The organism is Mycobacterium sp. NGS34 (genome assembly GCF_059812845.1).
Map to the genome: position 1 here is coordinate 226082 of NZ_JCALDM010000005.1, position 57049 is coordinate 283130.

The window sequence follows — 57049 nt, forward strand, 5'->3', positions numbered from 1 at the left end:
GGGCCTCGACAAGATCCGGCTGGGCAAGGCCGAGATGGTGGTGGCCGGCGGCATCGACGACCTGACGCTCGAGGGCATCATCGGCTTCGGTGACATGGCGGCCACCGCCGACACCGGCATGATGCGCGGCCGGGGCATCCACGACTCGAAGTTCTCCCGGCCCAACGACCGGCGCCGGCTGGGCTTCGTCGAGGCGCAGGGCGGCGGCACAATCCTGCTGGCCCGCGGCGACCTGGCGCTCAAGATGGGCCTGCCGGTGCTCGCGGTGGTCGCGTTCGCGCAGTCGTTCGGCGACGGCGTGCACACCTCGATCCCGGCTCCGGGCCTGGGTGCGCTGGGCGCGGGCCGCGGCGGCAAGGACTCGCCGCTGGCGCGGGCGCTGGCCAAGCTGGGCGTCGGCGCCGACGACATCGCCGTGATCTCCAAGCACGACACGTCGACGCTGGCCAACGATCCCAACGAGACCGAACTGCACGAGCGGCTCGCCGACTCGCTCGGCCGCTCCCCGGGCGCCCCGTTGTTCGTGGTGTCGCAGAAGAGCCTCACCGGCCACGCCAAGGGCGGTGCCGCGGTCTTTCAGACAATGGGCCTGTGCCAGATGCTGCGCGACGGGGTCATCCCGCCCAACCGCAGCCTGGACTGCGTCGACGACGAACTGGCGGGTTCCGCGCACTTCGTCTGGGTGCGGGACACGCTGCGGCTCGGCGAGAAGTTCCCGCTCAAGGCGGGGATGCTGACCAGCCTCGGGTTCGGCCACGTGTCCGGGCTCGTCGCGCTGGTACACCCGCAGGCGTTCATCGCCGCGCTGGACGCGGATCAGCGCGCCGACTACCAGCGGCGCGCGGACGCCCGCCTGCTGGCCGGCCAGCGCCGGCTCGTGTCGGCCATCGCCGGCGGACCGGCGATGTACCAGCGGCCCCCGGACCGTCGCTTCGACCATGACGCGCCGGAGAAGCGGCAGGAGGCGGCGATGCTGCTGAATCCGGCCGCCCGGCTGGGTGATGACGACGCGTACGAGGTCCCTGCCGGGTGACGTCGTCCATCGGTTAACCTGGCCAGCCATGGGCATTGTCGGTGTGGGGATCGATCTCGTCTCCATCCCTGATTTCGCCGAGCAAGTCGACCAGCCGGGAACGGCATTCTCCGAGACGTTCACCCCGGGTGAGCGGCGCGACGCCTCGGACAAGAGTTCGTCGGCGGCGCGTCACCTGGCGGCCCGCTGGGCGGCGAAGGAAGCGGTGATCAAGGCCTGGTCGGTGTCGCGGTTCGCGCAGCGGCCCGTGTTGCCGGAAGACATCCACCGTGACATCGAGGTGGTCACCGACATGTGGGGCCGGCCCCGGGTCCGGTTGACCGGGGACATCGCCAAGCATCTGGCCGATGTGACGATCCACGTGTCGCTGACGCACGAGGGGGACACCGCCGCCGCGGTCGCCATCTTGGAGACTCCTTGAGCGCGAGCAGACACAAAATCGCACGAATTCCGCCCGATCTACGCGATTCTGCGTCTGCTCGCGAGATAACCGAGCGCGTCCGCGAGGTGTTGCCGTCGGTGCGCCGCGATCTCGAGGACCTGGTGCGCATCGAGTCGGTGTGGGCCGACCCCGCCCGGCGCGACGAGGTGCAGCGCAGCGCGCGGGCGGTGGCGGACCTGTTGACGCAGGCCGGTTTTGGCGACGTGAACATCGTCAGCGAGGGTGGAGCGCCGGCCGTCATCGCGCGGCATCCGGCGCCGCCCGGAGCGCCCACCGTGTTGCTGTATGCCCACCACGACGTGCAGCCGGAAGGCGACCACAGCCAGTGGGTGTCGCCGCCGTTCGAGCCCACCGAACGCGAGGGGCGGCTGTACGGGCGCGGCAGCGCCGACGACAAGGCCGGTGTCGCAACGCATTTGGCGGCGTTTCGGGCGCATGGGGGCCGGCCGCCGGTCGGCGTGACGGTCTTTGTCGAGGGCGAGGAGGAATCCGGTTCGCCTTCGCTTGGTCGGCTGCTCGCCGCCCACCGGGACGCGCTGGCCGCCGACGTGATCGTCATCGCGGACTCGGACAACTGGAGCACCGACACCCCGGCGCTCACGGTGTCGCTGCGCGGGCTGGTCGACTGCGTGGTGGAGGTCGCGACGCTCGACCACGGTCTGCACTCGGGCCTGTGGGGCGGTGTGGTTCCCGACGCGCTGAGCGCCCTGGTGCGGCTGCTGGCCAGCTTGCACGACGACGACGGCAATGTCGCCGTGGCCGGTCTGCACGAAACCGACGTCAGCTCACTGAATTACCCCGACTACCCGCCCGAGCGGGTGCGCGCCGATTCGGGCGTGCTCGAGGGGGTGTCCGAGATCGGCTCGGGTTCGGTGCCGCAGCGACTGTGGGCCAAACCCGCGATCACGGTGATCGGCATCGACACGACACCCGTTGCGGCAGCGTCGAATACGCTCATCCCGCGGGCCCGGGCCAAGGTCAGCATGCGGATAGCGCCGGGCGGTGACGCCGAGGCGCACCTGGCCGCGTTGACCGCGCATCTGGAGCGGCACGCCCCGTGGGGGGCGCGGGTCAGCGTCACGCGCGGCGACAAGGGCGAGCCCTACGCCATCGACGCCAGCGGCCCGGTTTACGACGCCGCGCGAGCGGCCTTTCGGCAGGCCTGGGGCGCCGAGCCGATCGACATGGGCATGGGTGGCTCGATCCCGTTCATCGCCGAGTTCGCCGCCGCGTTCCCGCAGGCGAAGATCCTCGTCACCGGCGTCGAAGACCCGGGCACGCAAGCGCACAGCGTCAACGAGAGCCTGCACCTGGGGGTGCTGGAGCGCGCGGCGATCGCCGAGGCGCTGCTGCTGGCCAACCTGGGTTAGCTTCTCAACGGTTGCTCAGACGCTCCGAGACGATGTTGTTGCTTCCCGTCCTGTTGATTGTCGGTGCGCCGGAGTGGTAGATCACCACGTTGTCGTCGCCGATGATTCCGATGGTGTCGGCGCTGTCGACGGTGACTTTGTTTGCGCTACCCCGGATGTCGAGCCGCAGGCAGTGGCCGGTGACGGTGTACGTGTTGTTGCCGCCGTCCAGCTCGAGGTTTCCGTTGTTGCAGTCGATCGTGCCCGTCGTGCCGGCGTTGATCATGATGAGGTGTCCGTGCACGGTGTCCTTGCTGAAGTGAGTCGCCAAGAACGCTCCGATCGCGAGCACGGCCGCGACGGCGCAAATCAACAGCGGTCGGCGTCGCGGGTTGGTCGCTAGCTCGCGTAGCCGGTGGCGCGCGGTCTCGCCGAATACGGGTTTAGGCACCCGGCGCAGAAACTGTCCGCCGTCCGGCGTTGCGTACGGTGAGCCCGAGTCCGCGCCGGAGGGCTGCGACGCGGGCCTTGGGGGCTCGGTGACGCCGCGCTCCAGGTCGCGAATGTACTTCTCGGGGTCCTCCGAGTGCTGCGGGTTCATGGGCCGTAATTTTGCCGCACGCCACTTGCGAGATTCTTGTATCTCGCTAGATCGAGAGGTCGCGGCGCAGCTTGGCGACGTGGCCGGTGGCCTTGACGTTGTACTGCGCGACGGCGATCTTGCCCTTCTCGTCCACTACGAAGGTCGACCGAATGACGCCGGTGACGGTCTTGCCGTACATCTGCTTCTCCCCGTATGCGCCCCACGCCGCCAGCACCTTGCGGTCGGGGTCGGACAGCAGCGGGAACGTCAGCTTCTCGGCGTCCCGGAATTTGGCGAGCTTTTCCGGCTTGTCGGGGGAGATGCCCACCACGTCGAGGCCGGCGTCGTTGAGGTCGTGCAGGTTGTCGCGAAAGTCGCACGCCTGTTTGGTGCACCCCGGCGTCGAGGCGGCCGGGTAGAAGTACACGACGACGCGGCGTCCCTTGTAGTCCGCCAGCGACACCTTGTTGCCGTCGGCGTCGGGCAGGCTGAAGGCGGGAGCCTTGTCGCCGGGGTCGAGCCGCGTGGTCTCGGTCAACGTGGGTCCTTTCTGTTCACCGCGGCGTCGGGGTTATCGCCGGCTGATCTAGGGTAGTGCCTCAGGTGCACTAGGCCGACTTGGAGGACAGACACGTGGCGGACCGGGACCCCGAGGCCATCAAGCGGGACATCGACGTCGCCCGCGATCAGCTGGCGGCCACCGTCGACTCACTCGCCGAGCGCGCAAATCCTCGCCGTCTCGCCGACGACCTCAAGGCCCGCGCGGTCGAATTCGTGAAGAAGCCCGTGGTGATCGCCTCGCTGGTGGGAATCTCCTCGGTCGTGGTCATCGTGGTGGTGCGCAGGGTCAGGGACCGCTGACCTCTGGGGCCCTTTCGCCCGCCGCAATCCGACGTGCGCAGGCAGCGCGATTATCTCGAGGCCTTGGCGGCTTCGCGACGAGGCTTGTCTTTCGCGTGGGTCGAGCAGCAATGTGTTAAATCGCAATGGAACCGATCACTGCATTCATGCGAACAATAAGCTGACGCGGCCGGAAGCCAGTCCGGATCGGACAGGTTACGCCGTCGGTCGTTCGGATCGAACGTATGGCCGCAATGTACGCAGGTCTTGACCTTGGTCTTGGTAGCCATGTCGGTCAGCGTACGCGCCATTGCCCTTAATCTGTGATGGTTTTCACACCGTGACAACAATCGGCGTCTTGCAAAGTGTCTGAAACAAATTCAGCCGTCTTCGATCCTCGATATCGCCGCACGGCGACACGACAACGCGGCCATCTCGATGAGACCGACGGGCATGAGGCCAACACACGGTAAGCCAGCGCCTCAGTGCGAAATCCCTTGTGGCGAAGACGCTTCCATGCCCATCCGCTGTTGAGCGTGGCTAGGTGCTGTCGCGCGCGAAGAACCCACCCTTGGCGTCACGTCGTCGCCCAGCGACCCCGGACGCGTACGGCGCGGCGCCGAGGCGACCGCGCACCGCTCGGAATTAACTCGGCAGTCAACGCGTTAGCTAGCGACGACCCGCGGCGACACGAGGTGGTTTGCACCTACGTTCGGCGCAAACTCCTAACCGGGGGGACGGTGTTGAGGCTTCTCAAGCGGGCGTGGGTGCCGCTGGTGGTCGTGGTGGCACTGATCATCGGCGGCGTTGCGGTGGGCCGGCTCAACGGAGTCTTCCCCGGGCCCGGGATCCCCAAGCCCGATCCGCGGGATGCGACCCCGCCGTACGCGGCCAAGACGGCCATCTATGAAATCTTTGGACCCCCCGGGACGACTGGCGTCGTCAACTGGATGGATGCGGAGGCACAACCGCAGAAGGCCAACTTCACCACGTTGCCGTGGTCACAGACGATCGTCGCCGAGATGCCCGGCATCTTCGCCTACGTTGTCGCCCAAGGTGACAGCCCCTCGATCGGGTGCCGGATCACCGTCGACGGCAAATTGGTCGATCAACATGAGGTCGACACGCGTGATGCGCAGGTCTCCTGCTTGGACAAGTCCGCATGACCGACACGGCCACCGCCGACACGGACGAAATCCCGGTCGCGCAGCGCACCGAAGTCGAGCGCAGGCCGCGGCTGGCCCGCACCATCCGGATCCTGGCGCTGCCGATCGTCGTGATCTGGCTGCTGATCGCGGTCGGCGTCAACGTCTTCGTCCCCCAGTTGGAAAAGGTCGCCGAGGACGTCTCGGTGCCGCTGTCGCCATCTGATGCGCCGTCGGTGACGGGAATGAAGCACATCGGGGAGAAATTCAAGGAATACGACTCCGACAACCTCGTCCTGGTGACACTGGTCGGTGACAAGCCGCTCGGCGAGGACGCCCACCGGTATTACGACGATCTGGTGAAGAAGCTGCAGCAGGACACCCAGCACGTCGAGCACGCGCTGAATTTCTGGGGGCAGCGATTCACGGCATCGGGTGTCGAGAGCTACGACCACAAGGCCGCCTACGTCCAGGTCAACCTGCGCGGTGACCAAGGCGGCGCCGTCGGCGACAAGTCGGTTGACTCGGTTCGCAAGATCGTCGAAGACTCGAAGCCGCCGGCGGGGGTGAAAGCCTACGTCGCGGGCCAGGGAGCCCTGACAGACGACACGATCGTCGTGGGCAACGCGAGCCTGTTCAAGATGACCATCATCACCGTCATCATCATCGCGATCATGCTGGCGTTCGTCTATCGGTCCATCGGCACCGTGCTGCTGACGATGGTGATCCTGTTCGTCGGACTGGCCACCGGGCGCGGCGTGGTGGCGCTGCTGGGCGACACCGGCATCATGGGGCTGTCGACCTTCGCCGTCAACCTGTTAACAGCGCTGGCCATCGCGGCCGGCACCGACTACGCGATTTTCATGGTCGGCCGCTACCAGGAGGCCCGGGAACGGGGCCTGGACCGCGAAGCCGCCTACTACGACACCTTCGCCGGCGTCACCAAGGTGGTGCTGGGCTCGGGTCTGACGATCGTCGGGGCGCTTGCCTGCCTGAAATTCACTCGGCTGCCCTACTTCAGTTCGCTGGCGTTCCCGTGCGCAATCGGTCTGCTGGTCGTCGTGGTCGCCGGGGTGACCCTGACGCCGGCGCTGATCGTGGTCGCAAGCCGCTTCGGTCTTTTCGACCCGAAGCGAAAGTTCAACTACACGCGCTGGCGCCGTCTGGCAACGGCCATCGTGCGCTGGCCCGCACCAATTCTCGCTACTTCGGTCATCCTGGCGATCGTCGGCGCCATCGGCTTGGCGGGCTTCAACCCCCGCTACAACGACCTGTACTACCTGCCGCACAGCGCTTCCTCGATCCGCGCGTACGACGCGGCAGATCAACACTTCACCCAGGCCCGCTTGAATCCGGACCTGCTGATGATCGAATCGGACCACGACCTGCGCAATCCGACCGACATGCTGGTGCTCGACAAGATCGCCGGAGCCATCTTTCACGTGCCAGGGATCGAACGTGTGCAGAGCATCACCAGGCCACTCGGCCCGCCGATTCAAGACGGATCCGTCCCCTTCCAGCTCAGTGTGCAGAGCGCCCCGATCCGGGACAATCTGAGCTACCTGAAGGACCGGATCGCCGACATCAAAAAGATCACCGGTTTTCTCGACACTCAGATCGCCCTGTTGGAGCGCCAGTACGCGGTGACCCAGAAGCTCGCCAACGCCGCGGAGGACAGCTCGAAAACCACTGCGGAGACAGCGGCCATCACTGACGAAATCCGGGACCACATCGCGGATTTCGACGATTTCTGGCGACCGATTCGCAGTTACTTCTATTGGGAGAAGCACTGCTTCGACATCCCGATCTGCTGGTCGCTGCGCAGCCTGTTCGACGCCCTGGACGGATTCGATCAGCTGGCCGAAAAGTTCCACGCCCTCACCGGCGATCTCACCAACACGGCCACTGCCACGCGCGAATTGCTGGCGATCATTCCCGAGAACATCGCTGTTTCGAAGGCGATCCGGGATACGACGCTGACCATTTACAGCTCGTTCGACAGCCTGATCGATCAGTTCGACAAGCTGACCGACACGAGCGCCGTGATGGGCAAGTCCTTCAACAACTCTCAGGTGGAGAGCCTGTTCTACCTGCCGCCCGAGATCTTCGACAACCCCGACTTCCAGTTGGGGTTGCGCTTGATGGTGTCGCCGGACGGCAAAGCCGCTCGCTTTATCATCACCCACTCCGTGGATCCGGCGACGACGGAAGGAATCTCGTCGGTCGACAAGGAGCGCCAAGCGGCCAAGGAGGCGATCAAACTCACCTCGCTGCAGAACGCCGACATCTACCTCGGCGGCACGGCCGCAACGTTTTACGACATCGCCAACGGCGCCAAATACGACCTGATGATCGCCGGAGTGGCCTCGATCGTCCTGATCTTCATCATCATGGTGATCGTCACCCGCGCATTGGTCGCTGCGGGCGTGATCGTCGGCACGATCGTGATGTCGCTGGGGGCCGCCTTCGGGTTCTCCACACTGATCTGGCAGCACCTGCTTAACTTCCAGTTGCACTGGGTGGCAACCGAGTTCGCGTTGATCGTGCTCTTGGCGGTGGGGTCGGATTACAACCTGATGCTGGTCTCCCGAATCGAGGAGGAGATCGGGGCGGGCCTGAAAACGGGACTAATCCGCGGCATGGGTCTCACCGGCCCCGTGGTGACCGCCGCCGGCCTGGTGTTCGCGGTCACCATGGCCACGATGATCACCAGCGATCTCCGGGCGATCGGCCAGTTCGGCACGACGATCGGGCTCGGCCTGATGTTCGACACCTTCGTCGTGCGATCGCTCATCACGCCGTCGATCATGACGGTGATGGGCCGTTGGTTCTGGTGGCCGAAGCGGGTACGGGTCCGCCCGGCCAGCCAGATGCTCCGGTCGGTCGGACCGCGCCCGCTGGTTCGTGCGCTGCTGCACCAGCCGCGGCAGGCGGTCGGGACGGGTCCGCAGATCTAGTACCCGGCACAGGACGCCGCCGATTATGGATTGTGGCGCGCCGTTGAGGTGCGCCCGTAAAACGCTCTGAGGTGCGCCGTCAGGGTTTCGAACCCCGGACCCGCTGATTAAGAGTCAGCTGCTCTACCAACTGAGCTAACGGCGCCGTGTACGGCCGAGACCGCGTACGCGACAATAACAGGCGTCCTGCCGCGAAGCGAAATCCCGATGTCCTCCAGGATACCTGTCGCCGCCCGCGGCGGGCGCGCCCTTTTCCGGCTCGCATCGGAAAGGTCTTGTCGGAGAAGGGCTGTCAGAAGAGCGTCCCGCAATAGGGTGCCCGCTCGGTGTGGAAGGCGGCGTCCAGTTCGCGGATGGCGCCCGGACGCAGTTCGCTGAGGCGGTCCGCACGCGCCAGCTCGGAGGCGCGGTGCGCCCCCATGAAGATGGTCGACACTTCGGCCAGGCCGATTTCGACGTCCGCCGCCGCAGGCCGGTCGCTCCAGCGCCTCGCCGGGAACCTGGGCGGCGGTGGCCGTCGTGCTGGCGCCGCTGCTGGTGGCGTGCGTCGCGGCCGGCCAGGCTTGGGGTGGCGCCCCGGCCGCCGCGCTGTTCGCCTTCGCGTCGGGGTCGCTGTGGGGTGCAGATGTCGCAGCCGGTCGTGGCGGCTGTGCTGGGCGTCGTCGTCCTCGGCGAGACGTTGAACGCTGGTCGCGGCGGGATAATCGCCCTGGTGGGCGCCGGGCTGGTGGCGACGACGGCCATCTTCGAGCTCGCGCGCGTCGAGGCCGTCACGACCCGCGATGGGGTCGAGGCGCGGCACCAAGACCCGGTTGGCCAATCGGCGTAGACCACGCACGGCGAATCGTTCGGATGACGCATTGTCGGCGGTAAAAAACCCTTTACAATGCTTCCACTCTGGTCAGCGGTGACCCAATATGCCTATCGAATTGGAAGGTCGCTCGATGACGCCTTTGCGCAGACGTCGGTCGTGGCTGGCTGCCGCCATGACCGTGTTTGCTGTCGTCGCTGCTGCCTGCAACAGCAGTCACCCCGCCGCGCCGACGAAGGTCATCTTCGACAAGGGCACACCGTTCGCCGACCTGCTGGTCCCCAAGCTCACCACCTCGGTGACCGACGGCGCCGTCGGCGTCACCGTGGACGCGCCGGTGACGGTGAGCGTTGCCGACGGTGTCATCGGGTCGGTCACGATGGTCAACGAGAACGGCAAGACGGTCAACGGTCAACTGAGCCCCGACGGGCTGCGCTGGTCGACGACCGACCAGCTGGGCTACAACCGGCGCTACACGCTGAACGTGAAGGCGCTCGGGCTCGGTGGGGCCGCGACCCGGCAGATGACCTTCCAGACGAGTTCACCGGCCCACCTGACGATGCCCTACGTAGCCCCCGGCGACGGCGAGGTGGTCGGCATCGGTGAGCCCGTGGCGATCCGCTTCGACGAGAACATCGCGAACCGCGCCGCGGCGCAGAAGGCGATCGTCATCACCACCAACCCGCCCGTCGAGGGCGCGTTCTACTGGCTGAACAACCGCGAAGTCCGTTGGCGCCCAGAGCATTTCTGGAAGCCGGGCACGTCCGTGGATGTGGCGGTCAACACCTACGGAGCCGATCTGGGCGACGGGATGTTCGGCGAGGACAACGTCAAGACGCACTTCACCATCGGCGACGAGGTCATCTCGACCGCGGACGACAGCACCAAGATGGTGACCGTGCGCGTCAACGGCGAAGTCGTCAAGACGATGCCGACCTCGATGGGCAAGGACAGCACGCCCACGGCGAACGGCTTCTATATCGTCGGCGGCCGGTACAAGCACATCATCATGGACTCCTCGACCTACGGGGTGCCGGTCAACTCGCCCAACGGATATCGCACCGATGTCGAGTGGGCCACGCAGATTTCGTACAGCGGCGTCTTCGTGCATTCGGCGCCGTGGTCGGTCGGCGCGCAGGGCCACTCGAACACCAGCCACGGGTGTCTGAACGTGAGCCCGAGCAACGCCGAGTGGTTTTACGACCACAGCAAGAGCGGCGACATCGTCGAGGTCGTCCACACCGTGGGGTCGACGTTGCCGGGCACCGAGGGGCTGGGCGACTGGAACGTGCCCTGGCCGGTGTGGAAGGCCGGCAACGCCAACACCTAGCCGGCGCCCCATTTCCGGCGGCTCGGCAATGCGTCTTTCACGTTTCATTCATTCGTCCGCGACCTGAACGTTGTAGGGTGCCGGGCCATGAGCACCCCTTCCCCCGGGCCCGGTTGGTGGCTGGCGTCGGACGGCAATTGGTACCCGCAGCGCTGGGAGACCACCTTCGTCCATTACACGAACGAGTCCCTGGACGCCGTGATCGAAGAGGCGGCCCGCCAGTCGAAGGCCTACGGCGAGCAGGGCTGGGAGATCGTCGGCTCGTCGGTGCAACGGGTCCAGGTCGCCCGCCACTTCAGCGATTACGACAAAGGCGGGGACCACTATTTCGAGTGGAGCATCGTCTGCACCTTGAAGCGGCCGCTGGCACCGGGTTAAAGACCCGCGCGTGGTCCGGGTCAGCCGGCCCAAGCATCGAAGATCGCCTTGACGAACCGGCTGCGGTCGGTCCCTTCGTGGACGTCGTCGATGACAATGGGTTCGGCGTCCTGGAACTGGATGGTCACGGTGCGCGTCCAACCGGTGTGCCGCCGGTCGGCGTCGTCGTACTCGAACCTGTACGCGGTCTTGATGTCGCTCAGTGTCGAGAGTCCATAGGCGAGCTCGTCGGCCGACGCATCGCGCGCTTTGCCCCGAAAGGTCGCGCCGCGGAACAATTGGCCCTGCAGCCAGTAGGCGCAGAACTCGCCCTTCGCGTGATCCGCGGACGCGATGATGTGCCGCGCGGCGCCGGCACCCCGCTTGATCAAGAGGTCGATGAACGCCGGCGGAACGTTCGTGGAGCTGCCGAACAGCTTGTTCGCAACGGCGAGCTGTTGTGCGTCGAACGGTTCGCTCACAACCGTCAGCGTAGGAAAAAGGCCAGAGGGTGGGAACCCTCTGGCCTGCTCGGGTGGCTGACGGGGCTCGAACCCGCGACATCCAGGATCACAACCTGGTGCTCTACCAACTGAACTACAGCCACCATGGCCGCGAGCCGGCATCCATACCTGGGCCAACGAGCGGCGACCACCGATACTAGCCGTTGGGTGCGTCGGTGTCCGAATCGATTGTTCGAGTGGCGTTCTCTGCGGCTTCAAGACCGGCGACGACGGTCTCGATTTCGCTGGTGGAAGGGCCGGGCGGGGGCACGAACGCGGTCCGCCGGTAGTACCGCAGCTCGCGGATGGATTCGTGGATGTCGGCCAGCGCCCGGTGTGTGAGCCCCTTGGCGGGCTGACCGTAGTAGATGCGCGGATACCACCGCCGGCACAGCTCCTTGATCGAGCTGACGTCGATCATCCGGTAGTGCAGGTAGGAGTCCAGCTTTGGCATGTCGCGGGCGATGAACGAGCGGTCCGTCGCGATCGAGTTGCCCGCCAGCGGCGCCGTCTTGGGTTGCTTGACGTGGGTGGTGATGTAGTCCAGCACCATCGCCTCGGCGGTCGCGAGGTCGACGGTGGACGCTTTGACCTCGTCGATCAGCCCCGAGCGCGAATGCATTTCGGTGACCACCTCGATCATCGACGACAGCGCGGCGTCGTCGGCGTGGATCACCACGTCGACGCCGTCGCCCAGGACGTTCAGCTCGGCGTCGGTGACCAGCGCCGCGATCTCGATCAACTTGTCCGAGCCCAGCTCGAGGCCGGTCATCTCGCAGTCGATCCACACCAATTCGTCGCGCACAGCGCTCAGCGTATGCGTGTGTCGGCCCTGCGCGAGCCCTGCCCCCACCAGGCCTGGGGAAGTAGGGTGAGCGGTGCGACTGGGGAAGAGGGGCGAGCACGATGACCACCGAATCAGCGGCGACACCCGCACAGCGAATCGCGAACGGCTACGCCGTCGAAGGCCAGGCGCTGGAATTGGGCACGGTCGTAGTCGACGGCGTGGCGGACCCGACGGCACAGATCCGCATCCCGCTGGCGACCATCAACCGGCACGGCTTGGTGGCCGGCGCCACTGGAACTGGCAAAACCAAGACGCTGCAACTGATCGCCGAACAGCTCAGCGCCGCGGGCGTTGCCGTGCTGATGGCCGACGTGAAGGGCGACCTGTCCGGCCTGGCGCGGCCCGGGGAGGCCAACGACAAGACCGCCGCGCGGGCGAAAGACACCGGCGACAACTGGCAGCCGACGGGGTTCCCGGTGGAGTTCTTCTCGCTGGGCACCGGGGGAGTGGGCGTGCCGGTGCGCGCGACCGTGGCCAGCTTCGGCCCGGTTCTGCTGTCGAAGGTGTTGGGGCTCAACGCCACTCAGGAGTCGACGTTGGGGCTGATCTTCCACTGGGCCCAGCAGGCCGGGCGCCCGCTGACCACCCTGGCCGACTTGCGCGGCGTGATCAGCTATTTGGCGAGCGACGAGGGTAAGGCCGATCTGAAAGACCTGGGCGGTGTTTCGTCGACGACGGCGGGGGTCATCCTGCGGGCGCTGGTGAATCTCGCGGGCGAGGGTGGAGACACGTTCTTCGGCGAGCCGAAGCTCGACCCCCAGGACCTCTTGCGCGTGGAGGACGGGCACGGCATCATCTCGCTGCTCGAATTCAGCGGTCAGTCCGTGCGTCCCGTCATCTTCTCCACCTTCCTGATGTGGCTGCTCGCCGACCTGTACGCCAAACTGCCCGAGGTCGGTGACGTCGACAGGCCCAAGCTGGTGTTCTTTTTCGACGAGGCGCACCTGTTGTTCGCCGACGCGTCCAAGGCCTTCCTCGAACAGGTCGAACAAACCGTCAAGCTGATCCGCTCCAAGGGCGTCGGGGTCTTCTTCTGCACCCAGCTGCCCACGGACATTCCGAACGACGTGCTGTCCCAATTGGGGGCGCGGGTCCAGCACGCGCTGCGGGCGTTCACCCCCGACGACCAGGCCGCGCTGTCCAAGACCGTGCGCACCTATCCGAAAACAGATGTGTACGACCTGGAGTCGGCGCTGACCTCACTCGGGATCGGCGAGGCCGTCGTCACCGTGCTGTCCGAGAAGGGCGCGCCGACACCCGTCGCGTGGACCCGCATGCGGGTGCCCCGCTCGCTGATGGCGTCGATCGGCACCGACGCGATCTCCGCCGCGGCGAAAGCCAGTCCGCTGCAGGCGAAGTACGGGCAGACTGTGGAACAATCGGCGCCGGAACCGCCGCCGGCCCGCCCGGCACCACCGGCGGGGCGACCCGCCGAGCCCGGCTATCCGCCGGTGCCAACGGATTCCGGGATCCCGCCGATGCCGCAGCCCTACGAACCAAAGGGGCCCAGTTTGTGGGAAAGGTTGTGGCACGATCCTGAGGTGCAAAGCGCCGTCCACATGGGAATCCGTGAGGTCATTAAGGCCAAGTTCGGCACCGGTCGGGGCCGCCGGAAGTAACGCCTACCCGCCGCCGAGCTTCTTGTAGAAGCTGCCCACGATCGGCGCCACGATCGCGCGCGGGCCATACCCACTCGCCACCGACATGGCCTTCGACGTCAGGCCGGGGACGACGCGCATCTTGTTGCGTTCCAAAGCATCCAGGGAGATCTGAGCGGTGTGCTCCGTCGAGATCCACAGGAAATCAGGCACCAGCTTTTCGACCAGCGATCGTTCGGCCTCGTCGGGCAGGTCGGTGCGCACCGGCCCCGGCGCCAGCAGCGTCACGTGCACCCCCGAGCCGCGCAGTTCGCCGCGCAACGATTCGCTGAACGTGTTGGCGAACGCCTTGGTGGCAGCGTAGGTGGCGTTGTAGGGGATCGGCGAATTGCCCGCAGCCGAACCGGAAATCAGAATGCCGCCCGCCTTGCGCTCGACCATGCCGGGCAGCACCGCCAACGTAAGGTCGTGCACGGCAATGGCATTCAGCTGCACCTGGGCTTTCTCGCCCGCCGGGTCGAGGCCCGCGACCGGACCGAACGTCGCCGTGCCCGCGTTGGCGCACAGGATGGAGATGGGCCGGCCGGCGAGCTCGTCGCACAGTTTCGCCCGTTCCGTCGGGTCGGCCAGGTCGGCGGGGCGCACTTCGACGACCACGCCGTACTTGTCGGTCAGCCGGGCGGCCAGGTCGTTGAGCAGGTCCTCACGTCGCGCCGTGACGATCAGGTTGTGCCCGCGGGCGGCGAGTTCGGTGGCCAGCGCCGCGCCGATGTTTTGCGAAGCTCCGGTGACAACGGCGCGTGCGTCGGGACTGGGAGCTGGGACCGGCATGCGGCCAATGGTAGACAGCCTCGCACCCAATAGAGTGCCGGGCATGAATCAGCGTCCGGCCACACCGGTGCCATCGCAGGTGGTGGCGTGGGCGCTGTGGGACTGCGGCTCCCTCGGCATGAACGCGATCGTGGCGACCTTCGTCTTCTCGGTCTACCTGACCGACAGCGTCGGGGCGGGAATGTCCGGTGGCACGTCGCCCGCGAGTTGGCTCGGTCGCTCGCTCGCGGTCGCGGGGTTGACCATCGCGGTCGTGGCGCCGGTCGTGGGGGTGTGGGTGGAAGCCCCGCACCGCCGGCGGGTGGTGTTGACGGTCTTGAGCGCTCTCGCGGTCGCGTCGACCAGCTCGATGTTCCTGATCCGCGACGATCCCAGCTATCTGTGGGCGGGCCTGGTCCTGCTGTCGGCCACGGCCGCGTGCGGTGACCTCGCCGGCGTTCCCTACAACGCGATGCTGCGTCAGGTCTCGACGCCGCAGACGGCCGGGCGCATCTCCGGCTTCGGCGCGGCCTCCGGGTTTACCGGCAGCGTGGTCCTGCTGTTGCTGGTCTATTTCGGTTTCATCGCCGGAACCGGCCCGGCGCGCGGGCTGCTGCACGTGCCCGTCCACGACGGGCTCTACGTCCGGGCGGCGATGCTGCTGACGGCGGCGTGGTTCGCAGTGCTGGCGCTGCCGCTGCTGTTCGTCGCCCATCGCCTGCCGGACTCCGGCGAAGCGCCGCAACCGACCAGCATGCTGGGCGGCTATCGCAAGCTGTGGGCAGAGGTGCGCAAGGAATGGCGCCGCAACCGCAACCTGGTCTATTTCCTGGGGGCCAGCGCGCTGTTCCGGGACGGGCTGGCGGCCATCTTCGGCTTCGGCGCGGTGCTCGGCGTCAGCGTGTACGGCCTGTCCCAGGCCGATGTGCTGGTGTTCGGCGTGGCGGCCAGCGTCGTGGCCGCGATCGGCGCGATGACCGGTGGGTTCGTCGACCACCGGATCGGATCCAAACCGGTCATCGTCGGGTCGCTGGTCGCGCTCATCGCCGTGTCGGCCACCATGATGGCAGTGTCCGGTCCGCACGCGTTCTGGGTGTGCGGACTGCTGTTGGCCGTGTTCGTCGGACCTTCCCTGGCGTCGTCACGCGCGCTGTTGCTGCAGCTGGCGAAGGACGGCGGGGAGGGCGTCGCGTTCGGCCTCTACACGATGACGGGACGGGCCGTCGCGTTCATTGCCCCCTGGCTGTTCTCCGTCTTCGTCGACGTCTTCGGCGCCGTGCGCGCCGGCATCGCCGGGATCTGCCTTGTGCTGAGCGCCGGCCTGCTGGCGATGCTGGTGGTTCGGGTTCCGGCGCGCGCCGAACAGCCCGCCCAGGCCTAGTCGCGCGAGTCGTTGTCGAGATCGACGTTGGCGCGAAGAAATGCGAGTGAACTGCACGCTAGCGTCGATCTCGGTGTCCGAGGAAGCCCAATTTGCCAGTAGGGAAGGTCGCCGAAAGACTGCCCGCCCAGGCCTAGCCGCGCGCGTCGCAGACCGTCAGGCCCGCCCCTTCGCGCTGGCTCACCTGAACCCCGCCGATGGTCAGCGAACAGGTGACGTTGTGGCCGAAGTTGACGACCGTGACGTTCGGCGGGTGGACGGCCGATTTGGACAGGCTGACCTCTTTGCTCCACGGCAGCGCGACGTTGAACTCGGTCTGCAGCATGTCGCCGGTGCCGATGTAGACGATGCTGAGCGCGCGGCCCTCGCCGGTGACGTTGTAGACGACGTCTTGCATCTCGACCGGGCCCGTCGTCTCGGGCGGCGTGCCCGACGCCGTCGGCGGCGGCAGGGGCCGGAAGGTGCGCGACGGCGGGGTGGTCCGCGTCGAGGGCGTCGGCGTCTCCTCGGTTGACCCGGGCATGGCCGGCAACGGAGGAACCACGGTCTGGTTCTTGATCGCGTCGTTGACCAGCACCAGCGCTATCACCAGCGCGACCGCCAGCAGCACGGCCAGACCGGCGCCGAGCCACAGCCAGCGCGGTGGTTTCCGGCGTCCCGGCGGTGGCGGCGGCGCGCCCTCCGGCGGCGCTTCACCAGGTGGCGGCAGCTCCTGCTGCCAGTAGCCGGGCAACTGTTTGGTGTCGTTCAGGCTGGAGGCCCATTGGGGGCCATAGCCGCCGTAGGTGGGCGCGTAGGGCCCCGCCTGGTCGGCGTACGCGGGGTCGGCGGGCGGATACGGGTACCCCTGCCGCCCGGTCGGTGACCCCGGTAGAGGGGGACTAAACCGCTCGGGTCGACGTGGATCGTTCATGTCCACCTCATGGCTTGCAGGGTACCTGGGCCGGGCGATTCGGCGGTGAGTCTCCAGATTCCCCGGGACTCAGGGGCAGGATTGGCCGGCGCTCAGCGCGGCGACCGTCATCGCCCGCATGAGCGCGCGCGACCGCGTCGCGCGAGCGGGTCTGCGCGAATCGTCCGGCGACTTCATGCTGTGCGGTGTCGAGTTCAGCAGGCCGAAGACCGCGTGCGCCATCAGCCGGGCGTCGGCCTCGGCCAGCTTGGGATCGAGCTCGCGCAGCACGCCCACCCAGACCTCGACGTATTGGCGCTGCGCCTTGCGGACCTGTTTTTCGGCGGCCTCGGGCAGGTGCGCGAGGTCGCGGTCCTGGATCCGGATCAGGTCGGGTTCGCCCAGGGCGAAGTCGAGGTGGAACTCGATGAGCTCGTCCAACGCGACGGTCGCGTCGGCGTTGCGGGCTCGCGCGCTGCGGGCGCCGGCGAGCAGTCGGGTGCTGATCCCCACGAGCAGCTCGACAAGCATCGACTCCTTGTTGGGGAAGTGGCGATAGATCGCCGGACCGCTGACGCCCGCGGCGGCGCCGATGTCTTCGAGCCGCACCGCGAGGAAACCGCGCTCGGCGAACAGCCGTTCGGCGGCCGACAGCAGTTGCAGCCGCCGGTCGGATTTCAACTGGCTCCGGCGATTTGGGGCGTCGGCCTGGCCGGGCCGGCCCTCTGCCGCGGATGCGGTCACGGCGGCCCTCCGTCCGGTCGGTTAATCGTCACTAACTTAGCACGGGTATGGCCCGGTTACAGATGTCCGAGAAGGGTTTACCTTGGTACCGAACCAGCCGGAGGAGCCGTGGCACACCTTTCGTATGAGCGGGGCCCGAGCGATCCGCCGCTGCTCGAAACCACGATCGGGGCCAACCTCGCCGCCACGACGGCCAAGCACGCGCAACGCGACGCACTGGTCGACGTGGCCGCGGGACGACGCTGGAGCTACGCCGAATTGCTGGCCTCCGTGCGCGGATTGGCTTCCGGATTGCTGCGGGCGGGGATCCGCCCCGGCGATCGCGTCGGGATCTGGGCGCCCAACCGGTGGGAGTGGGTGCTCGTCCAGTACGCGACCGCGGAGATCGGCGCGATCCTGGTCAACATCAACCCGGCCTACCGGGAACGCGAATTGCACTATGCGCTAAGGCAATCCGGGGTCGCGATGCTGATCGCCGCCCGGGACTTCAAGACCACCGACTACGCGGCCATGCTGCACGACGTGGCGCCGCGCTGCCCGGACCTCGCCGAGGCCGTGCTGCTGGACAGCGAACGGTGGGACGAGCTGGCCGCCACCGACGTCGACCCGACCGGGCTGGCCCAGATCGCGGCCGCGCTGGATTGCCGCGATCCGGTCAACATCCAATACACCTCCGGCACAACGGGATACCCCAAGGCGGCGACGCTCTGCCACCGCAACATCCTGAACAACGGCTACCTGGTGGGCGAGCTACTCGAATACACCGCGGAAGACCGGATCTGCATCCCGGTGCCCTTCTATCACTGCTTCGGCATGGTGATGGGGAACCTGGCGGCCACGAGTCATGGCGCGTGCATGGTGATTCCGGCGCCGGGGTTCGACCCGGCGGCCACGCTGCGGGCGGTGCAGGCCGAACGCTGCACCAGCCTCTACGGCGTCCCGACGATGTTCATCGCCGAGCTCGGGCTGCCGGACTTCGACGACTACGAACTGGGCAGCCTGCGCACCGGCATCATGGCCGGCTCGCCGTGCCCGGTCGAGGTGATGCGCAAGGTGATCGCGCGCATGCACATGCCGGGCGTCTCCATCTGCTATGGCATGACGGAAACGTCGCCGGTATCGACGCAGACGCGCACCGACGATTCGCTGGAACGGCGGGTCGCGACGGTCGGCCGGGTGGGCCCGCATCTCGAGGTCAAGGTGGCGGACCCGGCCGGCGGCGCAACCGTGCCGCGGGGGATCGCGGGCGAACTCTGTACGCGCGGCTATTCGGTGATGGCCGGGTATTGGAACGACCCGGAGCGGACCGCCGAGGTCATCGACGCGGACGGCTGGATGCACACGGGGGACCTGGCCGTCATGGACGACTGCGGCTACGTCCAGATCACCGGCCGCATCAAGGACCTCATCGTCCGCGGCGGCGAGAACATCTCGCCGCGCGAGATCGAGGAGTTCCTGCACACCCACCCCGACGTTGTCGACGCCCAGGTCATCGGGGTGCCCGACGAACGGTACGGCGAGGAGGTCATGGCGGTCGTCATACTGCGCGACGGCGCGTCCGCGCTCACCATTGAGGGCTTGCGCGAGTTCTGCGCCGGGCGCATCGCGAGGTTCAAGATCCCGCGCTACCTCCGGATCGTCGACGAGTTCCCGATGACCGTCACCGGCAAGGTGCGCAAGACCGAGATGCGTGAGCAGGCGATCGAGTACCTGAGTGACCAGGGCTGAGCTCCCTGGACGCGGCGTGCGGGCGATGGTATTCTCACGTCAGTTAATGAAGATTAACTGAAATCGGAGGCTCCTGCGGCGATGGACAAGGTGGTCACCTCACCTACGGCGGCTGCCGACGCCGTGGCCGACATAACCGACGGCTCGTCCCTGGCGGTCGGGGGATTCGGGTTCTGCGGCATCCCGGAGGCGTTGATCGCGGCGCTGGTCGACAGCGGCGTCCGCGAGCTGGAGACCGTGTCCAACAACTGCGGCGGCTACGGCGTCGGGCTGGAAGCGCTGTTGCACCACAAGCGGATTCGCCGCGCCGTCGCCTCCTACGTCGGCGACAACAAGGAATTCGCCCGCCAGTTCCTCGCCGGCGAGCTCGAGGTGGAGCTCATCCCGCAGGGCACCCTGGCCGAGCGGCTGCGCGCCGGCGGCATGGGAATCCCGGCCTTCTACACGCCGGCGGGGGTCGGCACCCCGGTCGCCGACGGCGGATTGCCGTGGCGCTACGACGCGTCCGGCGCGGTGGCGTTGGTGTCGCCGCCCAAGGAGACCCGCGAGTTCGACGGCGTCACCTACGTTCTCGAGCGCGCGATCCGCACCGACTTCGCGCTGGTGCACGCCTGGAAGGGCGACCGGCACGGCAACCTCGTCTACCGGGCGTCCGCCGCCAACTTCAATCCCGACTGCGCGACGGCGGGCAGGGTCACCATCGCCGAGGTCGAGCATCTCGTCGAACCCGGGGAGATCGACCCGGCCGCGGTGCACACCCCGGGCGTCTTCGTGCAGCGGGTCGTGCACGTGCCGGATCCCGCCAAGCCGATCGAGAAGGTGACAGTGGGGTGAGCTGGAGTAGAGAGGAATTGGCCGCGCGGGTGGCCGCCGAATTCGAGGACGGTCAATACGTCAACCTCGGCATCGGCATGCCCACGCTGATTCCGAACCACATCCCCGACGGCGTCACCGTCGTCATCCACTCGGAGAACGGGATACTCGGCGTCGGGCCGTACCCTCGACCCGAAGACGTCGACGCCGACCTGATCAACGCGGGCAAGGAGACGGTCACCACGTTGCCGGGTGCGGCGTTTTTCGGCTCCTCGACCTCGTTCGGGATCATCCGCGGCGGCCACATCGACGTCGCGGTGCTTGGCGCCATGCAGGTCTCGGCGACCGGCGACCTGGCCAACTGGATGATCCCGGGAAAGATGGTCAAGGGCATGGGCGGCGCGATGGACCTGGTGCACGGCGCCCGCAAGGTGATCGTGATGATGGAACACACCGCCCGGGACGGCGGCCCGAAAATCGTTGAGCGGTGCACCCTTCCGTTGACCGGCGTGGGCTGCGTCGACCGCATCATCACCGACCTCGCCGTCATCGACGTGCGCGGCGACGGCCTGCACCTCGTCGAGACCGCCCCCGCGGTCTCGGTCGACGAGGTGATCGCCAAAACCGAACCGCCCCTTATGCTGGCGACCACCGGGAGGCACACATGAGCACCGCCGTCACGACCGCGCCATCCTTCGCCGACGAACACCGGCGGCTGGTCGCCGAATTGAACGCCAAGCTGGCGGCCGCGGCACTCGGCGGCAACGAACGCGCGCGCGAACGCCACGTCAGCCGCGGCAAGCTGCTGCCCCGCGAGCGGGTGGACCGCCTGCTCGACCCGGGCAGCCCGTTTCTGGAGCTGGCCCCGCTGGCGGCCGGCGGCATGTACGACGACGAGTCCCCGGGAGCCGGGATCATCACCGGGATCGGCCGGGTGTCGGAGCGCGAATGCGTGATCGTCGCCAACGACGCGACCGTCAAGGGCGGCACCTACTACCCGATGACGGTCAAGAAGCACCTGCGCGCGCAGGAGGTCGCGCTGCAGAATCGGTTGCCGTGCATCTACCTGGTCGACTCCGGCGGCGCGTTCCTGCCGCGCCAGGACGAGGTCTTTCCCGACCGCGAGCATTTCGGTCGGATCTTCTACAACCAGGCGACCATGAGCGCCAAGGGGATTCCGCAAGTGGCGGCCGTGCTGGGGTCGTGCACGGCCGGCGGCGCCTACGTGCCGGCGATGAGCGACGAGGCCGTCATCGTCCGCGAGCAGGGCACCATCTTCCTCGGCGGTCCGCCGCTGGTCAAAGCCGCGACCGGCGAGATCGTCACGGCCGAGGAACTCGGCGGCGGCGACCTGCACTCGCGGGTCTCCGGCGTCACCGACCACCTCGCCGACGACGACGAGCACGCGCTGCGGATCGTGCGCTCCATCGCCGCCACGTTCGGTCCGCGCGAGCCCGCGCAGTGGGAGGTGCAACCCTCTGTCGAGCCCAAGCACGCGCAGGCGGAGCTCTACGACGTCGTGCCGCCCGACCCCCGTGTGCCCTACGACGTGCACGAGGTCATCGTGCGCCTCGTCGACGGCAGCGAATTCAGCGAATTCAAGGCCAACTACGGCAAGACGCTGGTGACCGCGTTCGCGCGCATCCACGGCCACCCCGTCGGCATCGTCGCCAACAACGGCGTCTTGTTCAGCGAATCGGCTTTGAAGGGCGCGCATTTCATCGAGCTGTGCGACAAGCGCCGGATTCCGCTGCTGTTTCTGCAGAACATCGCCGGGTTCATGGTCGGGCGCGACTACGAAGCCGGCGGCATCGCCAAGCACGGCGCCAAGATGGTCACCGCCGTGGCCTGTGCCCGGGTGCCCAAGCTCACCGTCGTCATCGGCGGCTCCTACGGGGCGGGCAACTACTCGATGTGCGGGCGCGCGTATTCGCCACGCTTCCTGTGGATGTGGCCCAACGCCCGCATCTCGGTGATGGGCGGCGAGCAGGCCGCGTCGGTGCTCGCAACCGTGCGCGGCGAGCAGCTCAGCGCGGCGGGCAAGCCGTGGTCCGCCGACGACGAGGAGGCGTTCAAGGCGCCCATCCGGGCGCAGTACGAGGACCAGGGCAACCCGTACTACTCGACGGCACGATTGTGGGACGACGGCATCATCGACCCGGCCGACACCAGAACGGTTCTTGGGCTTGCCCTTTCGGCGTGCGCCAACGCGCCGCTGGAACCGGTCTCCTACGGCGTATTCCGGATGTGACCTGCAATGTTTGACACCGTACTTGTGGCCAACCGCGGCGAGATCGCGGTGCGGGTGATCCGCACGTTGCGCCGGCTGGGCATCCGGTCGGTCGCCGTCTACAGCGACCCCGACGCCGCCGCGCGGCACGTGCTCGAGGCCGACACGGCCGTGCGCCTGGGCCCCGCCGCGGCGCGCGAAAGCTACCTGGACATCGAGAAGGTCGTCGACGCCGCGGTGCGCACCGGGTCCCAGGCGATCCACCCGGGCTACGGGTTCCTTTCGGAGAACGCGCATTTCGCCGCGGCGTGCGAACGCGCCGGGGTGGTGTTCCTGGGACCGCCGTCCCGTGCGATCGAGGTGATGGGCGACAAGATCACCGCGAAGAACGCCGTGGCCGCGTTCGACGTCCCGGTGGTGCCCGGGGTGGCCAAGCCGGGCCTGACCGACGACGAACTCGCCGCCGCCGCCGACCGGATCGGCTACCCGGTGTTGATCAAGCCGTCGGCCGGCGGCGGTGGCAAGGGCATGCGGCTGGTGGAGGACCCCGCGCAGCTGCGCGAGGCGCTGGTCGGCGCGCGACGGGAGGCCGCCTCGTCGTTCGGCGACGACACGCTGTTCCTGGAGCGGTTTGTGTTGCGGCCCAGGCATATCGAGGTGCAGGTGCTGGCCGACACGCACGGCAACGTGGTCCATCTGGGCGAGCGCGAGTGCAGCCTGCAACGGCGCCACCAGAAAGTCATCGAGGAGGCGCCCTCGCCGCTGCTCGATCCCGGGACGCGCGCGCGGATCGGCGCCGCGGCCTGCAACACCGCCCGCAGCGTGGATTACGTCGGCGCCGGGACCGTCGAGTTCATCGTCTCCGCGGAGCGTCCCGACGAGTTCTTCTTCATGGAGATGAACACCCGTCTGCAGGTGGAGCATCCGGTCACCGAGGCCGTCACCGGCCTGGACCTGGTGGAGTGGCAGCTACGGGTGGCCGCCGGCGAGAAGCTGGGGTTCGCCCAGGACGACATCGAATTGCGCGGGCACGCGATCGAGGCGCGCGTGTACGCGGAGGATCCCGCGCGCGGGTTCCTGCCCACGGGCGGCGAGGTGCTGGCGGTGTCCGAACCGTCAGGCGCCGGCGTGCGGGTGGACTCGTCGCTGCTGGCCGGGACGGTGGTCGGCAGCGACTACGACCCGATGCTCAGCAAGGTGATCGCCCACGGCGACGATCGCGAAGAGGCGCTCGCGAAACTCGATCGCGCGCTGGGGCAGACCGTGATCCTCGGCGTGCAGACGAACGTCGAATTCCTGCGCTTCCTGCTGGCCGACGACCGCGTGCGAGCCGGTGACCTGGACACCGCGCTGCTCGACGAGCGGCTGGCGGACTTCGCGCCGGCCCCGGCGCCCGACGACGTGCTCGCCGCCGGCGGCCTCTTCCGCCAGTGGGCTTTGTCTATCAAGGCCCTTCGGGCCTCGGGGAACCCGTGGGCGGCGCCGACGGGGTGGCGGGTCGGCGGCGGCGCCGCGCCGGTGCGCACCGACATGCGCACGCCGCTGCGCAGCGAGACGGTGTCGGTGTGGGGAACGCCGGAGGCCGCCAGGGTGCAGGTCGGCGACGGTGAGATCCTCTCCGCCAGTGTGGAACTCGACGGCGCGCGGATGAGCGCGACGCTGGGCGGTCGGCGCCGCGAATATTGGTGGGCCGAGGCCGACCGGCACCTGTGGATCGCCGACGAGCGCGGGACGTGGCACCTGCGCGAGGCCGAGGAGCACAAGATTCACCGCGCGGCGGGCGAGCGGCCGGCCGAGGTCGTCAGCCCCATGCCCGGCAACGTGATCGCCGTGCAGGTCAGCAACGGCGACGAGGTCTCCGAGGGCGACGTGATAGTCGTCGTCGAGGCGATGAAGATGGAACATTCTCTGCCCGCACCTGTTTCGGGTCGGGCGGAGCTGATGGTGTCGGTCGGCGATCAGGTGAAGGTCGATCAGGTTTTAGCGCGGATTAAGGATGGATCATGACGACAGCGATCACTACGATTTCCGGGGGGACGCTCCCCAAGGAATACGAGGACCTTCGCGACACGGTGGCCGACTTCGCGCGCACCGTGGTCGCGCCGGTGTCGGCCAAACACGATGAGGAGCACAGCTTCCCGTACGAGGTCGTCGCCAAGATGGCCGAGATGGGCCTGTTCGGGCTGCCGTTCCCGGAGGAATACGGCGGCATGGGCGGCGACTACTTCGCGCTGGCCCTGGCCCTCGAGGAACTCGGCAAGGTCGACCAGTCGGTGGCCATCACGCTGGAGGCCGGCGTCGGGCTGGGCGCGATGCCGATCTATCGCTTCGGCACCGAGGAGCAGAAGCAGAAATGGCTGCCGGACCTGACGGCCGGCCGGGCGCTGGCCGGTTTCGGGCTCACCGAGCCGGGTGCCGGCTCCGACGCGGGCGCCACCCGCACCAGCGCCCGGCTCGATGACGGCGAGTGGGTGATCAACGGCAGCAAGCAATTCATCACCAACTCCGGCACCGACATCACCTCGCTGGTCACCGTCACGGCGGTCACCGGAACCCTGGCGGGTGACAAGAAGGAGATCTCGACGATCATCGTGCCCAGCGGCACACCGGGTTTCACCGTCGAACCGGTCTACAACAAGGTCGGCTGGAACGCGTCGGACACCCACCCGCTGAGCTTCGCCGACGCCCGCGTCCCGGAGGAAAACCTGTTGGGCGCCCGCGGCACCGGGTACGCGAACTTCCTGTCCATCCTCGACGAGGGCCGCATCGCGATCGCCGCCCTGGCGACCGGGGTCGCGCAGGGCTGCGTCGACGAAAGCGTCAAGTACGCCAAGGAACGTCAGTCGTTCGGCCAGCCGATCGGCTCGTATCAGGCGATCAGCTTCAAGATCGCGCGGATGGAGGCCCGCGCCCACGTCGCGCGCACCGCTTACTACGAGGCCGCCGCGAAGATGTTGGCGGGCAAGCCCTTCAAGAAGGAGGCGGCGATCGCGAAGATGGTCTCCTCCGAGGCCGCGATGGACAACGCCCGCGACGCCACCCAGATCCACGGCGGCTACGGCTTCATGAACGAATATCCGGTGGCGCGCCACTACCGCGACAGCAAGATCCTCGAGATCGGCGAAGGGACCACGGAGGTGCAGTTGATGCTCATCGCGCGATCGCTGGGGCTGTCGTGAGCGAAGGTAAGTCAGTTATCCAGCGAGGCTTGTGGTTTGAGGAGTTCGAGGTCGGCACGACCTACCTGCACCGCCCCGGCCGCACCGTCACCGAGGCCGACAACGTGCTGTTCACCACGCTGACCATGAACACCCAGTCGCTGCACCTCGACGCGGCGTGGGCCGCCGAGCAGCCCGGCTTTCGGGGCGAGCGGCTGGTGAACTCGATGTTCACCCTCTCCACGCTGGTGGGGCTGTCGGTGGCGCAGCTGACGCTCGGCACCATCGTCGCCAACCTCGGCTTTTCCGAGGTGTCGTTTCCCAAGCCCGTCTTTCACGGCGACACCCTGTACGCCGAGACCGTGTGCACCGGCAAGCGCGAGTCGAAGAGCCGGCCCGGCGAGGGCATCGTCACCCTCGAGCACACCGGGCGCAACCAGCACGGCGACGTCGTGGCGCGGGCGGTGCGGACCACTCTGGTACAAAAGCGGCCAGACACAGAGGAGGTGTGATGGACCTGCGCGCCGCCGGCCCGGCCTGGTTGTTCTGCCCGGCCGACCGTCCCGAGCGTTTCGCCAAGGCCGCCGCGGCGGCCGACGTGGTGATCCTCGACCTCGAGGACGGGGTGGCCGAAGCTGACAAGCCCGCCGCCCGCAAGGCGCTGCGCGAGACCCCGCTGGACCCCGAGCGGACCGTGGTGCGGATCAACGCCGCCGGCACCGATGAGTACGCCCGCGACCTCGACGCCCTGGCCGATACCGCCTACACCACGGTGATGCTTTCCAAGACCGAATCCGCCGCCCAGGTGACCGCGCTGGCGCCGCGCGAGGTGGTCGCGCTGATCGAGACGCCGCGCGGCGCGGTGTTCGTCGCCGAAATCGCCGCCGCGCAAGGCACCGCTGCCCTCATGTGGGGTGCCGAGGACCTGGTCGCCAGCCTGGGCGGCAGCTCTAACCGGCTGGCGGACGGCACCTACCGCGACGTCGCGCTGCACGTCCGGTCGGCGACCCTGCTCGCGGCGTCCGCGTTCGGCCGGATCGCGCTCGACGCCGTCTATGTGAACATCCGTGACCTCGACGGCCTGCGGGCCGAGGCCGACGACGCCGTCGCTGTGGGTTTCGACGCGACCGTCTGCATCCACCCCAGCCAGGTCGCGGTCGTGCGGGAGGCCTATCGCCCCAGCGAGGAGAAACTCGACTGGGCGCGGCGGGTGACGGCAGCGGCGCGCTCCGAGCGCGGGGTGTTCGCCTTCGAAGGACAGATGGTCGACTCGCCGGTGCTCAAGCACGCGGCGATGTTGCTGCGCCGCGCCGGGGAGCCCGCGTCGGGTTAGGGGATCGGCGTCGACGGGCCATCGGACGGATCGCCTCGTTATGGCGTCAGCCGGAGCAGTCGACTGCGACCTCAAGCGCAGTGCAGATCGCGCGCATCCGGGTATCGGCAAGCCGGCCAAGCCGACTGACCAATACTGCGATCGAGACACTTTCGACCGAGTCCAGGTTCACCGCCGAACGCCGGGGGATCGGATCGACGCCGGGTTCAAGGATGACTTCGCTTGCCAGCCCTCGGACGGTCGTGGTGCAGGGAGCGACGAGTGCGCGTCGAAGCCGGGGGATCGCCGCGTCACGCGACAGCACCACAACCGGGCGCTGCCCGATCTCGGGCATTTCGCACCACCACACCTCTCCGCGTGCCGGCAGTTCACTCACGAAGCCCCCGCCGCTCGCCGCCAGGACGCCAGGTCACCCCACTCGTCAGGCTCATCGGCCGGGTGCTCGTCGTAGGCGGCATAGCTCGCATTCACCTCAGCCGATCGATGACGAGCGAGTAAGGCACCGAGAGCCTCATCGATGAGGGCGGCGTCAGTGATGCCCGCCCGCACGTCGCGTGCACTGCTCAATAGCTCGGCGTCCACCGTGGTGCTCAATCGTACGCGATTCATGCCACAACTATGCCACATTCCTGCCACGCCGGCCGGTCTTGGATCGCCGAGGCGGCGCCAATGCTGGAAAATCATTTGGGCCGCTTGAAGCGCGCACCGCTCACTGATTCAGAGCGCAAACGGCGTCCAGCATTTCCGCTACAGCGGTAGCCGCGCGCCACAGGTGATCCTCGGGCGATTCGTCATAGCCCTGGTGGCGTCGGCGCCAGTCGCGGTCCCAGTAGCCCTGGAGGACAGATTGCAGGTGCTCACGCGACACGGCCAGCTCGGCCCGCAACTGTGTCGTAAGCTCGTCGTCGGATGGCTCGACGATGGCCAGGCGTTCAAACCGCCGCGACCGGAGGGCATCGATCGCGGACGAGTCAAGGCCGCTGTCGACGGCCCAGACCTTCACTACCCGCCGATGCTGATGATTCCACGCCGGCCATGCTCGCGGTCGGTAGCACCAGAGAAACGGCCGCTTACCGAGACCCAGTTGATGGCCGATCGCTTCTCCGGCGGGGTGCTTGCGTAGCCAGGGGAGCTCGTCGGCGGGAAGATCGAGAACGAGCACGACCGCTCCTGCGTCCAGGGTCTCCGCGAAGGACAGCAGCGCCCCGGTCACCCATATTTCCCACAGGGGCCACCGATGTCGGTCGCCGAGTTCCAGCCGCTCCGCCGCGACCGTCGCCATCTCGACGAGATGCCCGATGGCCGTCGAACGCTTCATGGCGCTAGCGTAGTCAAGTTGGCCAAGTGTCACGGCATCCATCGTGGGGGCGCATCTCGAATCGGGTGCCGATCGATCGAAAATCGCACCGCGACAGGCATTCCGGGCCGAACATGCCCATGGTCCGGAGTGGGCAGACGCCGTCCGCTCCAGGTTTAGTTGACATCCGCGCACCCCTGGGTCGTCTCCGTCGACCCCCGGCAACGTGTTAGCGGCTGGCTTATGCGACACGTTTTCGCTTCGGCCGTGATCAACGCGGCGTCTTCGCGTTTGGGCGCATAATGGGGGATACGCCAGTCTCGTGTAGCTGGCGATCGCCAAGGAGGCGGTATGGCGGATAAGTCTCAGACGCCGATGACCGTCGACCTCGAGCCCGTGCAACTCATTGCCGCCGACGGCACGCCGACGGCCGAACGGCGCTACGACAGCGAGCTTCCGCCGGAGACGCTGGGCTGGCTCTACGAGATGATGGTCGTCACCCGCGAACTGGACACCGAGTTCGTCAACCTGAAACGCCAAGGGCAACTGGCGCTGTTCGCGTCCTGCCGGGGCCAGGAGGCCGCCCAGGTCGGGGCCGCGGCCTGCCTGCGCAAGACCGACTGGCTGTTTCCGCAATACCGTGAGCTCGGCGCCTACCTGGTGCGCGGCATCCCGCCCGGGCACGTCGGGGCGGCATGGCGGGGAACGTGGCACGGCGGCCTCGACTTCACCAAGAAGTGCTGCGCCCCAATGTCGATCGCGATCGGCACCCAGACCCTGCACGCCGTCGGCGCGGCGATGGCCGCGCAACGCCTCGGGGAGGACTCGGTCACGGTGGCGTTCCTCGGCGACGGCGCCACCAGCGAGGGGGACGTGCACGAGGCGTTGAACTTCGCCGCCGTCTTCGGCACGCCGTGCGTGTTCTATGTGCAGAACAACCAGTGGGCGATCTCGGTGCCGGTATCCAAACAGACGGCCGCGGCGTCGATCGCGCACAAGGCAATTGGTTACGGAATGCCCGGGATCCGGGTGGACGGCAACGACGTCCTGGCGTGCTATGCGGTGACGGCCGAGGCCGCCGCCCGGGCCCGGTCCGGCGGCGGACCGACGTTGATCGAGGCGGTCACCTACCGGCTCGGCCCGCACACCACCTCGGACGATCCCAGCCGATACCGCACTCAGGACGAGGTGGATCGCTGGGCGGCGCTGGATCCGATCCCGCGCTACCGCAACTATTTACAGGGCCGGGGCCTGTGGTCGCAACGGCTGGAGGATCGGGTCGCGGCGCGGGCGAAGCGGATGCGCTCCGAACTGCGCGACGCGGTTTTCGACGCGCCGGACTTCGACGTCGACAAGGTGTTCACCACGGTCTACGCCGAGATCACACCCGGGCTGGAGACGCAGCGCCAACAGCTGCGCGCCGAACTGGGGAGGCTCGAATGACCCAGCTCGCCGAGCCCCCCGCCGCGCCTGCTGTTGACGCGGCGATCGGGGCGCAACAGCTGACCATGGTGCAGGCGCTCAACCGGGCGCTGCACGATGCGATGGACGCCGACGATCGCGTCCTGGTGTTCGGCGAGGACGTCTCCGTCGAGGGCGGCGTGTTTCGGGTGACCGAAGGGTTGGCCGAAACCTTCGGCGAGCAAAGGTGTTTCGATACGCCGCTGGCGGAGTCGGCCATCATCGGCATCGCGGTCGGGCTGGCGCTGCGTGGCTTTGTCCCGGTGCCGGAGATCCAGTTCGACGGATTCTCCTACCCGGCCTTCGATCAGGTGGTCAGCCACCTGGCCAAGTACCGCACGCGCACCCGCGGCGAGATCAACATGCCGGTCACCGTACGGATCCCGTCGTTCGGCGGAATCGGTGCGGCCGAGCATCATTCGGACTCCACCGAGTCCTACTGGGCGCACACCGCCGGCCTGAAGGTGGTGGTGCCGTCCAGCCCGACCGACGCCTACTGGCTGCTGCGCCACGCGATCGCCTGCCCCGACCCGGTGATGTACCTGGAGCCGAAGCGGCGTTACCAGGGCCGCGGCGTGGTCGACACCGGCCGGCCGGAACCGCCCATTGGACAGGCCATGGTGCGCCGGCCGGGCAGGGACGTGACCGTCGTGACCTACGGCAGCCTGGTGTGCACGGCCGTGGCCACCGCGGAAGACGCTCAGCGCCAACGCGGGTGGAGCCTGGAGGTCATCGATCTGCGGTCGCTGGTCCCGTTGGATTTTGACACCATCGCCGCGTCGATCCATCGGACCGGGCGCTGCGTGGTGTTGCACGAAGGGCCGCGCAGCCTGGGCTACGGGGCCGGTCTGGCCGCCCGCATCCAGGAAGAGATGTTCTACGAGCTGGAGGCGCCGGTGTTGCGCGCCTGTGGTTTCGACACGCCCTATCCGCCGGCGCGGTTGGAAAGACTGTGGCTGCCCGGCCCGGACCGGCTGCTGGACTGCGTCGAACGCGCGCTGGAGATGCCGTGAGCACCGACGAGCAGGTCAAGCCGTTCCGCGTTCCCGACCTCGGCGAGGGGCTCGAAGAAGTGACGGTGTCGTGCTGGTACGTCCAGGCCGGCGACGAGGTCGAACTCAACCAGGTCCTCTGTTCGGTGGAGACCGCCAAGGCCGAGGTGGAAATCCCGAGCCCGTACGCCGGGCGCATCGTCGAAACCAACGGAGCAGAGGGCGATGTGCTCAACGTCGGCGCGGTGCTGGTCCGCATCGACACCGCGCCGGCCGCCGCCGCCAGCGGCGGCCCCGCCGTGCCTACCCTGGTCGGCTACGGCGCCGACGCGGGCATCGACGCCAGCCGGCGGCCAGGCCGACCGCTCGCCGCCCCACCCGTGCGCAAGTTGGCCAAGGAACTCGCCGTCGACCTCACCTCGGTGCGGCCCGATGCCGGTGAGATCATCACCCGCGCGGACGTGCTGGCGGCGGCCGGCGGCACGGGGCGCGAGGTTCGGCCGGTCCGCGGCGTGCAGGCCCGGATGGCGGAGAAGATGGCGTTGTCCCACAAGGAAATCCCGGCCGCCACGGTGAGCGTCGACGTCGACTGCAGCGCGCTGCTGCGGCTGCGCGACCGCTGCCGTCCCGCGCACCAGGAGATCACGCCGTTCGTGCTGACGCTGCGTCTGCTCGTTGTCGCCTTGGGCCACAACATGATTCTCAACTCGACCTGGGTCGACTCGCCCGAAGGCCCCCAGGTGCGGGTCCACCGCGGCGTGCATCTGGGGTTCGGCGTGGCCACCGAGCGCGGGCTGCTGGTCCCGGTGATCACCGACGCGCAGAACAAGACGACCCGCGAATTGGCCGGCCGGACGGCGGAATTGATCGCCGGCGCGCGCGAGGGCACCCTGACGCCCGCGGAACTGCTGGGCTCGACGTTCACCGTGTCGAACTTCGGGGCGCTGGGCGTGGACGACGGGGTGCCGGTGATCAACCATCCGGAGGCGGCCATCCTGGGCATGGGAGCGATCCGGCCGCGCCCGGTGGTCATCGGTGACGAGGTTGTCGTCCGGTCGACGATGAGCCTGACGTGCGTGTTCGATCACCGTGTGGCGGACGGCGCCCAGGTGGCGCAGTTCGTCTGCGAGCTAAGGGATCTGATGGAGTCGCCCGAGACCGCCCTGCTGGACGTGTAGGCGTCAGGAAGACGCCGGTGTCTGCTTGATTTCTATCTTGTCGGTCTCGGTGTAGCCCGGCGGTCGGCCGCAGGCCGGCACGATGTAGGTGTGCTGGGCCGTTCCGGTGAGGGTGGTCGGATCCCACGTCATGTGCGAGCTCGCCCCGTATTGGGTGTAAGAACCGTCCGCGCAACTGATGTTGTTGAGCGTGTCAAGCACCCATTGACCGTCGACCAACCGCGCCTGGCTACCGCCGGCCCCGGCTTTTATCCAAAGGCATCCATCGCCGCAGGTGTTGACCGTCCAACTGGTGGTCAGGGTTCCGCCGGAAGGCGTGGTCGCGGTCTCGGTGTAACTGCCGTCCATCGTCGGTGTGTCGGCCCACGCCGTACCGGCCGCGCCGACGACACAACCGGCGAACATGGCGGTTGCCACAAACCCCCGTGCGATGGCCATGCTGGTATTCCCCTCTTGATCCCGTCAGTGCCACGAGCACTGTTTGATGGTGTATCACAGGTTGCGCCTCTTCGCGATTTGAAAACTGCCGCCTCGCGGCGAATGTGCAGGTCAGCGCGGTGGACGCATGGCTGCTGTCGCGCCGGAAGCCGCGACGGGGGAGAATCGTTTACTCGCGTTTACCTGCGCCACTGCGGCGCAGCGCAACGGAAAAGGGCGGGGAGCGCCATGAAGAAACCAGCAGTGGCAGCGATCGCGATCGGCATGGCATTCGCAGCAACGCCGCTCGCGCATGCCGACGACCCGTGGATCGCCATGGCGATCTCGGACTCCACGGGGAAGATCAAGTTCAGCACTGGAGGAAGCAGCCAATCCGACGTCGAGAAAACGGTGATGTCGGCCTGTCGCAGCACGATCAGCGACTGTCGTCTCTTGGCCAGCGGGCCGGGCGGGTGCGTCGCGATCGCCATGCCCCCGGCGCACACCCGATACTTCGGCGGCTGGGGTCCCACGCGTGCTGACGCGGAGGCGGCCGCCGTGGCAAACTCCGCCGGCGGAACGGTTCTGGCGGACCACACCCACTGCGCGGGAGATCCCGGGAGCTAACGGCTCGCCCCAACCGGCTGCCGGCTACCGGCGCTTCGCCGCGGCCAATCTGCTTGCGAATTCCGGCGATTGGATGGAGAACGCCTGCGGCCCAAGCTCCGTGCGCATGGCCAGGTCGTGCTGCTCGGTGTCCATCGTTCCGGGGTTGATCGTGGCGCGCATCGTCGCCTTGGTCGCCAGCACCACGTCGCGGGGAGCCGCCGCGGGGCCGGCGGCCAGCTCCAGTGCGGCGGCGACGGGGTCGTCGGCGACGCTGAGCGCCAACCCGTGCCGCACGGCGGCTTCGGCGTCGAAACGCATCCCGAACAACAGGGCCGCGCGCGCGACCTGGGGACCCACCGCGCGTTGCAGCATCCAGGTCGCGCCCCCGCCGGGATGGAGCCCCAGCTTTTGGAAGCGGGCGTCGAACAACGCGCCGGGCCCCGCGATGCGCACGTCCGCGGCCAGCGCCAGGTTGAGGCCCGCGCCGACGGCCGCCCCGTTGACCGCGGCGATCGTGGGCAACCGGCAATTGCCGACGGCCATGAACCCGTCGTAGATGCGCCGCAGGCCCGTCTCCGCGGCTCCGCTACCGGCGGCGCCCAGGGCGCTCAGGTCGGCGCCGGCACAAAACGCCTTGCCCGCGCCGGTGACCACGACGGCGTGCACGTCGGGATCGGCTTCCGCCCGCTCCACGGCCTCCCGCAGCCGCGCCGACATCTCGTCGGTGAACGCGTTGCGCCGATCGGGGTCGTTGACGGTGATGAGCGCGACGCGTGCGTCGACGCTGTACAGGACGGGGTCGGACTGGCTCACCCGGCTAACGGTACTTGGCGCGTTCACCGGCCCAAACGCCCGCCAAGAATCCATTCAGGATCCCTCAAGCCGTCGCGCCGATGCTGACTTCACGAGCACGAACGACCCAGCATCTGACGGGAGGAGCCCCCATGCGCACCACGGCGGAGAAGAAGGCGAACAGGAAACTCGGATTCCTCCGGTTGGCGATGGTGTCGTCCGCCACCGCGATCATCATCGCGATCGGGATGGCCGTCGCCTACTTCAATCTCCCGGCCGCCGGCCACCCGTGCTCCGTGCGGAACGCCACCGCCCGGGACGCCGCCGGGCGCACGATGTGGTGCAACCCGACGGCGGAGGCGACCCGCGACGCGGTCTGGCAGTACGCGCCCGGCGCGTAATGACTAGTCGGTGAAGTCGACCCGCACCGACACGGGCGTGGTTTCCAGCGCCTTGACCATCTTGGCCGCCAGTCGTCCGAACTTGCGGGCGCGCGCGACGACGTCGTCGTCCGGCCTGAACGTCGCGACCCCGGTGCGCCACCGATTGCCCTGTCGCATACGGACATTCGGGTTGTCGGTGAGGTTTCTTCCCCAGCCGGAGCGGGTGCCGTGCTGGCAGATCACCCACGCGCCGGCGTCGTCGAATTGGGCCGACACGGGAACCCGGCGGGCCTGTCCGGTCTTGCGGCCGATGGTCTCCAGGTCGGTGGCCATGGTGGTGCGCACCCCGAGTGCGCTCAGCCCCTTCACTGCCGGGTTGAGCAGGTAGCGCCCGATCGCACGTTCCCTGCGGAACTTGCGCAGCGTCTTTTGCTCGTTGGTGCTCGTCATGGCCTCACGCTAGTAGACCGATTGGTATAGTTCAACCCCGAGCTGCAACGAAAGGCGAAAATTATGTCGGCGCGGGATGCTCTCATCGCCAGTGTCACCGGGCTGGTGCGACGGCGGGGCGTCGCCGGAACCGGCCTCAACGCGCTGCTGGAGGACAGCGGGGTGGCGCGCAGGACCGTCTACCTGAACTTTCCCGGCGGCAAGGCCGAGCTCGTCGCCGAAGCCACCCGCCTCGCGGGGGAGGCGTTGAGCGCGGTGATCCGGTCGGGTGACGACAGCGATCCCGCCCAGGCGGTCCAGACCTTCATCGACGAATGGAAGACGCAGCTGAGCGCGACGGAGGTAGAAGCGGGCTGCCCGATCGTGGCCGCGGTCCTCGGCCGTTCCGAAGCGCCGGCAGCCGCCCAGGCGGCGCGCGAGGCTTTCGATGAGTGGCAGACGGTCCTGGCCGACCGGCTGGCCCGGGCAGGCGCGGATCGCGACACCGCACGCTCGCTGGCGATTCTGACCGTCGCCGCCATCGAGGGCGCAGTCATCCTCGCGATCGCGACGCGGTCGACGGCTGCGCTCGACGATGTCGGGCGTCACCTGGTCGAGGTCATCAAGCTGCACCTGCCTGCCTAGCGCGGCGTCCCAAGCGAAAACGCGTGTGCTCAACCGCGCGCCGTCGGCTTGTTCTGGGCTGGGCGGTTTCGCCGACGCCCCGTGCGTTCATCGGTATCGTCAAGCTGTGCTTGAGCATTCCATTCCCGCTGTCCTGCGGGAGCGTGCCAGTTCGCGGCCCGACGACCTGGCGTTCACGTATGTCGACTACGAGAACGATTGGGAGGGCGTCGCCGAAAGCCTGACGTGGTCACAGCTGTATCGGCGCACGCTGAACCTGGCGCGGGAACTCAAAGCCTGCGGGTCGACCGGGGACCGCGCCGTGATCCTGGCGCCGCAGGGCCTCGAGTACGTCGTCGGGTTCCTGGGCGCGCTACAGGCCGGTCAGATCGCGGTTCCGCTGTCGATGCCGGTGGGTGGCGCCAGCGACGAGCGGGTCAGCGCCGTCCTGCACGACGCGTCGCCCTCGACGATTCTGACCACATCCGCCGCCGTGGACATCATCGCCGAGTACGCGAAGTCGGAGCCCGGCGCGCCATCGGTCGTCGAGGTCGATCGGCTGGATCTTGACTCTCGGCTCGCGGCCGCCGCGGACACCGACGGCGAGACGAGCATCGCGCACCTGCAATACACCTCCGGTTCGACCCGCACCCCCGCGGGAGTCGTCGTCTCGCACAAGAACATTCAGGTCAACTGCGAACAGATCATGGCCATGTACTACGAGGCGGACGGCGGGATGGCCCCCTCGGACACCACCGTGGTGTCGTGGCTGCCGTTGTTTCACGACATGGGTTTGATCCTGGGTATCGCCTTCCCGGTCCTGTGGGGATTCCCCACCGTGCTCACCAGCCCGCCGTCCTTTCTGCAGCGCCCGGCGCGGTGGATGCAAATGCTGGGCGGCAACCCGCACGCCTTCTCGGCCGCACCCAACATCGCGTTCGAATTGGCGACACGAAAGACGTCGGACGAGGACCTGGCGGGGCTGGACCTCGGGGGCGTGCACACGATCCTGAACGGCGCCGAACGCGTGAACCCCCCGACGCTGTGGCGCTTCGCGGACCGGTTTGCGCGCTTCAACTTCCGCCCCGAGGCGTTGCGTCCCTCCTACGGACTCGCGGAAGCCACGCTCGTGGTGGCGACGCGCGAATCGGGTCACCCCCCGGTGACGGTTTCTTTCGATTCGGAGCAGATGACCGCCGGCCATGGCGAGCGGTGCGCGGACGGTGCCGGTATCCCGCTGGTCAGTTACGGCATGCCCAAGTGGCCGATCGTGCGGATCGTCGACCCCGAGACGAGCATGGAGTGCCCGGAGGGAACGGTCGGCGAGATCTGGACGATCGGCGAGAACGTCTGCTCGGGCTATTGGCAGAAACCCGAAGAGACAGAACGTGTCTTCGGCAGAACGATCGTCGGCGCGTCGGATGGCACACCGGAGGGGCCCTGGCTGCGGACGGGGGACCTGGGCTTCTACTCCGAAGGCGAGATGTTCATCGTCGGCCGCATCAAGGATCTCTTGATCGTCTACGGGCGCAACCATTCTCCCGACGACATCGAGGCGACCATCCAGGAGATCACCCGCGGCCGCTGCGTGGCGATCGCGGTTTCGGACGACGACGGTCCCGAGAAACTCGTCACAATCGTCGAACTCAAGCCCGGCGGCGATTCCGAAGAGGACGCGCAACGGTTGATCGCCACCCGGCGTGAAATCATCGCGGCGATATCGAGGACGCACGAACTGAGCGTCGCGGATCTCGTTCTGGTGCCCCCACATTCGATTCCCCTCACCACAAGCGGCAAGGTGAGGCGACGGGATTGCTCAAAGCTCTATCAGCAGGGCGCCTTCACCCGTTTGGACGCGCACATCGCCCCGTCAACGCCGCACGCGGTCGAGGACACCGCCGCGGACGCCGGGGCCGACTCGGGATTGGCCCAACGTGTCCGCACCCTAAGCCAGCAGCAACATGACCTGCTGGTGGGAATGGTCTGCGCGCAGGCGGCGGCGGTGTTGGGGCGCCCGAGCCCGGACGACATCGACCCCGGATCGGCGTTTAGGGACCTGGGTTTGGACTCGGTGAAAGCCACGGAGCTGCTGGATCGGCTCAGGACCGAAACCGAGTTGCCGTTGCCGCCGACGCTGGCGTTCGACTATCCCACCCCCGACGAGTTGGCCGCCCGCCTGGCCCAGCTGCTGATCGGGCCGGTCGCGGCGGCCTCGCCGGTGGAATCGCAGGTTGCCGTGGACGAGCCGATTGCGGTGGTGGGCATGGCATGTCGGTTCCCGGGTGGGGTGGATTCGCCGGAGGCGTTGTGGGATTTGGTGGCGACCGGCACCGACGCCGTCGGGAGTTTTCCAGCCGACCGGGGCTGGAACCTGGGGGAATTGTTCGACCCCGACCCGGATGCGGTGGGCAAGACCTACACCCGCTCCGGAGGATTCCTGGCCGACGCGGCCGAGTTCGACGCGGAGTTCTTCGGGATCTCGGGGCGCGAGGCCCAAACCATGGATCCGCAGCAGCGGCAGCTGCTGGAGGTGTGCTGGGAAGCGTTGGAAACGGCCCGAATTGACCCCGCCGGGTTGGTGCGTACGGAGACCGGCGTGTTCGTCGGCGCGTGGTCACAAACGTACGGCGGGGGCAGCTCGGAGGGTGTGGAGGGCTACGCGCTGACCGGCCTGTCCCCAAGCGTGGCGTCCGGGCGAATCGCTTATGCGTTGGGGTTGCAGGGCCCGGCGATCACCATCGACACGGCGTGTTCGTCGTCGTTGGTGGCCACGCATTTGGCGTGCCAGTCGCTGCGTAACGGGGAGTCGTCTCTTGCTCTGGCCGGTGGGGTGACGGTGATGGCGACGCCGTCGGTGTTCACCGAGTTCGCGCGGCAGCGTGGCCTGGCCGCCGATGGGCGGTGTAAAGCGTTCTCCGCCAACGCCGATGGCACCGGCTGGGGCGAGGGTGCCGCGGTGCTGGTGTTGGAGCGGCTCAGCGATGCCCGGCGCAATGGGCATCCGGTGTTGGCGGTGATCGCGGGTTCGGCGATCAACCAGGACGGCGCCTCGAACGGGTTGACGGCCCCGAACGGGCCCTCTCAGCAACGCGTGATCGCTCAGGCCGCGGCCAACGCGGGGGTCGGGTTGGATCAGGTCGATGTGGTCGAGGCGCATGGCACCGGCACGACGTTGGGGGATCCGATCGAGGCCGGCGCCTTGATTGCCACCTACGGCGCGGCGCGCGGCCCGGAGCGCCCGTTGTGGTTGGGGTCGATCAAGTCGAACATCGGTCACACCCAGGCGGCGGCCGGGGTGGCCGGGTTGATCAAGATGATCGAGGCCCTCAATCACGACAGCCTGCCGCCGACGTTGAACGTGGATCGCCCCAGCCCGCACGTGGATTGGTCGGCGGGCACCGTGCGGCTGCTCACCGAAGCGGTGCCGTGGCCGGACACCGATCATCCCCGCACCGCGGCGGTGTCCTCGTTCGGGATCAGCGGCACCAACGCCCACGTCATCCTGCAACAAGCGCCCGCGGTGCCGGTCGAGTCGGCCGAAGAACCGGAGGGTGTCGACTTCGGGTTGCGGGTGTGGCCGCTGTCGGCGCGCACGCCGGCGGCGTTGTGCGGACAGGCCGACCGGCTGCACCACCACCTGCTCGCTCACCCGGACCTGGATCTCGCCGACGTGGCCTACAGCCTCGGTACCACCCGCACCCACCACCCGTACCGGGCCGTGATCACCGGAGCGGTCGACAGCGCCGATCCCCGTGAAGACCTGCTGGCCGCGTTAGACGCGTTGCGTGACGGCCACGCCCACCCGCAGCTCACCCAGCACCACTATCTGGCTCAGGTTCGCGGCAAGACGGTGTTCGTTCTGCCCGGGCAGGGTGGCCAATACGCCGGCATGGGCCGCGAGTTGTATCAACGCCATCCGGTGTTCGCGGCGATGGTCGATGACTGCGACGAGGCGTTGCGCCCGTTCACCGGGTGGTCGGTGCGCGAGGTGCTGTTGCAGGCGCCGGGGGCGCCGTCGCTGGATCGGGTGGATGTGGTGCAGCCGGTGCTGTTCACGATGATGGTGTCGCTGGCCGAGGTGCTGGGCTTTTATGGCATCACCGCGGACGCGGTGATCGGTCACTCGCAGGGCGAGATCGCCGCGGCCTACATCGCCGGGGTGTTTTCCTTGCCCGAGGCGGCCCAGATTGTGGCGCGGCGCAGCCAGGCGTTGGGCGAGCTGTGTGGGGCCGGGGCGATGGCCTCGGTGCTGCTGGGCGCCGAGGCGCTCGAGCCGCTGCTGGGACCGTGGAACGGGGCGTTGAGTGTGTCGGCGATCAACGGCCCGTCGCACACCATCATCAGCGGCGAGCCGAACGCGATGCAGGAGTTCGGCGCGGCGTGTGAGCGTGATGGCATCCAGTTCCGTCCGATTGCGGTGGATTACGCGTCGCACTGCGCTCAGGTCGAGGCGGTGCGCGAGCGGCTGCTGGCTGACCTCGGCGAGCTGTCCCCGGCCTTGGCGCGTGTTCCGTTGTATTCGACGGTGGGGCAGGCGGTTTCGGGTGATCCGTTGGACACCACCACGATGGACGCCGAGTATTGGTATCGCAACCTGCGTGAGCCGGTGCGTTTTTATGATCGGGTGGCCGAGCGGCTGGCCGCGGGGGAGTGCACGTTTGTCGAGCTGTCCCCGCATCCGGTGTTGGCCCCCGCACTGTCCGACACGCTGGCCCAGAACCCAGGGCGGGCCCAGTCGACCGTCGTGGTCACCCTGCACCGGGAACGTGCCGATCACGACAGCCTGGCACTGGCGTTGGCGCAGTTGCACACTCACGGCCACAGCCCCTCCTGGCAAGCCCTGTACCCGCGCGCCCGCACCGTCGCGCTACCCACCTACCCCTTCGACCACCGCCGCTACTGGCTCGCCCCCACGCCCGCCGACGACGCCGCCGCACTCGGCCTGGACCGCGCCGACCACCCGTTGCTGGGCGCGGTCGCCGAATTGGCCGACGAAGACCAGATCATGGTCAGCGGGCGGCTCTCGCCCAGCACCCAGGAGTGGCTGGGCGGCCACCGGGTCAACGACACCATCCTGTTCCCGGCGACAGGTTTCATCGAGGTACTCCTGCGGGCCGGTGAGTTGGCCGGCTCCACGGTGATCGACGAGCTGATCTTGCACACCGCCCTAACCCTGTCGGAGCAGGCGCCGACCGATCTGCAGGTCCTGGTGCACGCGCTCGACGAGCTGGGCCGGCGTCCGTTCAGCGTGCACTCGCGCCCCGGCGGCGAGCATCGCGCCGCGTGGACGCTGCACGCCAGCGGCGCGCTCAGCGCCCGTCAGCCTGCCGCCGGCACCCCGCCGCCGGCGGTCGGTGCGGAGGCGATCGATCAGGACGACTTCTACGACCGGCTGGCCCTGCAGGGCTACAACTACGGCGGTCCGTTCCGGTCGGTCCGGGGCGTCGGCACCGATCCGGGCCGGGCCGACGTCGTCTATGCCGAGGTGGCACTGCCCGCCGGCACCGATGTCACCGGCTACGGCATCCACCCCGCCCTCCTCGACGCAGCGCTCCACCCATTGGCTTCCGCGTCCGACTGGGCCGATCCGGGCTCGCCGCGGATCCCGTACGCGCTCAACGGAATCAGCTTGTACGCCACCGCGGCCACCCAGCTGCACGTCCACCTCACTCGCACCGGCGAGGACACGTTCGCGCTGCACGCCACCGACCCCACCGGCGCGCCGGTGATCACCATCGGCGCGTTGACGTTGCGCGCCGTCTCCGACCAGATCGGCCGGCCCGGTTCGATCGCCGGGCTCGCCGACAGCATGTTCGAGCTGACCTGGCCGGCGGCGCCCGATCTGGCCGCGCTGTCGGGTGCCCAACCACCGGCGGTGTGCACCGACAACGACCTCGCCTCGGTGACCGCGCCCCCGGAGTTGGTGATCTGGCCGCTGCCAAACGGCGACGATGCCGATCCGCTGCGGCGAGTGCACGCCCTGACCCGCGATGTCTTGGCCCAGCTCCAGGGCTGGCTGGCCCGGCCCGATGCCGCCGACACCCACCTGGTGATCGTCACCCGTCGCGCGGTGAGCGTCGGCGCGTATGACGGTGTCCCGGATTTGGCGCACGCCGCGGCCTGGGCGCTGATCCACACCGCCCAGAATGAGCACCCCGACCGCATCACCCTGATCGACACCGACGACACCTCCCTCGACAGCCTGCTCGCCATCGCCTCGACGCGCCCGGCGGGCGAGCCGGAGCTGGCCGTGCGACATGGCGCCGTGCACATCCCCCGCGTGGCCCGCATCGCGACCCTGACCCCGCCGGACGCTCCCGAGTGGAAGTTGGGCACCACCCGAAAAGGCGACCTGAGCAACCTGGCCCTGCTGCCCACCGAGCCGCCAAACACCCTGGCGGCGGGGGAGATTCGTGTTCAGGTGCGGGCCGCCGGGCTGAACTTCCGGGACGTGGTGGTGGCGCTGGGCGCCATCGCCGATGACGGAATGGGTAGCGAGGGTGCCGGGGTCGTCCTCGAGACCGGCCCGGGCACATCGCTGCGTCCCGGGGACACGGTGATGGGCCTGTTCCCACACAATGCGTTCGCGCCCACCGCCATCGCCGATGAGCGCATGGTGGTGCCGATCCCGGCCGGCTGGTCGTTCACCCAGGCCGCGTCCGCACCGATCGTGTTCCTCACCGCCTATGCCGCTTTGGTCGAGATCGCCGGGTTGTCGGCCGGCCAACGGGTGCTCATCCACGCCGGCGCCGGCGGCGTCGGTCAGGCCGCCATCCAGATCGCACACCACCTCGGTGCGGAGGTTTTCGCCACCGCCCACCCGAACAAACACCACGTGCTCAGCGGTCTGGGGCTCGACCCCGCCCACATCGCCTCGTCACGCACCCTGGAATTCGTCGACACCTTCAAGGCCGCCACCGACGGGCAGGGCATGGACGTCGTGCTCAACAGCCTGGCCGGCGAGTTCGTCGACGCCTCGCTGCAATTGCTGCCCCGTGGAGGCAGTTTCATCGAGATCGGCAAGACCGACATCCGCCGGGCCGACGACATCGCCGCATCCCATCGGGGCGTCGACTATCGGGTCTATGACCTGTCCAGCGCACCGGCGGACGACCTACAGCCCGCCTGGGCGGCCCTGACCGAGATGTTCGCCGCCGGTGTCCTCAAGCCGCTGCCCACCACCAGCTACGGCCTGCTGAACGCCCCGCATGCCTTCCGCGACATGAGCCAAGCCCGCCACACCGGAAAGATCGTGCTGGTCCCGCCCGCGGTATTGGATCCCCAAGGCACGGTGCTGATCACCGGCGGCACCGGGATGCTGGGCGCGCTCTTCGCCGAACATCTGGTCACCCGCCATGGCGTCGAGCACCTATTGCTGTTGTCCCGCAGCGGAATCGACGCGGCCGGGGCGGGCGAACTGCAACAGCGGCTGGCCGGGCTGGGCGCCCAAGTCGCGATCGCCGCGTGCGACACCGGCAACCCGGTCGAGGTGGCCGCGGCACTCGACACGGTGCCCGCAGAGCACCCGTTGACCGCCGTGATCCACGCCGCCGGCGTCCTCGACGACGCGTTGGTGACCGACCTGAGGCCCGAACAACTCGATGCGGTCTTGGCCGCCAAGGCCGACGCGGCCTGGCACCTGCATCACCTCACCGCCGACCGCGACCTGGCCGCGTTCGTCCTATTCTCCTCGGCCGCAGGCACATTGGGCAGCGCCGGGCAGGCCAACTACGCGGCCGCCAACGCGTTCCTGGACGCGCTGGCGCACCACCGCCACCACACTCAACGGCAGGCCACCAGCGTGGCGTGGGGCTACTGGCAGACCCCGTCGGGCATGACCGCCCACCTCAGCACGAGCGACCTGACCCGCCTGAGCAGCACCGGGCTCACCCCCATCACCAACGAGCGCGGCCTGGCGCTGTTCGACGCCGCGCTCGCCAGTCAGCCGACCAGCCTGCTGGCCAGCCCGTTCAACACCGGCGCGCTGGCCCGCCAGGCGCGCAACGGCACGCTGGACCCGATCCTGTCCGCCCTGACCACCGGCCGCCCACAAGCCGCCACCGCCAGCCCGAAAACGCTTGCCGCCACCCTGGCCGGCCAAACGCCGCGGCAACGGCTGGACACCCTGACCGCGATGGTCACCGCTACCACCGCCGCCGTGCTGGCCCACCCCGACCCGGCCGCCCTCGATCCCGACAGTCCCTTCAAGGAGCTCGGCATCGACTCCCTGACGGCCCTCGAACTGCGCAACACGGTCAACCAACGCACCGGCCTGGCCCTGCCGGCCACGCTGGCGTTCGACCATCCCACCCCGGCGAAGCTGGCCGGCCACCTCGCGGAGCTGCTCACCGACACGGCCGCACCCGCCGCCCCGGCGGCCCAGGTCAGCACGAATGGTGTTGAGCCGGTGGACGATCGGCTCGCGTATCTGGACCAGGCGGCGTTCCTCGCGCTGCGCGCGGTGCACGGCGCGCTGATTCAGGCCACCTGGATATACGACCGCGCCGTCGATGTCGAGGGGTTGAAGCGTTTTCACCGCAATCTCGGCCGCGGGTTGTTGGGACGCCGGATCGCACGGGCCGCGTTGCCGTTCGCGCGTGATCGCTGGGTGTTGGCTCCGGAGCCGGAGGAGATCGACTTCGCGGCGAAGCCGCGGCCGCGTTCCGAGGTGAACGCGTGGGCCGACGAGCGGGCGCGGCGCCCCATCGACCCGGAGTGGGGGCCGGCCTGGCATCTCGGGGTGCTTCCGCTCGAAGACGGCGGGACCGCGGTGAGCCTGGTGGCTTCGCACACGATCGTCGACGCCATTGCGTTCGGCCAGGCGATAGAAGACGCCGCCGAGGGCCGGACGCGAGAATTCGGTTATCCGCCCGCGGGATCGCGCACGCTGGGGCAGGCGGTGCGTGAGGATCTCCGGCAGACCGTCAAGGACCTGCCCGAGATACGGCACGCGTTGGGTGCCGTGGCTCGACGGGCGCGGCGCGACCGCCAAGAGCTCAGATCGTCGGTGAAGGCGGCGCCTCCATCCCCGCGGTCGTCCGGCGACGACCAGCCGGTAGAGGTGCCCGCCCTGATCGCGTACATCGACCTGGCGGAATGGGATTCCCGCGCGAAAAGCCTTGGTGTGAGCAGTAACTCGCTGGTCGCGGGAATCGCGTGCCGGCTCGCGGTGCGGGTCGGGCGCGTCCAGGACGACGGAACGGTCACCCTGCGATTCCTGGTGTCGCTGCGGACCGACGGCGATACCCGCGGCAACGCACTCACAAGCGTTGACGTCACGGTCGATCCCACGCGCGCGGCGACCGACCTCGCGGACATGCAGGCCAAGATCACGCAGACAATCCTCGCGGCGATGGAGGACCCCGACAACGAGTGGCTGGCGCCGCTGCCGCTGGCGGCGCTGACGCCCGTGTGGGCCGCCAGGAAGGTAGCGGGGATGGCGACCGGCGGTTCCACCCTTCCCGTGACTTGCTCCAACGTCGGTGATCTGTCCCCCGCGGCGAACCGGCCCGACGGCACCGATGCCGACTATGCGTATCTGAGAAACCTCGAGCCCGATATGAAGAAGAGCACGCTCGAGGCGATGGGCGGACAACTGTTCCTGGGTTCGGGTCGGGGCCGCGGCAAGATGTTCATCAGAATCTCCGCGTATCTGCTCGGGCGGTCGAATACCAAGGATGAGCTGCGCGAAAACGTGTCACGCACCTTCGCCGAATTCGACCTGAATGCGGAGATCGACTACTGACTGCGGCGATTGGCCCGTCGCAACTGTTTCGGCTTGTAGCGCAACGTATTTGAGCTGACCCGGAGGGGCCGGGAAAATCGGGTATTTACCGCGGAATCGCGGTGATTTATTATGAACGCAATGGTTAACAAACGATGAACAAATGGTGAACGAATTCTAGGTTAGCAGCGTTTGGCGCGTGCGCCGTGGAACCGGAGGGGCGGCACACGTACGCGGTGTAGATGGCAATTCGCCCGTCGCGTGACGGCCCGATCAGAATGGAAATCCCTCCTATGTTCACCGGCACCATCAGCCACTCCGGTGCCCTGGTTACCGCCATTGTGGTGCTGACTGGAGCTGCATTTCTGCGCGGCGGCGCGGCGGTGGCCGACTCGAACCAGGACGATCAATTCCTGGCGCTGCTCGATCAAGAGGGCATCCCCGCGCTGCGCGGCGTCCCCAGCCTTATCGAAACCGCGCACGACGTTTGTCGCACCCTCGATGCCGGCATGTCGGCGGCCGGCTTGGTGGACGCGATGGTCAACAACGCGGTTGGCATCGATCCGGGCGAGCGCGATTACACCCCCGGCCGCCTCGCGCGCACCGAGGCCCGCTTCATCACCGCGGCGGTGGGGGCTTACTGCCCCTACGATCGCGGCAAGATCGCCTCGATCCGGACCGGGGCGGCCAACTTCCGCAGCGATCTACGCGGCGCGCCGTCGGCGCGACCGATCGGCGAGATCGACGATCCGAACCCGCCGCAGCTTCCAGCACCGCCGCCGCAGGCGGCGCAGATCCAGACGCCGCGCCTGCCGATCGCGGCACCGTCGGCACCGAAGCGCCCGCCGCCTCCGCCGCAACAGGTCAAGCCCCCGCCGCAACAGCCGCCGCCCCCACCGCAGCAGATGGAGCCCGCCGGTGGCCCTCAGCCGGGAGGCGCCGGCGGCAACGGCGGCGGCGGTAATGCCGGCGGCGGCAACGGCGGTGGCAGCCCCGGGGGGAACGGTGGTGGGGTTCCGGCGGATCCGTCGCCGGGATTCGTCCGGCTCGCACCGTGACGTCTGCGCCGACAACGCTGCCCCAAAAAGAAGGCAAGCAGCAAATGGAGTACTGAACTACTCGTGGTGTTCCGCGGATATGGCGTGACAATTCAGAGACCGAAATTTAACGGTAACGGCACTGAGAGCGGAAGCATCGCGATCAGTGCGATGGAAAACGCCATCCGGCAACACAATTAACTACAAGTTCTGCGTATTGGGGTAGAACCATGGCATCGCATGCACAGGACCCCGGCAACCCCATGTCGGTGGCCAAGATAACAGGGCTCTTCGCGGTCGGCGCGGCGATTATCGGCGCGATCCCGACTTCCATCAGTTTGCTCAGCCACGAAGCTTCAAATTCGAAGGTGTCGTCGAGCACCGTCGCCGCGCCGTCGACGACCACGACATTGTCCAACGGGCAGGCCGATACCGGGATCAGGGTCAGCCCGCTAAAAGACGGGAAACTGACCGTGTCGGGCGCCGCCCAAGCGAGCGTGAGCGGCATGTATGTGCTGATAGGCCCAAAGCCGTCTGGTGGGTATGACACCGGTTGCGGGAACGTCGTGGACCAGCAGTGGCAGGCTGAGGTCGTCACGGACGCGTCGTGGCAGAAGTACCCGCTGCAGACTTTCCCCGCCTACCGTGCCTGCGAGCGGGGCACACGTGCGATCGCCCAGAAGTTCATCTTCCAGGGGACTGAACCGACGACTCCGCCACCACCAGTTCCGGCCGACGTGCTGACGTGCGCGGCGCAATACGGGCCGAGATGCTTCGACAGCCCGAACTTTGGACCGCCTTCGGTATACCAACCGAATCAATGACGAGTTGATCGTCAGTTGGTGCGGCTGACAGAGCAGCTCAGAGGTGGCTCGCCACGAAAGACGCTGCCTGACCGGGCATTCCGGAGTGCTGATACGACAAGTGGGCCGGCGAGAACATGTCATCGTGCGTAGGCAGTGACAGGCCCCCACCCGGTGAGCAAACCGGATCACCCGGCGCGCACAAGTCGATGGCCTTGGCCCCGTACCACGGGCTGGCCTCGTTCATCGGCCCCACTACCCGGTCCGCCATATTCCCGAATACCGCCACGGCGGCAACGTGATCCGCCTCGTCCGCCGACAGCGTGTCGGCGTTGAAGCCCGCGATTGACGCCCGGGCGATGGTGATCAGGTCGATCACCATCGCGCCTTGGGAGTATCCGCCGAGCACCAGCTTGGTGTTGGGACAGCTCGCAACCATGGATTGGACATGAGCCTTCGCGTCGCCGGCACCGGCGGACGCCGACGGCGGCCAATCTTCGGTCGCGGGGTAGTTGACGGCGTACACCCCGAGGGTCCGGCCCCCAACCTGTGAGCGCAACGAATCGACAAACGCCTGTCCGACGCCACCGACGCCGGGCGGTTCGCCGGTGCCGCGGGCGAACGTCACCTCGACGTCGGGGCAGGCAGCGGCCGGGGCGGAGGGGGCGAGGATCGGCGCGCTCAGCAGCGCCGCCCCGGTTGTCAACACCGCGGAAACGAGAAAACGAGCCAATGGGCGCGCGTTCACGGTTCCCATGCTGACATATCGGGATCGAAACGTTCCGCCCGGATCGCGCTACCGGGCAGGGTGTCAGGCGCAACCCGGCCGCGGAGTCACTCCCGCGTTTGGACCTCGATCCGCTTCGCCGCCGGCGCACCGTTGGGCACCGGCACCGAGATGGCGAGTATGCCCTTTTCGTAGGTGGCGTGAACGTCGTCGACGTCGGCTCCGGCGGGCAGCGGAACCGAGCGCGCGAAGGCTCCGTAGCTGAATTCGGACCGTCCGTGGGATTCGACCGCCTGGCTGCGTACGGCCTTGATGGTCAGCATCCCGTCGTGCACGGTGATGTCGATGTCCTTCGCGGGGTCGACGCCGGGAATCTCGGCGCGCACCTCGTAGCGGCCGTCGTCCATCCCGTCCTCGACGCGCAGCACATTGCGGTCGAAGAGGGGACGCAGGCCGGCCAACAGGGGAGCGCCACCGAAGAGCTCGGTGAGGTCGGGCATCAAGTTTCTGGGCTGACGCTGGACTGGCAGGGTTGCCATGAAGTCTCCTGAAATCGTTGCATCTCTTACGATTTCGATCGAACCACTGTGCGGCCGCCGGTGCTAGACCGCGCCCGCCGATGTTGCCGAGAGGTTCATGGCGCGTTCAACCCATCGGCCGGCATGCGCGTTCTAGCCCACTTGCTTCAGCGTGTAGTGAGCATTCGTCCGTCTGGGGTCATCTGCGAGCCTCTTCACCTCTTGGCGGATCGGGTCCACGGCACCGCCGAACACGCCGGGGCAGCCGTCAGGGCACCGGACTTCCCACCACGAGTCCGACGGGTGCTGCGGCCACGCCGCGAGCATTCCGCCTCTCGGCTGATAGCCGATCTCGGCGGCAAACTTCCGGAGGTTGCCGACGTGGTGGTGGGCCGGACAGAAGAGCACCAGATCGATGCCGAGGTTCTCTGTTTCCGTCATGGCCGCCATTCTCGCCTGTCCTGCGAGCCAGTTCCTGCGTTTGTGGCCGCATGCCCGTGCATTACTCGGATAGCGTGGGCCGGTTGTCGGCGATGATTAGGTTAGGCTATCCTTCAGCCTGCCACTGCGGGAGCCGACTCGCTTCGACTCTTTATACCTCCCAACGATGGCGAGTTCATCGCGGACTTGTTACGAGATCTTGGGAGGCGGCAATGTCATTTTTGAGCGCGGCGCCGGACGTAATAGCAGCGGCGGCAACAGATTTGGTGAGCATCAGATCGAGCATCATTTCGGCGATGTCGTCGGCCGCGACCTCGAGCACGGGGGTACTTGCGCCCGCCGCGGATGAGGTTTCGACGGCCATCACGGCGCTGTTCAACGCCCACGGCCTCTCGTATCAGGCGCTCAGCGCCCAGGCGTCTGAGTTTCACGCAAAGTTTGTCCAGAGCTTGGTCGCGGGCGCGGCCTCGTATGCGGACACCGAGGCCGCCAACATCCTGCTGAACCTGCCGAGCCTGGGCATCGGCAACATCGGCAGCGGCAACCTGGGCAGCGGCAACTACGGCAGCTTCAACTTCGGCGGCGGCAACAGCGGTCCCGCCGGCGGCAACCTCAACTTCGGCTTCGGCAACTGGGGTTCCTATAACTTCGGCGCCGGCAACGGAAACGCGTACGCGGGCTCGCCGGGCGCGTCTTTCTTCAACCTGGGCAACGGCAACATCGGGGAATTCAACATCGGTTTCGGAAACGTCGGTGGCGGCAACATCGGCATCGGCAACGGAGAAACGATCGCAGCTGCGCGCGGCAACCTGTCCATTCTGAACGTGGGCGTGGGCAACTCCGGCAGCTACAACGTGGGCCTTGGGAACCTCGGCAACTTCGACTTCGGCATCGGCAACAAGGGCAATGGTGATATCGGCATCGGGCTGACCGGCGACCACCAGATTGGCTTTGGCGGAATGAACGGCAACGGGGTTGGTTTCAACCTCGGCTTCGGCAACAACGGCAGCTTCAATGTCGGTCTCGGCAACACGGGCAACGGCAACTTCGGCTTGGCGAACACCGGCAACCATGACATCGGCATCGGACTGACCGGCGACCACCAGATCGGCTTCGGCGGGTGGAACTCGGGGAGCGGGAACTCCGGGTTATTCAACTCGGGCGCCGGCAACACCGGAATGTTCAACTCCGGCAACGGCAACACCGGGTTGTTCAACACGGGCAACCACAACTGGGGTATCGCGAACTCGGGTACGACCGACACCGGCATCGGCAACACCGGCCTTTTCGATACCGGCTTGTTCAACGCCGGCGACTACGCCACCGGCGGCTTCAACCCAGGTGGCGGCGGCGTCTTCGAAGGGTCGACCCTTTCCGGCAACACGGGCTTCTTCAACACGGGCGACGAAAACACGGGTCTGTTCAACGCGGGTACCGACAACGTCGGCCTCTTCAACTCGGGCACGTTGAACATGGGCTGGGCCAACGCGGGCACCGACAACCTGGGCTTCGACAATGCGGGCGTGGGGAACACCGGCGGCTTCAACAGCGGGGGTGCCACCACGGCGTCGATGCTGGCCGGAAACACCGGGTTCTTCAACTCGGGCTCGGCGAACACGGGGTTGTTCAACTCGGGCAACACCAACACCGGTTTGTGGAACTCGGGCAACGTCAACACCGGCTTCGGCGGCACGGGCAACCACACCGGCAACTCGGGCTTCGGGAACACCGGCACGGGCAACTCTGGGTTTTATAACTCGAGCGACGGCAACTCGGGCTTCTTCAATTCGGGCAGCGGGGGCTTCAACTCGGGTTACGGGAACTTCGGCGACGTCGGGTACAACGAGGGCTTCTTCAACTCTGGCAGCGGCACCTTCAACACGGGCTTCTTCAACTCGGGTAGCGGCAGCGGCGACGTGGGCTACGGGAACTACGGCAGTGGTGGCAGCAACGTCGGCTTCTTCAACGGTGGCGACGGCGGCACCGACATCGGCTTCTTCAACTCGGGTGCCGGCGGCTTCAACACCGGTTTCGATAACTCCGGCGATGGCTTCAGCTCGGGCTTCGGAAACAACAACACCTCGGGCACCAGCGTCGGCAACTCGGGTGGCTTCAATACGGGCACCGGGCTGGCGGGTTTCCTGCGCTGGTGAGGTGCTTCGGTCAACCGCGCTGAAGCGACGTGCGGGGCCGTCAAGGATCAACCGAAAGCACTGTCGAGCGTCAGCGCCTGACCGGCGCCCCCGGCATCAGGCCTAGACCGGTTGCGCGGACGCGGGACGCCGCCGCCGGAAAGGCCTTCTCCCGCTCGAATCTTGTGCCCACGGGCGTGACCACGATCACGCGCGCCCAGGCCAAGTCATGACGTTAGTCAGTTGACTACAGTCGTGGATTGTGGTGTAGTCAAGTGACTAACCCGGGCTCGCTCGCCCATAACCGCAAGGAGAACCCACCATGACCACAGCCCACGCGCGCGGTCGAGGAAACGACCTGGCGATGGATCTCGACCTTGCCGCGCCCAGCGGGGCGACCTGCGTCGATGAGTGGGGGAACTTCGCGGGGGCCTTCCGGGTGTTCGACGGCCCGGAGTGGCGAATCAAGCGCGCTGTCGACCACGGGCGAGGCGCGTGTACCGGTGACATCGTGGTGTCGGTCATCGGCCGGCAGTACGCCGACGGGCACGCCGAGCGCGAGATCATTATTGACGGCCCGCACACCCCGGTCATCACCCCGACCGAAGCGCGGACGCTGGGCGGCGCGCTGATCGCCGCCGCAGACGCCGCTGACCTGTGATTGGAGGGTCGATTCCGAGCTGCCCAGCGTTCGCCACCGGCCGGCAAAATTGTGCAGTGCCCCCGGCACGACTCGAACGTGCGACCTAGGGATTAGAAGGCCCTTGCTCTATCCACCTGAGCTACGGAGGCAATGTGCAGGTCAGTCTATCGAACGCGACACGCCGAAGACGCGCGGAGCGCGACGCGCCCGAAAAGTCTTCCGCCGCCGCACTTATCGGTTATGGTGTGAGGCCTCGACACACGTACAACATCGGCTGATCATCAGCCGTTAACCGCAACGAGGCGTGTGCCTAACGTCGAGGGGTGCGTTAATGAGCGTGGCCTTGAACTTGACTTCGCGGTGCTCACAGGCCGGTGCGCAGGCTTTGCGACTGGCGGCCGACGCCAGGGACACGTACCGCGCCGGCGCGCTGTTGCTGCGTGGCTCGCCGTTCGCGGTCGGTTGGTTCGCCGGCTGGCTCTCGGCCGAATTTCCCCCACACGTGGTGACGGGACACGCGCTGTCCCGGGTATCGCCCCCCGCGATTGGCCGCGTCGGTACCACGTGGGCCGCGCAAAAAGCCGACGAAGCCCTCAACGCCGCCCTCATCGATTGCTTCGGGCCCGACTTTCGTGAGCTGGTGCGCCACCCGGCCTACGTCCAGTCCGAGGCCCCGCCGCGGGGCGGGCTGTTGCGCAGGCCCGGGCCGCACCGCCGGTACGCGGCCCAAACGTCCGACATCTCCTACGGCCCCGGCGGCAGCGAACACCTGCTGGACATCTGGCGGCGCCATGACCTGGCGCCCGGCCGTCGCGCGCCGGTGCTCATCCAGGTCCCCGGAGGGGCGTGGGCGGTCAACGGCAAACGCCATCAGGCCTACACGCTGATGAGCCACATGGCGGAGCTCGGCTGGATCTGCGTCTCGATCAACTACAGCAAGAGCCCCCGCTGCACTTTTCCCACCCACCTCATCGATGTGAAGAGGGCCATCGCGTGGGTCCGCGAGAACATCGCCGACTATGGCGGCGACCCTGACTTCCTCGCGATCACCGGGGGGTCGGCGGGCGGTCATCTGGCGTCACTGGCCGCGCTGACCCCGAACGACCCCGCGTTCCAGCCCGGATTCGAGGACTCGGACACCACCGTCCAGGCCGTCGCGCCCTACTACGGTGTCTACGACTTCACCGATGTGCAGAACATGCACGAGATGATGCTGCCGTTCCTCGAGCACTTCGTTCTCAAGTCCCGCTACAGCGAGAACCCCGAAAGGTTTCGGGCGGCCTCGCCGATCACGTACGCGCACAGCGAGGCCCCGCCGTTCTTCGTGTTGCACGGCGAGAAAGACGAACTGGTCCCCAGCGGCCAGGCGCGGGTCTTCTGCGCGGCCCTGCGGGACGCCGGCGCGGCCACGGTGGGCTACGCCGAACTCGCCAACGCGCACCACGCGTTCGACATCACTCCGACGGTGCGGTCGCGGTTGGCCGCCGGGGCCGTCGCGGACTTCCTCGGCGTCGTCTACGGCCACCGCGCCGGGTCGCTGGCGCATTCGTTGCCACTGTCTGCGACTACGGCCAGCTGAGCCGGCGCCGCTTCGCCGACGGGATCGCGCCTTTCACCAGCCCGGCAAGCCGACTAGCGTTGGGTGAGCAATCCGGTTAGCGGGTCCCAGGCAGGAGGCTTGGTCAGCGGTGACAACGTTGGCGCGTCGAGTTCACGATCATGGCTGAGGCGGTCGAGGCCGTCCATTTGTCCGACGAGCTCGGACCGGTCGACTATCTGATGCATCGGGGTGAGGCCAACCCCCGGACCCGGTCCGGAATCATGGCGCTCGAACTCCTCGACACCACACCGGACTGGGATCTGTTCCGAAGCCGATTCGAAAACGCCTCCCGGCGGGTGCGCCGGCTGCGGCAGAAGGTCGTCGTGCCGACGTTGCCGACGGCGTCACCGCGCTGGGTGGTCGATCCCGACTTCAACCTCGACTTCCACGTGCGGCGGGTGCGGGTGTCGGGGTCCGGCACGCTGCGTGAGGTGTTCGACCTGGCCGAGGTGATCCTGCAGTCGCCGATGGACATCTCGCGGCCGCTGTGGACCGCCACCCTGGTGGAGGGACTGGCCGACGGCAGGGCCGCGACGCTGCTGCATGTCAGCCACGCGGTCACCGACGGTGTCGGTGGCGTCGAGATGTTCGCCGAGATCTACGACCTCGAGCGCCAGCCGCCGCCCAGGCCGACGCCGCCGCAACCCGTCCCGCAGGACCTGACACCCAACGACCTGATGCGCCAAGGCATCAACCGCCTGCCCATCGCCATCGTCAACGGCGTGGTGGGCGCCGTGTCCGGGGCGGTGTCGGCGGCCGGCAAGGCGGTGCTCGACCCCGTGTCCACCGTCGGCGGAGTGGTCGAATACGCCGTGTCGGGCATGCGGGTGATGAACCGCGCCGCCGAGCCGTCGCCGCTGCTGCGCCGGCGCAGCCTCGCCACCCGCACCGAAGCGATCGACATCCCGCTTTCCGACCTGCACCGGGCCGCGAAAGCCGGTGGGGGATCGATCAACGACGCCTACCTCGCCGGCCTGTCCGGCGCGCTGCGCCGCTACCACGTGGCCCTCGGTGTGCCCATCAGCACGCTGCCGATGGCGGTACCGGTGAGCCTGCGCGCCGACGCGGACACGGCCGGCGGCAACCGCTTCACCGGCGTCAACCTCGCGGCGCCGCTGGGCACCGCCGATCCGGTCGCCCGGATGAAGAAGATCCGCGCCCAGATGACGCAGCGCCGCGACGAGCCCGCGATGAACATCATCGGTTCCATCGCCCCGGTGCTGAGCGTGTTGCCCACGCCGGTGCTGGAGGGGATCACCGGCTCGGTGATCGGCTCCGACGTGCAGGCCAGCAATGTCCCGGTGTATCCGGGCGACACGTACATCGCCGGCGCAAAGGTGTTGCGGCAGTACGGCATCGGCCCGCTGCCCGGTGTGGCGATGATGGTGGTGCTGATCTCGCGGGGTGGGTGGTGCACGATCACCGTGCGCTACGACCGGGCCTCGGTGCGAAACGAGCCGCTGTTCGCCCAGTGCCTGCTGCAAGGCTTCGACGAGATCCTGGCGCTGGCCGGTGACTCGGCACCGCGCGCGGTGCCCGCCTCCTTCACCGAACCGGCAGTCTCCGCGCGATCGGCGGCGGGCTCATGAGCCCCGCCCGGGAGCAGGCCGAAAACCCTGGCGCACAACAGAAGCCGTCGGGCGACATGCGGCTGCCCGGCTCGGTCGCCGAGATCATGGCCAGTCCCGCCGGACCGAAGATCGGCGCGTTCTTCGACCTGGACGGGACGCTGGTCGCCGGGTTCACCGCCGTCATCCTTACCCAGGAGCGGCTGCTGCGCCGCGACATGGGTGTGGGCGAGCTGCTCAGCATGGTTCAGGCCGGCCTGAGCCACACCCTGGGACGCATCGAGTTCGAAGACCTCATCGGCAAGGCCGCGGCGGCGCTGGCCGGGCGACTGCTGGACGACCTGGAGGAGATCGGCGAGCGGCTCTTCGTGCAACGGATCGAGTCGCGGATCTACCCCGAGATGCGCGAGCTGGTGCGGGCACACGTGGCCCGCGGCCACACCGTGGTGCTGAGCTCGTCGGCGCTGACCATTCAGGTCAACCCGGTGGCCCGCTTCCTCGGGATCTCCAACATGCTCACCAACAAGTTCGAGACCAACGAGGACGGCATACTCACCGGCGGTGTGCAGAAGCCGATCCTGTGGGGACCGGGCAAAGCCGCTGCCGTGCAACGGTTTGCCGCCGAGCACGGCATCGACCTAAAGGACAGCTACTTCTACGCCGACGGTGACGAGGACGTCGCCCTGATGTACCTGGTCGGCAATCCGAGGCCGACCAACCCCGAGGGGAAGATGGCCGCGGTGGCCAAGCGCCGCGGCTGGCCGATCCTGAAATTCGACAGCCGGGGCCGGCTGGGCCTGCGGCGGCAGATACGGACGTTCGCCGGCTTCGGCTCGATGTTCCCGGTCGCCGCGGGCGCGGTGGGCATCGGCGTGCTGACCCGCAGCCGGCGCCGCGGGGTGAACTTCTTCACCTCCACCTTCTCCCAGTTGTCGCTGGCGATCGCCGGGGTGCAGCTCAACGTCATCGGCGAGGAGAACCTCACCGCGCAGCGGCCGGCGGTGTTTATCTTCAACCACCGCAACCAGGTTGACCCGGTGATCGCCGGCGCGCTGGTGCGCGACAATTGGGTCGGCGTCGGCAAAAAGGAGCTACAAAAAGACCCCATCATGGGCACGCTCGGCAAGTTGGTGGACACCGTGTTCATCGACCGGGACGATCCGGTCGCCGCGGTCGAGACGATGCACACGGTCGAAGACCGGGCCCGCAACGGGCTTTCGATCGTGATCGCGCCGGAGGGCACCCGGGTGGACACCACCGAAGTGGGGCCGTTCAAGAAGGGCCCGTTCCGCATCGCGATGGCGGTGGGAATCCCGATCGTCCCGATCGTGGTCCGCAACGCCGAGATCGTCGCAGCCAGAAACTCCACCGTCATCAACCCCGGCACGGTCGACGTCGCGGTGTTCCCGCCGATCCCCGTGGACGACTGGACCGTTGAGACGCTGCCCGAACGCATCGCCGAGGTGCGTCAGCTCTATCTGGACACGCTGGCCAATTGGCCCGCTGAAGGGCTGGACGAACTGCCGCGGGTCGGTCCGTACGCCGTGAAGAAAGCGGCGAAAAAGGCTAAGGCGACCGCCAAGACGACTACCAAGAAGGCGGCCCCCAAGAAGGCGGCGGCCAAGGCGCCCGCGAAGAAGGCCCCCGCGAAGAAGGCAGCGCCCAAGGCGAAGCCGCCGAAGGCGAACCCGAACGAGTCCGAGGTGGCCCTCAAAGATGGTGAGGCGCAACGGCCCAGCGGGCAGGGAACCGTCAGTGGGGAGTCGCCCGGTGCGGCGCCCAGAGGGCGCCAGTGACCAAGCCGGCCGCGGATATCAGCGCAGTCCTCGCCGCACAAGACTCGCTGATATTGGCGTCCATGGCCTCCCCGGTCGAGCGGGAGCTGGTCATGGCGTGGGTGGGTCAGCAGCGTGCTTCCAACCCCGACGCGACGTTCGAGGTGTTGGCGCTGCCCGAAGACAATGCGCCGCCCACGGCGCTACCCGAGCTGGTTAAGCGTCTCGAGTCCGAATCGAACGACGACCGCTCGGTCGTGCCCGTGCGGGTGTTCTGGCTGCCGCCCGCCAATCGCGGCCGGATCGCCAAGCTCGCCGGGCTCCTTCCCGGCCAGGATCCCTATCACCCCAACCCGCGTCAGCAACGGCAGATCATCCGGACCGACCCGCACCGCGCGCGGGTGGTGGCCGGTGAGCCGGCCAAGGTCTCCGAATTGCGCCAGCAGTGGCGCGACACCACCGTCGGCGACCACGGACACGACTTCGCGCACTTCGTCACCCGCCGCGCCATTTTGGCGATGGAACGCGCCGAGTACCGGATCCTGGGCCCGCAATACAAGTCGCCGCGGCTGGTCAAGCCAGAGATCTTGGCCTCCACGCGTTTTCGCGCCGGCCTGAAAAGGATCCCCGGCGCCACCGTCGAGGAAGCCGGCAAGATGCTCGACGAGCTGTCCACCGGGTGGAGCCGGGTGTCCGTCGACCTGGTCGGGGTCCTGGGCAGGGCGCTCAGCCGCGGATTCGACCCGGAGATCGACTACGACGAGTATCAGGTGGCGGCCATGCGCGCCGCGCTGGAAACCCATCCCGCCGTGCTGCTGTTTTCGCACCGCTCCTACATCGACGGCGCGGTGGTGCCGGTGGCCATGCAGGAGAACCGGCTGCCGCCGGTGCACGTGTTCGCGGGCATCAACCTGTCCTTCGGGGTGATGGGTCCGCTGCTGCGCCGCGCCGGCACGATCTTCATCCGCCGCAACATCGGCGACGACCCGCTCTACAAGTACGTCCTGCGCGAATA

At 67.8% G+C, this 57049-nt stretch carries 49 protein-coding genes, 3 tRNA genes and 3 pseudogenes (2 of these 55 cut by a window edge); 34 read left to right on the forward strand and 21 right to left on the reverse strand.

Features of this window, described 5'->3' with window-relative positions:
* The 3 genes in view from AC5Y7V_RS15105 to AC5Y7V_RS15115 are tightly spaced (at most 28 nt apart) and all read left to right on the forward strand, a layout consistent with a single transcriptional unit that may run on beyond the window.
* Positions 1-1033: the final stretch of a fatty acid synthase subunit beta domain-containing protein gene (locus AC5Y7V_RS15105; RefSeq protein ID WP_499880843.1), read on the forward strand. It extends 8207 nt beyond the left edge of the window; 1033 of the gene's 9240 nt are visible here — the last part of the coding sequence; the start codon falls outside the window, past its left edge; it ends in the stop codon at positions 1031-1033.
* A gap of 28 nt (positions 1034-1061) precedes the next feature.
* The gene (gene acpS, locus AC5Y7V_RS15110; protein ID WP_066928483.1) at positions 1062-1454 is read left to right on the forward strand and encodes a holo-ACP synthase AcpS; all 393 of its coding nucleotides are present in this window, start codon (positions 1062-1064) and stop codon (positions 1452-1454) included.
* Entirely contained in the window at positions 1451-2845 is a 1395-nt protein-coding gene (locus AC5Y7V_RS15115) for a dipeptidase (RefSeq protein ID WP_499880844.1), read from the forward strand. Before acpS ends, AC5Y7V_RS15115 begins: the two co-directional genes overlap by 4 nt.
* Before the next feature lie 4 nt (positions 2846-2849).
* On the opposite strand, the gene AC5Y7V_RS15120 is transcribed toward AC5Y7V_RS15115, so the two are convergent.
* Positions 2850-3425 (reverse strand): DUF3060 domain-containing protein, encoded by a 576-nt coding sequence (locus AC5Y7V_RS15120; protein ID WP_499880845.1) that lies wholly within the window; start codon positions 3423-3425, stop codon positions 2850-2852.
* Between the two features lie 46 nt (positions 3426-3471).
* Positions 3472-3945, reverse strand: a complete 474-nt coding sequence (bcp, locus tag AC5Y7V_RS15125) for a thioredoxin-dependent thiol peroxidase (RefSeq protein ID WP_499880846.1) — start codon at positions 3943-3945, stop codon at positions 3472-3474.
* Between the two features lie 95 nt (positions 3946-4040).
* Between bcp and AC5Y7V_RS15130 the strand changes: the two genes are divergently transcribed.
* From AC5Y7V_RS15130 to AC5Y7V_RS15140, 3 genes are all read left to right on the forward strand, one after another.
* On the forward strand, positions 4041-4268 hold the full coding sequence (locus AC5Y7V_RS15130) for a DUF3618 domain-containing protein (RefSeq protein ID WP_066928475.1): 228 nt from the start codon (positions 4041-4043) through the stop codon (positions 4266-4268).
* A gap of 722 nt (positions 4269-4990) precedes the next feature.
* The gene (locus tag AC5Y7V_RS15135) at positions 4991-5413 is read left to right on the forward strand and encodes an MmpS family transport accessory protein (RefSeq protein ID WP_499880847.1); all 423 of its coding nucleotides are present in this window, start codon (positions 4991-4993) and stop codon (positions 5411-5413) included.
* Positions 5410-8349 carry an MMPL/RND family transporter gene (locus tag AC5Y7V_RS15140; protein ID WP_499880848.1) on the forward strand — a complete coding sequence of 980 codons (2940 nt, stop codon included), beginning with the start codon at positions 5410-5412 and terminating at the stop codon, positions 8347-8349. The genes AC5Y7V_RS15135 and AC5Y7V_RS15140 overlap by 4 nt, the downstream gene beginning before the upstream one ends.
* Before the next feature lie 72 nt (positions 8350-8421).
* Here the strand turns inward: AC5Y7V_RS15140 and AC5Y7V_RS15145 are convergent.
* Together AC5Y7V_RS15145 and AC5Y7V_RS15150 are read right to left on the reverse strand one after the other, a co-directional pair.
* Positions 8422-8494: transfer RNA gene (locus AC5Y7V_RS15145), tRNA-Lys, on the reverse strand.
* Between the two features lie 147 nt (positions 8495-8641).
* A pseudogene (locus tag AC5Y7V_RS15150) lies at positions 8642-8812 on the reverse strand (sterol carrier protein domain-containing protein); the annotation flags it as partial.
* A 2-nt stretch (positions 8813-8814) separates the two neighbouring features.
* Here AC5Y7V_RS15150 and AC5Y7V_RS15155 point away from each other — a divergent pair.
* The 3 genes and pseudogenes from AC5Y7V_RS15155 to AC5Y7V_RS15165 all read left to right on the forward strand — a co-directional run.
* Positions 8815-9178 (forward strand): annotated as a pseudogene (locus AC5Y7V_RS15155) (DMT family transporter); the annotation flags it as partial.
* 88 nt (positions 9179-9266) lie between these two features.
* A complete protein-coding gene (locus AC5Y7V_RS15160; RefSeq protein WP_499880849.1) occupies positions 9267-10490 on the forward strand; it encodes a L,D-transpeptidase in 1224 nt (407 codons plus the stop codon).
* Between the two features lie 87 nt (positions 10491-10577).
* Entirely contained in the window at positions 10578-10868 is a 291-nt protein-coding gene (locus tag AC5Y7V_RS15165; protein ID WP_067008630.1) for a hypothetical protein, read from the forward strand.
* 20 nt (positions 10869-10888) lie between these two features.
* On the opposite strand, the gene AC5Y7V_RS15170 is transcribed toward AC5Y7V_RS15165, so the two are convergent.
* From AC5Y7V_RS15170 to orn, 3 genes are all read right to left on the reverse strand, one after another.
* On the reverse strand, positions 10889-11329 hold the full coding sequence (locus AC5Y7V_RS15170) for a hypothetical protein (RefSeq protein ID WP_499880850.1): 441 nt from the start codon (positions 11327-11329) through the stop codon (positions 10889-10891).
* Between the two features lie 52 nt (positions 11330-11381).
* Positions 11382-11454 (reverse strand) — tRNA-His (locus tag AC5Y7V_RS15175).
* Positions 11455-11507: 53 nt separating this feature from the next.
* Positions 11508-12155 carry an oligoribonuclease gene (gene orn / locus AC5Y7V_RS15180; RefSeq protein WP_499880851.1) on the reverse strand — a complete coding sequence of 216 codons (648 nt, stop codon included), beginning with the start codon at positions 12153-12155 and terminating at the stop codon, positions 11508-11510.
* A 101-nt stretch (positions 12156-12256) separates the two neighbouring features.
* On the opposite strand from orn, the gene AC5Y7V_RS15185 reads away from it, so the two are divergent.
* Entirely contained in the window at positions 12257-13816 is a 1560-nt protein-coding gene (locus AC5Y7V_RS15185) for a helicase HerA-like domain-containing protein (RefSeq protein WP_499880852.1), read from the forward strand.
* A gap of 3 nt (positions 13817-13819) precedes the next feature.
* Here the strand turns inward: AC5Y7V_RS15185 and cmrA are convergent, their stop codons facing one another.
* Positions 13820-14626: a mycolate reductase gene (gene cmrA / locus AC5Y7V_RS15190; RefSeq protein WP_499880853.1), complete on the reverse strand. Its 807-nt coding sequence runs from the start codon at positions 14624-14626 to the stop codon at positions 13820-13822.
* 43 nt (positions 14627-14669) lie between these two features.
* On the opposite strand from cmrA, the gene AC5Y7V_RS15195 reads away from it, so the two are divergent.
* Complete coding sequence (locus AC5Y7V_RS15195) at positions 14670-15986, forward strand: MFS transporter (RefSeq protein WP_499880854.1); 1317 nt, start codon at positions 14670-14672, stop codon at positions 15984-15986.
* 133 nt (positions 15987-16119) lie between these two features.
* Here the strand turns inward: AC5Y7V_RS15195 and AC5Y7V_RS15200 are convergent, their stop codons facing one another.
* Both AC5Y7V_RS15200 and AC5Y7V_RS15205 read right to left on the reverse strand, forming a co-directional pair.
* Positions 16120-16899, reverse strand: a complete 780-nt coding sequence (locus tag AC5Y7V_RS15200; RefSeq protein WP_499880855.1) for an MmpS family transport accessory protein — start codon at positions 16897-16899, stop codon at positions 16120-16122.
* A gap of 69 nt (positions 16900-16968) precedes the next feature.
* A complete protein-coding gene (locus AC5Y7V_RS15205; protein WP_499880856.1) occupies positions 16969-17622 on the reverse strand; it encodes an SACE_7040 family transcriptional regulator in 654 nt (217 codons plus the stop codon).
* A gap of 108 nt (positions 17623-17730) precedes the next feature.
* Here AC5Y7V_RS15205 and AC5Y7V_RS15210 point away from each other — a divergent pair, with 108 nt between their 5' ends.
* The 8 genes from AC5Y7V_RS15210 (at position 17731) to AC5Y7V_RS15245 (ending at position 26884) form a co-directional block, all read left to right on the forward strand.
* Entirely contained in the window at positions 17731-19350 is a 1620-nt protein-coding gene (locus AC5Y7V_RS15210) for an AMP-binding protein (RefSeq protein ID WP_499880857.1), read from the forward strand.
* 81 nt (positions 19351-19431) lie between these two features.
* A complete protein-coding gene (locus AC5Y7V_RS15215; protein ID WP_499880858.1) occupies positions 19432-20184 on the forward strand; it encodes a CoA transferase subunit A in 753 nt (250 codons plus the stop codon).
* On the forward strand, positions 20181-20831 hold the full coding sequence (locus tag AC5Y7V_RS15220; RefSeq protein ID WP_499880859.1) for a CoA transferase subunit B: 651 nt from the start codon (positions 20181-20183) through the stop codon (positions 20829-20831). The genes AC5Y7V_RS15215 and AC5Y7V_RS15220 overlap by 4 nt, the downstream gene beginning before the upstream one ends.
* Positions 20828-22414, forward strand: coding sequence for a carboxyl transferase domain-containing protein (locus AC5Y7V_RS15225; protein WP_499880860.1), 1587 nt, complete (start codon positions 20828-20830; stop codon positions 22412-22414). Before AC5Y7V_RS15220 ends, AC5Y7V_RS15225 begins: the two co-directional genes overlap by 4 nt.
* A gap of 6 nt (positions 22415-22420) precedes the next feature.
* A complete protein-coding gene (locus AC5Y7V_RS15230; protein ID WP_499880861.1) occupies positions 22421-24400 on the forward strand; it encodes an acetyl/propionyl/methylcrotonyl-CoA carboxylase subunit alpha in 1980 nt (659 codons plus the stop codon).
* Positions 24397-25572 carry an acyl-CoA dehydrogenase family protein gene (locus AC5Y7V_RS15235; protein WP_499880862.1) on the forward strand — a complete coding sequence of 392 codons (1176 nt, stop codon included), beginning with the start codon at positions 24397-24399 and terminating at the stop codon, positions 25570-25572. Before AC5Y7V_RS15230 ends, AC5Y7V_RS15235 begins: the two co-directional genes overlap by 4 nt.
* The gene (locus tag AC5Y7V_RS15240; protein ID WP_499880863.1) at positions 25569-26063 is read left to right on the forward strand and encodes a MaoC family dehydratase; all 495 of its coding nucleotides are present in this window, start codon (positions 25569-25571) and stop codon (positions 26061-26063) included. The genes AC5Y7V_RS15235 and AC5Y7V_RS15240 overlap by 4 nt, the downstream gene beginning before the upstream one ends.
* Complete coding sequence (locus AC5Y7V_RS15245; protein WP_499880864.1) at positions 26063-26884, forward strand: HpcH/HpaI aldolase/citrate lyase family protein; 822 nt, start codon at positions 26063-26065, stop codon at positions 26882-26884. The genes AC5Y7V_RS15240 and AC5Y7V_RS15245 overlap by 1 nt, the downstream gene beginning before the upstream one ends.
* Before the next feature lie 46 nt (positions 26885-26930).
* Here AC5Y7V_RS15245 and AC5Y7V_RS15250 read toward each other — a convergent pair whose 3' ends face one another.
* The 3 genes and pseudogenes from AC5Y7V_RS15250 to AC5Y7V_RS15260 form a co-directional block, all read right to left on the reverse strand.
* Entirely contained in the window at positions 26931-27260 is a 330-nt protein-coding gene (locus AC5Y7V_RS15250) for a type II toxin-antitoxin system PemK/MazF family toxin (protein ID WP_499880865.1), read from the reverse strand.
* A pseudogene (locus AC5Y7V_RS15255) lies at positions 27257-27514 on the reverse strand (type II toxin-antitoxin system antitoxin MazE5); the annotation flags it as partial. The gene AC5Y7V_RS15250 and the pseudogene AC5Y7V_RS15255, both read right to left, overlap by 4 nt.
* Positions 27515-27593: 79 nt before the next feature.
* The gene (locus AC5Y7V_RS15260; RefSeq protein ID WP_499880866.1) at positions 27594-28202 is read right to left on the reverse strand and encodes a DUF7711 family protein; all 609 of its coding nucleotides are present in this window, start codon (positions 28200-28202) and stop codon (positions 27594-27596) included.
* A gap of 330 nt (positions 28203-28532) precedes the next feature.
* Between AC5Y7V_RS15260 and pdhA the strand changes: the two genes are divergently transcribed.
* From pdhA to AC5Y7V_RS15275, 3 genes are read left to right on the forward strand one after another with little or no spacing between them, the layout of a single operon-like run.
* Positions 28533-29624 carry a pyruvate dehydrogenase (acetyl-transferring) E1 component subunit alpha gene (gene pdhA / locus AC5Y7V_RS15265; protein ID WP_499880867.1) on the forward strand — a complete coding sequence of 364 codons (1092 nt, stop codon included), beginning with the start codon at positions 28533-28535 and terminating at the stop codon, positions 29622-29624.
* Positions 29621-30655 carry a 3-methyl-2-oxobutanoate dehydrogenase subunit beta gene (gene bkdB, locus AC5Y7V_RS15270; RefSeq protein WP_499880868.1) on the forward strand — a complete coding sequence of 345 codons (1035 nt, stop codon included), beginning with the start codon at positions 29621-29623 and terminating at the stop codon, positions 30653-30655. The genes pdhA and bkdB overlap by 4 nt, the downstream gene beginning before the upstream one ends.
* Positions 30652-31812, forward strand: coding sequence for a dihydrolipoamide acetyltransferase family protein (locus AC5Y7V_RS15275; protein WP_499880869.1), 1161 nt, complete (start codon positions 30652-30654; stop codon positions 31810-31812). Before bkdB ends, AC5Y7V_RS15275 begins: the two co-directional genes overlap by 4 nt.
* A 3-nt stretch (positions 31813-31815) precedes the next feature.
* Here the strand turns inward: AC5Y7V_RS15275 and AC5Y7V_RS15280 are convergent, their stop codons facing one another.
* Complete coding sequence (locus tag AC5Y7V_RS15280; protein ID WP_499880870.1) at positions 31816-32250, reverse strand: hypothetical protein; 435 nt, start codon at positions 32248-32250, stop codon at positions 31816-31818.
* 315 nt (positions 32251-32565) lie between these two features.
* Between AC5Y7V_RS15280 and AC5Y7V_RS15285 the strand changes: the two genes are divergently transcribed.
* Positions 32566-32856: a DUF4189 domain-containing protein gene (locus AC5Y7V_RS15285; RefSeq protein WP_499881033.1), complete on the forward strand. Its 291-nt coding sequence runs from the start codon at positions 32566-32568 to the stop codon at positions 32854-32856.
* A gap of 24 nt (positions 32857-32880) precedes the next feature.
* On the opposite strand, the gene AC5Y7V_RS15290 is transcribed toward AC5Y7V_RS15285, so the two are convergent.
* Entirely contained in the window at positions 32881-33651 is a 771-nt protein-coding gene (locus AC5Y7V_RS15290; protein WP_499880871.1) for an enoyl-CoA hydratase, read from the reverse strand.
* A 131-nt stretch (positions 33652-33782) separates the two neighbouring features.
* Here AC5Y7V_RS15290 and AC5Y7V_RS15295 point away from each other — a divergent pair, with 131 nt between their 5' ends.
* Positions 33783-34031, forward strand: a complete 249-nt coding sequence (locus tag AC5Y7V_RS15295) for a hypothetical protein (RefSeq protein ID WP_499880872.1) — start codon at positions 33783-33785, stop codon at positions 34029-34031.
* A 3-nt stretch (positions 34032-34034) separates the two neighbouring features.
* Here AC5Y7V_RS15295 and AC5Y7V_RS15300 read toward each other — a convergent pair whose 3' ends face one another.
* Positions 34035-34463: a nitroreductase/quinone reductase family protein gene (locus AC5Y7V_RS15300; protein ID WP_499880873.1), complete on the reverse strand. Its 429-nt coding sequence runs from the start codon at positions 34461-34463 to the stop codon at positions 34035-34037.
* Between the two features lie 63 nt (positions 34464-34526).
* Between AC5Y7V_RS15300 and AC5Y7V_RS15305 the strand changes: the two genes are divergently transcribed.
* The 4 genes from AC5Y7V_RS15305 (at position 34527) to AC5Y7V_RS15320 (ending at position 46651) form a co-directional block, all read left to right on the forward strand.
* Complete coding sequence (locus AC5Y7V_RS15305; protein WP_499880874.1) at positions 34527-35087, forward strand: TetR/AcrR family transcriptional regulator; 561 nt, start codon at positions 34527-34529, stop codon at positions 35085-35087.
* A 106-nt stretch (positions 35088-35193) separates the two neighbouring features.
* On the forward strand, positions 35194-44811 hold the full coding sequence (locus AC5Y7V_RS15310; RefSeq protein ID WP_499880875.1) for a fatty-acid--AMP ligase: 9618 nt from the start codon (positions 35194-35196) through the stop codon (positions 44809-44811).
* Positions 44812-45083: 272 nt separating this feature from the next.
* Entirely contained in the window at positions 45084-45848 is a 765-nt protein-coding gene (locus tag AC5Y7V_RS15315) for a DUF732 domain-containing protein (protein WP_499880876.1), read from the forward strand.
* Between the two features lie 242 nt (positions 45849-46090).
* On the forward strand, positions 46091-46651 hold the full coding sequence (locus AC5Y7V_RS15320; protein ID WP_499880877.1) for a hypothetical protein: 561 nt from the start codon (positions 46091-46093) through the stop codon (positions 46649-46651).
* A 37-nt stretch (positions 46652-46688) separates the two neighbouring features.
* Here the strand turns inward: AC5Y7V_RS15320 and AC5Y7V_RS15325 are convergent, their stop codons facing one another.
* The 4 genes from AC5Y7V_RS15325 to AC5Y7V_RS15340 all read right to left on the reverse strand — a co-directional run bounded on the left by AC5Y7V_RS15325 (position 46689) and on the right by AC5Y7V_RS15340 (position 48638).
* Positions 46689-47378 carry a cutinase family protein gene (locus AC5Y7V_RS15325; protein WP_499880878.1) on the reverse strand — a complete coding sequence of 230 codons (690 nt, stop codon included), beginning with the start codon at positions 47376-47378 and terminating at the stop codon, positions 46689-46691.
* Between the two features lie 86 nt (positions 47379-47464).
* Complete coding sequence (locus AC5Y7V_RS15330; RefSeq protein WP_499880879.1) at positions 47465-47896, reverse strand: Hsp20/alpha crystallin family protein; 432 nt, start codon at positions 47894-47896, stop codon at positions 47465-47467.
* 132 nt (positions 47897-48028) lie between these two features.
* Positions 48029-48316, reverse strand: a complete 288-nt coding sequence (locus AC5Y7V_RS15335; RefSeq protein WP_499880880.1) for a hypothetical protein — start codon at positions 48314-48316, stop codon at positions 48029-48031.
* 175 nt (positions 48317-48491) lie between these two features.
* On the reverse strand, positions 48492-48638 hold the full coding sequence (locus tag AC5Y7V_RS15340; protein WP_499881042.1) for a hypothetical protein: 147 nt from the start codon (positions 48636-48638) through the stop codon (positions 48492-48494).
* On the opposite strand from AC5Y7V_RS15340, the gene AC5Y7V_RS15345 reads away from it, so the two are divergent.
* Both AC5Y7V_RS15345 and AC5Y7V_RS15350 read left to right on the forward strand, forming a co-directional pair.
* Complete coding sequence (locus AC5Y7V_RS15345; protein ID WP_499880881.1) at positions 48583-50469, forward strand: PE domain-containing protein; 1887 nt, start codon at positions 48583-48585, stop codon at positions 50467-50469. The genes AC5Y7V_RS15340 and AC5Y7V_RS15345 overlap by 56 nt on opposite strands.
* Positions 50470-50770: 301 nt before the next feature.
* Positions 50771-51109: a hypothetical protein gene (locus AC5Y7V_RS15350; protein ID WP_499880882.1), complete on the forward strand. Its 339-nt coding sequence runs from the start codon at positions 50771-50773 to the stop codon at positions 51107-51109.
* Between the two features lie 57 nt (positions 51110-51166).
* Here AC5Y7V_RS15350 and AC5Y7V_RS15355 read toward each other — a convergent pair.
* Positions 51167-51240, reverse strand: a tRNA-Arg gene (locus AC5Y7V_RS15355).
* A 182-nt stretch (positions 51241-51422) separates the two neighbouring features.
* Between AC5Y7V_RS15355 and lipQ the strand changes: the two genes are divergently transcribed.
* From lipQ to AC5Y7V_RS15375, 4 genes are all read left to right on the forward strand, one after another.
* The gene (gene lipQ / locus AC5Y7V_RS15360) at positions 51423-52670 is read left to right on the forward strand and encodes an esterase LipQ (protein WP_499880883.1); all 1248 of its coding nucleotides are present in this window, start codon (positions 51423-51425) and stop codon (positions 52668-52670) included.
* Positions 52671-52810: 140 nt separating this feature from the next.
* Positions 52811-54280 carry a WS/DGAT/MGAT family O-acyltransferase gene (locus tag AC5Y7V_RS15365; RefSeq protein ID WP_499880884.1) on the forward strand — a complete coding sequence of 490 codons (1470 nt, stop codon included), beginning with the start codon at positions 52811-52813 and terminating at the stop codon, positions 54278-54280.
* Positions 54277-56055 carry an HAD-IB family hydrolase gene (locus AC5Y7V_RS15370; protein WP_499880885.1) on the forward strand — a complete coding sequence of 593 codons (1779 nt, stop codon included), beginning with the start codon at positions 54277-54279 and terminating at the stop codon, positions 56053-56055. The genes AC5Y7V_RS15365 and AC5Y7V_RS15370 overlap by 4 nt, the downstream gene beginning before the upstream one ends.
* Positions 56052-57049, forward strand: the start of a protein-coding gene (locus tag AC5Y7V_RS15375; RefSeq protein WP_499880886.1) for a glycerol-3-phosphate 1-O-acyltransferase. Its footprint extends 1372 nt past the window's final position; the window shows 998 of its 2370 coding nt (coding positions 1-998); its start codon is at positions 56052-56054; its stop codon lies beyond the right edge, outside the window. Before AC5Y7V_RS15370 ends, AC5Y7V_RS15375 begins: the two co-directional genes overlap by 4 nt.

Bases quoted from the DNA above. Each gene is read 5' to 3' on its own strand.
- AC5Y7V_RS15350 (WP_499880882.1), top strand. From the start codon at position 50,771: ATGACCACAGCCCACGCGCGCGGTCGAGGAAACGACCTGGCGATGGAT.
- AC5Y7V_RS15195 (WP_499880854.1), top strand. From the start codon at position 14,670: ATGAATCAGCGTCCGGCCACACCGGTGCCATCGCAGGTGGTGGCGTGG.
- AC5Y7V_RS15285 (WP_499881033.1), top strand. From the start codon at position 32,566: ATGGCGATCTCGGACTCCACGGGGAAGATCAAGTTCAGCACTGGAGGA.
- AC5Y7V_RS15165 (WP_067008630.1), top strand. From the start codon at position 10,578: ATGAGCACCCCTTCCCCCGGGCCCGGTTGGTGGCTGGCGTCGGACGGC.
- AC5Y7V_RS15160 (WP_499880849.1), top strand. From the start codon at position 9,267: ATGCCTATCGAATTGGAAGGTCGCTCGATGACGCCTTTGCGCAGACGT.
- lipQ (WP_499880883.1), top strand. From the start codon at position 51,423: ATGAGCGTGGCCTTGAACTTGACTTCGCGGTGCTCACAGGCCGGTGCG.
- pdhA (WP_499880867.1), top strand. From the start codon at position 28,533: ATGGCGGATAAGTCTCAGACGCCGATGACCGTCGACCTCGAGCCCGTG.
- bkdB (WP_499880868.1), top strand. From the start codon at position 29,621: ATGACCCAGCTCGCCGAGCCCCCCGCCGCGCCTGCTGTTGACGCGGCG.
- AC5Y7V_RS15140 (WP_499880848.1), top strand. From the start codon at position 5,410: ATGACCGACACGGCCACCGCCGACACGGACGAAATCCCGGTCGCGCAG.
- AC5Y7V_RS15235 (WP_499880862.1), top strand. From the start codon at position 24,397: ATGACGACAGCGATCACTACGATTTCCGGGGGGACGCTCCCCAAGGAA.
- AC5Y7V_RS15370 (WP_499880885.1), top strand. From the start codon at position 54,277: ATGAGCCCCGCCCGGGAGCAGGCCGAAAACCCTGGCGCACAACAGAAG.
- AC5Y7V_RS15320 (WP_499880877.1), top strand. From the start codon at position 46,091: ATGTCGGTGGCCAAGATAACAGGGCTCTTCGCGGTCGGCGCGGCGATT.
- AC5Y7V_RS15200 (WP_499880855.1), bottom strand. From the start codon at position 16,899: ATGAACGATCCACGTCGACCCGAGCGGTTTAGTCCCCCTCTACCGGGG.
- acpS (WP_066928483.1), top strand. From the start codon at position 1,062: ATGGGCATTGTCGGTGTGGGGATCGATCTCGTCTCCATCCCTGATTTC.
- AC5Y7V_RS15365 (WP_499880884.1), top strand. From the start codon at position 52,811: ATGGCTGAGGCGGTCGAGGCCGTCCATTTGTCCGACGAGCTCGGACCG.
- AC5Y7V_RS15215 (WP_499880858.1), top strand. From the start codon at position 19,432: ATGGACAAGGTGGTCACCTCACCTACGGCGGCTGCCGACGCCGTGGCC.
- cmrA (WP_499880853.1), bottom strand. From the start codon at position 14,626: ATGCCGGTCCCAGCTCCCAGTCCCGACGCACGCGCCGTTGTCACCGGA.
- AC5Y7V_RS15315 (WP_499880876.1), top strand. From the start codon at position 45,084: ATGTTCACCGGCACCATCAGCCACTCCGGTGCCCTGGTTACCGCCATT.
- AC5Y7V_RS15185 (WP_499880852.1), top strand. From the start codon at position 12,257: ATGACCACCGAATCAGCGGCGACACCCGCACAGCGAATCGCGAACGGC.
- AC5Y7V_RS15330 (WP_499880879.1), bottom strand. From the start codon at position 47,896: ATGGCAACCCTGCCAGTCCAGCGTCAGCCCAGAAACTTGATGCCCGAC.
- AC5Y7V_RS15335 (WP_499880880.1), bottom strand. From the start codon at position 48,316: ATGACGGAAACAGAGAACCTCGGCATCGATCTGGTGCTCTTCTGTCCG.
- AC5Y7V_RS15305 (WP_499880874.1), top strand. From the start codon at position 34,527: ATGTCGGCGCGGGATGCTCTCATCGCCAGTGTCACCGGGCTGGTGCGA.
- AC5Y7V_RS15295 (WP_499880872.1), top strand. From the start codon at position 33,783: ATGCGCACCACGGCGGAGAAGAAGGCGAACAGGAAACTCGGATTCCTC.
- AC5Y7V_RS15225 (WP_499880860.1), top strand. From the start codon at position 20,828: ATGAGCACCGCCGTCACGACCGCGCCATCCTTCGCCGACGAACACCGG.
- AC5Y7V_RS15245 (WP_499880864.1), top strand. From the start codon at position 26,063: ATGGACCTGCGCGCCGCCGGCCCGGCCTGGTTGTTCTGCCCGGCCGAC.
- AC5Y7V_RS15280 (WP_499880870.1), bottom strand. From the start codon at position 32,250: ATGGCCATCGCACGGGGGTTTGTGGCAACCGCCATGTTCGCCGGTTGT.
- AC5Y7V_RS15300 (WP_499880873.1), bottom strand. From the start codon at position 34,463: ATGACGAGCACCAACGAGCAAAAGACGCTGCGCAAGTTCCGCAGGGAA.
- AC5Y7V_RS15230 (WP_499880861.1), top strand. From the start codon at position 22,421: ATGTTTGACACCGTACTTGTGGCCAACCGCGGCGAGATCGCGGTGCGG.
- AC5Y7V_RS15120 (WP_499880845.1), bottom strand. From the start codon at position 3,425: ATGAACCCGCAGCACTCGGAGGACCCCGAGAAGTACATTCGCGACCTG.
- AC5Y7V_RS15260 (WP_499880866.1), bottom strand. From the start codon at position 28,202: ATGAAGCGTTCGACGGCCATCGGGCATCTCGTCGAGATGGCGACGGTC.